This window comes from Clostridium cavendishii DSM 21758 (genome assembly GCF_900141845.1).
In the GTDB taxonomy this organism is placed as follows: Bacteria; Bacillota; Clostridia; order Clostridiales; family Clostridiaceae; genus Clostridium_AG; species Clostridium_AG cavendishii.
The window spans coordinates 115,344-173,014 of record NZ_FQZB01000013.1 but is presented as its reverse complement, the minus strand read 5'-3'; the positions used below and the strand labels follow the sequence as shown (position 1 = coordinate 173,014).

Genomic DNA, 57,671 nt, shown 5'->3' with positions numbered 1-57,671 from the left:
ATTGAAAATAAGTTGTTTTTTGGTATATCAATTATAGCGTCAAGAGAAAAAAGTGGAGTACCTGAGGAAGGTTATTTAAGTTGGGATGAATTAAATGGAATACTAGGTAGTGGTTTTTGTGAAATTATAAGTCATAGCTATAATCTTAAAAATTTTGATTTAGCAAAGCAGGGGAATAATATAATTTCCGTACCTGTTTTAGAACTTCCTGCATATTTTGATAATGGATTAAATTTATATTTGAAAGGTGACAGTGTTCCTTATTTTGACAGGACAATAGTTGAAAGTGCTAAGGCATTTCCTATAATAGGAACTGATATAAATACAAATAATTTAATAAAATCAAGTATACAATTTATAACACCTAAAAGTTTTGATGGAGTGCTTTTACGTTTATGGGCATGTCTTGCTTATCCTGTATCAACAGGATATAATGCACAAATTAGAGTAAGTATAAATCAAGAAGAAGTATATAGTGGAGACTTTAACGCTATATCTTATCCAGGCAATATTCAGTGGCCAGAAATGGAATTTGTAACAATAAACTTTAATAAAGAATTTTATTTTGAGCAGGGGAAAAAATATAATATTGAATTTGAAACTTTAAACATAGGTAATAGTTCTTTTAGAGTATATGCAATAAATAATGGTGATAATAATATAATTCTCAAAACTAGTTTTTTAAATGGAGATAATTTAGATGGTTTAGTGCCATGTATAATAATAGGTGATGGTAGTGGGAGTTCATGGACATTAGAACAATATTCTAATTATGTTAATAGGGATTGTGAACAATTTAGAGGAGCTACAAATAAGTATTTAAAATATAAAAAAGACATAACTCAATATGCTTATCCTTATGGAGCATATTTAGCAAATAAGGATGGGAATAGTATAAGTAGTGTATTAACAGATGTATTAAGTAAAAATGGATTTTTAGGTGGCTTTACTGTATATCCAAGCAGAATATATGATAATAGAGAAAGTGAATATATTATACCTAGTATAGCTGTTTATGGAAATAGAAGTAATGATATTATACTTAATAATATAAGCGCATATATTGGCCAACTTTTTGAAGAAATAGATTTAAAAAATATAATATGGCAAGGAATACTAGGATATGATGAGGAAGATTTTGTTGAAAGTAACAAGCTAAATATCATAGGTGTAACTAAAATAGAAAATTATAAAAAGAAGTATAAGAGTCAACTATTATTTAAGGATATAGATTTGGAAGAGGTTAGGAATCAAGATTTAAGTGTTATTGTAAATGGTTATGATGGGATAAATATTAATTGTAATACTAATGCTGATTTAAATTATATAGTAGACTTAAGCAATATGTTTAAAAGGTATAGAAAAAAACTAGAGTTAACAATAAATATAAAAATTTTTGATACTCAAATGACAAATTTTTCATTTATTAATTTCTTTAATATTTTAAATAACTGTTTTCTTTTTAACTTTAAAGTTATAAACAATAATAAAAATAATTTTAGTAATTCTGTGGATAGTTTAATTAAAATTGTGAATAATATTTGCACTACTAAAGAAAAACAAAAAATAATGATTAGTTATAATACAGATAGTATATTTAACCAAAGTAATAATATTAGTGAGCTTTCCTTAAATGAGGCTATAATCAAAGCAATACAATTAGGAGTTAAAATACAGTCAGATAATATAGACTATTTTTATACAGCTAATAATATTAGCTGTTTTATGAATACAAGCAATGGATTAAATAAGCTTTCTAATAAGATTAAACAAAATGGGTTAGGTGGAATAAGTTTATATTAATAAAAATAAATAAAGAATATATAAAAATATCCTTGTAGTTTATGGAGGAAGGTCATTAAGTTTTAATAACTCGGAGTGTAGAGATGAAATAAAAAACTTAATGACCTTTCTCTACCTTCTTGTCTAGAGTAGAATAATTTATTAAGGTATCTTCTAAAAAGGTATATTGATTATCTTGAAGGCTTTCTATTTTAGCTATATCTATTTCAAAATACTTAGATAATTCTTCGGCTGAAACGGGGGCTTTAAAGCTTCGCCTATTTAAGCTGCCAAAGTATTTTTTATTATATTTTATCCAAAAAGTATTTAATAGAGACCATAGCATAGCTATAACTAATGATATTTTAAGATATGTTGTAGAATAAGTAGGCCCCGATCCTTTTAACGAATTAGAAAAACTTTTAATAGCAAATATACTATTGCCGAGGATAAATATCCAGGCTACTATTGTCATTAATAATGAGGTTATAAATCTAATCTTCTTCATTAACATCATCGCCTCTGTCAGGACTAGTCCAAGTAGCATAGCTTCCTTTTTTACTCATTAAGGCTTTGGGCATAGCAAAGATTATGTAAAGAGCATTTAAAAACCAATATAAAAGAGGATACCAAGCCGCCCATATAAAATTTTTAAGTGGCATTTTATTATACTTTTTATCCATTAATACGGCTATAAAAAACTGAAAAAGACAGAGGATGGTTAAAAATGAAAAATCAAATATAAAACGTATAGAGACCGTAGGACTTATAAATAAGAAATATATTATTAAAAATGCTAATACATAAACCCATAATACGCTAATGCATTCAGAAACCATGATTAAAAAAAAACGTCTATCTGACCAATTTTTAAGCATACCTAAGTTTCTCTTTAGTGTCTCAAGACCTCCTTGAGACCAACGAACTCTTTGTTTCCATAACCCCTTAAATGTTTCAGGAACATACATATAGCAGATAGCATTAGTTTCATAGCGAACATCCCATTTACTTCTCTGTAATTTCCAGGTAACTGCTATATCTTCTGTTATTATATCCCTATCCCAAAATCCACATTCTAAAAGAGCTCTTTTTCTATAGGCAACTAGTACTCCTGATACAGTCATAATTTTGCCTAAAATACGTTGACTTCTTTTAATGAGTCCTATAATACTAGAGTATTCTACAAGTTGGACCCTAGCAAGGAGAGTATTAGAATTTAAGACTTTGGGGTTTCCTGTAACGGCGCCTACTCTTTCACCATTACGAGGTGCTAGAAAATGGTTCATTATATAAATCAAAGCATTATTTTCTAAATGAGCATCAGCATCAACACATAAGAGATATTCAGCTTTTGAAGCTAAGGCTGATAGATAGAGTGCGTTAGCTTTTCCCCTATTAGCTTTTTGGTCGATGAATCTTAAGTTAGAATACTGTAATTGAAGCCTTTTTAATATTTCAGAGGTTTTGTCAGAACTACCATCATTAATTGCTATTATTTCATAGTTTGGATAGTTTATATTTGATAGTTCGTGAATAGTTCCTTCTATAACTTGCTCTTCATTATAACAAGGTATGACTATAGAAACTAAAGGGAAGCTAGGAAGAGTTGGAAGACCCCTATCTTTAGATTTTCTTTCCCTACGAAAGTAAAAGAAGATTGATGAACTAATCCAACCTAGACTCATAGTAACTGGAAACCAAAATAAAAATTCTAATAAGAAATTTATCATAAAAATAAACCTCCCTCTTTTATAATTATAGTTTTACAAATAGAAGGAGGTTTTATTCGATACATTTATAAGATTACTAACTATTTACCATAAACTTCGAATTCATATATTCTTGCAGCAGAATCATTTGTATTAGTAGGGGTAGTTATATAAAGTCTTAAATACCTTGAATTAAAAGTAGGAACCTTTCTATCAGTAATGTCTGAATTATTACCTACTACAGTATCTACATCTGTCCAATTTATACCATCAGAGCTTTTTTGTAATTTAAAATCTTTTGTATTCCAAGCTGAAGATTCTGATCCAGCACCTGCGTGTTTTACAACCCATCTGCTTATATCATAATTTTTACCTAAATCTATTTTAAGCCATTTTGGTCCAGATACAGTAGAACACCATTTACTATTATCAGTTGTTGAACCATCTACAGCTAGAGATGGATTCTCACCATTTACATATTGATTGGCTGTTACAGATTTATTTAAAGCCAAATTATCAGATGAATAAGGCGGAGTTTGAGTAAAAACTGAATTTATTGCATTAGCATAGCTAGCTGTTGATAGCTTATTATTTAACATATCATCATAAAGCCACATAAATCCACCAGCTATACCAGAAGATTTATTCCAATCGGATAGTATATTTTTTACTGAGTTTGCAGATTCGTCTCTACACCATAGTCCAGGGATAACTTTCATTCCTAAAGCTGATTGCCAAGATGCTGGATTATTTGAAGATCCACCAGCATAGCATTGTAAATATACACGGTCTACAGTATCACCCAATTTGTTTTTTACATTAGACCAAAAGTTAACGTTAGTATATGGGCAAAGAGTTACATTTTTATATCCCATATTAGTACACATTTGTCCAAATTTAACTGCTGAGTCAACATCATAACAACTTTCATCATCGTAATCTACAGCATCTGCGCCAGTTGCTTCTAGAAGTGCTTTGAAGTTTTTGTATAGATTAGTGTTTGGGCCAGTACCTTGGGAATTAATTAAGTTTCTTATATTCTCAAAATCGGGAGTTCCCCAAGCACCTATGCTAACTTCTATACGATTTATTGATGTAGGTGCTTGCTTTAATGTTGCCCATTGAGCTTTCCAAGCATCACTTCCTACATAGGAACCATTTTTACAGATTTCATGATCATTTATATTTAAATCACCTGTAGCACTAACATGTATTGACCAAATCATAACAGTATTAAAACCAGAAGATTTTAAATCATTCATTACAGATTGGCCTTTTTCATAAAATGGACCACCGCCAAATATCGCAGAAACAGGCTGTGGTGAAGCTTGAACATTCTTAAATGGGGTAAAAATACTAATAGAAACAAAAATAATAACTATAAACATTGATATTTTCTTTTTCATATCACATAGACCCTCCAATATATTTATTTGTGTAATTTTAAGAATAAAGATTTTACTTTAGTCAATTACCTAGATGTTGCAAGGAATAATGATATTAAATTGATATAAACTTCTTAAAGCTAATAGCGTTTAATGAAGTTTAAGATAAGGTATAATAAATATTGAATAAGTTATCTCCTCCTTTCATGGTTAAAGTCTTGTTGCGATTATTGATATAATTTATTTGATGTTAATTTTTGAGTAAACTTTTAGATTATTATTAAAATATAAGGTAGGTACAAATATATAATTAAGAAATTTCTTTAGTAAAAGATATTAATATAATTATAAATTAACTAAATTTTGGATTATAGTTGAATAACTATATATTTACTGTAAAAATTATACTTTAATTTACATAGCAATCTATATAGTTATTCATACAGATTAAAATTTTAATTTTAAGGAGTTAAGAATGAAAGTTTCAAGAGAGTTTTTTAGTAGAGATACTTTAGTTGTTGCTAAGGAATTGTTAGGTAAGATATTAGTCAGAGAGTTTGATGGTAAAATAATAAAAGGAAGGATTGTGGAAACAGAGGCATACATAGGACCTATTGATAAAGCTTGCCATGCTTATGGGTTAAAAAAAACACCTAAAGTTGAGCCCTTATATGGAGAACCTGGAATAGCTTATGTCTATTCTATATATGGGATGTATTATTGTTTTAACATAATAACAAAAGAAAAAGGTAGTCCAGAAGGGGTGTTGATAAGAGCTATAGAACCTTTAGAAGGACTAAATATTATAAGTGAGAATAGATTTAAGGATAGCTATGAGAATATTACTAAGGCTCAAAAAAAGAATTTAGCTAATGGACCAGGTAAGCTTTGTATTGCATTTAATATAAATAAGCAAAATAATTGGGAGGACTTAATTATAAGTGATAGTCTGTATGTAGAAGAGTCACAAAAAAGTTATAATGAAAAATTTTGTGATTTTGATATAGTAGAAACTACCAGAATAGGTATAGACTATGCGGAAGAAGCTCGATATTTTCCTTGGAGATTTTATATTAAAGATAATAATTTTATATCAAAAAAGTAATGAAAAATATGTAATTAATACAAAGGATACACTTTGGTATTAATTACATATTTATAAAAAGTGAGTTTTCACCTAATCTTTAATTTTATTTAGTTCAAGTTCAATAAATTGTCGTATATTTTCTTTAGAAGCTAGTGTAGTTTTTAAATTATCTTCAATGTTATTTATTATATTATCCATATTCCAAATGAACGTTCCATTATGTACTTTAAATGCACAATCTCCATAGTCTATAACTTCCCTAATTTCTATACTCTTATTGGCGGTATTAAATGGAATTGATTTTAAGCGTATAACACAGAATTCTTTATTCCAAAGAAGCCACAATTCATATTTATCAATTGAATTAGGTGTTAAGACCCTATTTACATCTATTAAATTATCTAAAAGTATGGCATGTTGGCATAAATTTTGAAAAAAGAGCAGATTACCATACTCAGCGTTAAAGTGTGTTAGTTCCAAATTTTCAATTTTATCAAATGTAAGATATTTAAATGCTATGTCTAATATGTCATTAACTTCTTTTATCTTTATATTCAGTAGTTCAGAAGTTTTAATACCTATAACTTGTTCATTAACCTTTATTTTTTCAATTAATTGTTTAATATTTTTCATTAACTAAGTCTCCCTAATATTTAAATATATATTTTATTAAAGATATAATAAAGTTAAAATTCCTCACAATAATATATGAAAATTCCTTCTCATGTTCATTTGAATGAGTAAGTTTGAATACCCAAATTTAAATTTGGATTCTTACTTATTGTAAAGAAAAATTTAATAAACATAGTTTATGATTAAAAGATAAAAACTATGAAATTATATTTTTAAATTTTTAAAAGCAAACAGACATTTTTATAATAGAATAAACGTTTACTATTTTATTTAGGCATTTAAACCTTAGAGAGATTAAAAATAGAGCTTTTAAATCGTATTAAAAGTTCTATTTCATATTAATGAGACTACCAATTATTAGTTTTAGAATTGAGATTTATTTTTAATAGTTGATGCATTTAGCTCAAGTTCTATAGAGTGGCGTATATTTTCTTTATTGGCAAGGGTAGCTTTTAGGTTATCTTCAATACTATTTGTTATGTTATTCATATTCCAGATTAATTTGCCATCATTAACAGCAAATGCACATTTTCCATAATCTATAACTTGTCTAGTTATTGGTTCCTTATCAGTATTAATAGATGTTATATCTTTTAATCTTGTAACACAAAACTCTTTATTCCAAAGTAACCAAAGTTCATATTTGTTAATCGAATCAGTTGAATTATTATCAAATATTTTATTTACATCTATTAAAGTATCTAAAAGTATAGCGTGATTGCATAAATTTTGGAAGAAAATCAAATTGCCATATTTGCTATTAAAATTTGATATCTCAAAATTTGCAATATTAGAGAATGTAAGATATTTAAATGATAGATTTAGTATATTATTAACTTCTTTAATTTTTTCATTTATCAATTCAGAATTTTTAGTGTTTATAATTTGATCATTAACTTTTATTTTTTCAACCAATTGCTCAATGCTTTTCATTACATGTATCCCCCTAAGATGTTAAATAAGATATCATTATTGCTTAATATATAGGTAAAATTAAGTATTTCTACTTATATTTATCGTAAAATAATTCAATTTATATAGTAATATAAACAGTTAATATATAATAATTTGCTCCTAAGATTAGTATATATTTAAAAATAGAATAAATATTTTTCCTTTACAAATAATAAAGATATATATACGTTACAATTTTAAATCTATCTTAGGATACTTGTTAAACATAGAATAAAGGCAACACTAAATTTAATTTTCAGAAATCATATTACAATTTATAAGATTAAATTTCATATATTTTAGTGAGGAAGATATGGTTAAATATATATTTTGGAGCATAATTATAATAGTTATTATAAGTCTAATTTTAATCGATTATTTAGATTTGGTAAGAAGTAAAAAAATTGAATGGGATTATACGGATTTTTATAATGGTAAAAACTATATATGTTTTGATAAAACTAGTGGATATATATATTATGATGGGGAAGAAAAATAGAACATTTAGTTTTAACCTAAATGTTCTATTTTTTTAAGATTAATAGCAAACAAAGGAATCAATTCTATTGGTATCAACACCAAAAAATACCCACCTAAAGCCTAACCATCTCCAACCAGATACGGATCGAGGATCTATTCGTGTTAAATAAGCCCAATAACTACGACCATTATTTTGCCATATATAAGTGTAACGATAAAGGCAAGGTTTTAGAGAACCACCACTAACATATTTCATATTAGGATTGTTAGAATCCCCAGAAGGTGAAAATGATTTTACTTTGGTATCATTTTTTGCGGGAATATAAGCTGGTGGGGGGCCCATAGGTGATCCACCCTGACCACCAAATTGTCCACTTGGAATAAAGCTTGCAGCTAAATTTATTGGGAAGGTCTGCATTAGATTGTTAGGAAAATCAGAAAGAGCATTTGGTAAATATTTCTGGGTCTTTTTATTACCCTCGCCATCTCTGAAGTCACTATTTTCAGTAAGTTCCATAAAGTCTAAATCATAATTTAAGTAGCTTTCATCATAACCTCTATTTAAGGTGTACTCTTCAAGTGATTCAAATATAGGTAAAAAAGGACCATCTACTAAAACTTCATATTCACCTACCTCATCTTTGTTCCCGTCGCTATAAAATCTTACAAAATTAGTAGGATAAAAAAATTCCATATGGCTTCTCCTAAAATATTTATATATAGTTAACTTATGAAACTAATTAATAAAGGGTGCATACTATAAAAAATATACTTAGGATTTAATAGTTAAAATCGCTAAATATAAGTAACTTGGAATTGACAAATTTGCCTTAATAGATAATAATATAAAGGACTTCAATAGGACAAATTAAAGTCAAAAATAAAAGACAACACGCACAAAGGTAGTACACCTTTAAAATGTACAAGTTCTGAAAATTTCTATGGGTAAGGTAGAAATATGCTAAAGAGCCAAAGAGTATAATCTTTGGCTCTTTAGTGTGCCAAAATAAATAATTTAATTAAATTAAGTGTAAAATATTAATTAAATTATATTAATATAATTTTTAAAAAGATAACAATTACATTAAGATAAGGTGCTTGACAAATGCTGTAAAGTTAATTAGAATATATTTTAAATACAAATTAAATAAAAAAATACACTTTAAATTGGTCCTGTGAGGCCAGAAAGGGGTATGTAAAATGGCATACATTTTTTTTGATACAAAAAAATCATCAAAAAATAAAATAGCTTTAAAATCAATTATGTTTCCTAGCGTTATTAATGATATGGATAATAGGGAGATTAGACTAGAAATTTAATCTCTTTGTTATCCTTTTGTTTTATATAAAAAGGTAAATATTTCATTTTGGTATTTATAAAAACATATATTTAAATAATTTATATATAAGATATTAATACAATAGGATTAACCTTGAAAAAGTGTTTTTTTTATAAAAATTATAGGGAGGTTACGTAATGAAAGCAGAGCTTATATTAGAAAATGGAATGGTATTTGAAGGTAAGGCATTCGGTTATTTAAAGGAATGTGTAGGCGAAGTAGTTTTTAATACTGGAATGACTGGATATCAAGAGGTTTTAACGGATCCATCATATTATGGACAAATAGTAACTATGACTTATCCTTTAATAGGAAATTATGGTGTAAACCTTGAGGATGGAGAATCAAATTCACCAAAGGTAAAAGGATTTATAGTTAGGGAATGTGCTGACAAGCCAAGTAATTTTAGATGTGAAATGGAATTAGCATCATATTTAAAACAAAATAAGATATTGGGATTAGAAGGCATAGATACAAGAGCTTTAACGAAAGTTTTAAGAAATAATGGAACTATGAAAGGTTTAATACTTTTAGATGAATTTTCAAGAGACGAAGTTGAAGAAAGAATAAGTAAATTCTCAAATAAAGCTGCTGTGCAGACTGTATCTACAAAAGAAGTTTATCAAATAGCAGGTAAATGGAAACATGTGGCTATAATAGACTTTGGGATAAAGAGTAATATAGTTAGAAGTTTTAAAAATAGAGGCTGTAAGATTAGCGTATTTCCATATGATGTGAAACCAGAAACAGTTTTAAGTGTAAATCCAGATTTAATCTTTTTATCAAATGGGCCAGGAGATCCAGAAGATTTAACTGAAAGCATAGAAAATATAAAAGGATTAATAGGAAAGAAGCCTATAGTAGGAATATGCTTAGGACACCAACTTTTAGCATTAAGTTTAGGGGGAAAAACTAAAAAACTTAAATTTGGGCATAGAGGTTGTAATCATCCAGTTAAAGATTTGATAAACAATAAAGTCCATATAACTTCTCAAAATCATGGATATTATGTAGATATATTACCGGGAAATATGGAAGTAACACATGTAAGTATGAATGATGGAACTATAGAAGGAATGAAACATAAAGAATTACCTATATTTTCAGTACAATTCCATCCAGAGGCGTGTCCAGGACCAAAGGATAGCGACTACATTTTTGATGAATTCATGAAATATGCACTTTAGGAGGGAAAGTTATGCCATTAAATAAAGATATAAAAAAAGTTTTAGTTATAGGTTCAGGCCCAATTATTATAGGCCAAGCAGCTGAGTTTGATTATTCAGGAACACAAGCTTGTCAGGCACTTAAAGAAGAAGGAGTAGAAGTTATATTAGTTAATTCTAACCCTGCTACTATAATGACTGATAAAGAAATAGCAAATAAGGTTTACTTAGAACCATTAACTGTTGAGTTTGTAGAAAAAGTTATCGCAAAGGAAAGACCAGATTCTCTTTTAGCAGGTATGGGAGGACAAACAGGACTTAACCTTGCAGTAGAACTTCATGATAAAGGTATATTAGATAAATACGGTGTAAAAGTAATAGGAACCTCTATAGCTTCTATTAAAGAAGGTGAAGATAGAGAATTATTTAGAGCCATGATGCAAAGAACAGGTCAACCTGTAATAGAGAGTGAAATCATAACTGAAATGCAAGCAGGAAGAGATTTTGCTAAAAAAATAGGCTTCCCAGTTATAGTTAGACCTGCTTATACATTAGGTGGAACTGGTGGCGGTATTGCAAATAATGAAGAAGAATTAGAGGAAATATTAGCGTCAGGACTTCAATTAAGTACAATAGGGCAAGTTTTATTAGAAAAGAGCGTTAAGGGTTGGAAAGAAGTAGAATACGAAGTAATGAGAGATTCTTACGGCAATTGTATTACAGTATGTAATATGGAGAATATAGATCCAGTTGGTATTCATACAGGAGATTCTATAGTAGTTGCACCTAGCCAAACTCTTTCAGATAAAGAATACCAAATGCTTAGAAGTGCATCTATAGATATAATAAATTCAGTAGGAATTGAAGGCGGGTGTAATGTACAGTTTGCATTAAATCCAACATCTTTTGAATATGCAGTTATAGAAATAAATCCAAGAGTTTCAAGATCTTCAGCATTAGCATCTAAAGCAACGGGATACCCAATAGCAAAGGTTGCAGCTAAGATAGCTTTAGGGTATGGATTAGATGAAATAAAAAATGCAGTAACTCAAAAAACTTATGCATGTTTTGAGCCTTCCTTAGACTATGTGGTAGTTAAAATACCAAAATGGCCTTTTGATAAATTTCAAGGAGCAGATAGGGCGCTTGGAACAAAGATGATGGCTACAGGAGAAGTTATGGCTATAGGAAGTAACTTTGAAGCAGCTTTCTTAAAGGGGATAAGATCCTTAGAAATAAGTAAATATTCTTTAGAACACAAAAAGTTTAGAAATCTTTCAATGTCAGAATTAAAAGAAAGAGTAGTTACTCCAGATGATGAAAGAATATTTGCCTTGGCAGAAATGATAAGAAGAGATTATAGATTAGACAAGGTTGCCAAAATAACAGGAATAGATATGTTCTTTATAGAAAAACTTAAATGGATAGTAGATGAGGAGCAAAGGTTAAAGCTAAGTAAAATAGATGATTTAGATAAAGAGTGGCTTTTAAAGTTAAAGAAAAAAGGTTTTTCAGATAAGGCTATAGCAGATATGCTTAGGGTAAAACCAAATGATGTTTATAATCTAAGAAGTATATGGAATATAAAACCTGTATTCAAAATGGTTGACACTTGTGGAGGAGAGTTTGAAGCACTTTCACCATATTATTATTCAACTTATGATAAGTATGATGAAGTTACAGTATCCAACAATAAGAAGGTAATAGTAATAGGGTCAGGTCCAATAAGAATAGGTCAAGGAATAGAATTTGATTATGCTTCAGTACACTGTGTAATGGCACTTAGAAGATTAGGAATAGAGACTATAATAATAAACAATAATCCAGAAACAGTAAGTACAGATTTTAATATATCAGACAAATTATATTTTGAACCTCTAACAGAGGAGGATGTATTAAATATAATAGATAAGGAAAAACCAGATGGAGTTATACTTCAATTTGGTGGGCAAACATCTATAAAACTTGCAGAATTCTTAAAAGAAAAAAATGTGAAAACTTTAGGAACTACAGCTGATCAAATAGATTTAGCAGAAGATAGAGAAAAATTTGATGCTTTACTAGAGGAGCTTGGAATAGCTAGACCAAAAGGAAAAGGGATTTGGAACATTGAGGAAGGATTAAGAGAAGCTGAAATTTTAGGTTTTCCAGTACTAGTTAGACCTTCTTATGTATTAGGTGGGCAAGGTATGGAAATAACACATGATAAAGAAGAATTAGTGTTCTACCTAAAGAATGCTTTTGAAAAAGATACAAAAAATCCAATCCTTATAGATAAGTATTTAATGGGAAGAGAAATAGAGGTAGATGCAATCTCAGACGGTGAGGATATTCTAATACCAGGAATAATGGAACATCTTGAAAGAGCAGGGGTTCACTCTGGGGATAGTATAACTATGTATCCAAGTCAGCATTTAAGTGAAAAGATAAAGACAGATGTTTATGAATACACAAGAAAGCTTGCTTTAGCAATAGGAATACATGGTATGATAAACATTCAGTTCATAGAGTTTGAAGGTAAGTTATATGTTATAGAAGTAAATCCTAGAGCTTCAAGGACAGTACCATATATATCAAAGGTAAGTAAGGTTCCAATAGTAGATTTAGCAACTAGGGTAATGACTGGAGAAAAATTAAAAGATTTAGGTTATGGAACTGGAGTTTATAAAGAGCCAGAATTAGTATCAGTAAAAGTACCAGTGTTCTCAACTCAAAAGCTTCCAAGAGTAGAGATGTCTCTAGGACCTGAAATGAAATCTACAGGAGAAGTTTTAGGTGTAGGAAGAACGCTAGAAGAAGCTTTATACAAAGGCTTCGTAGGAGCAAATATGTACACTGGTAAAGCAGGTGGTACAATACTTGCAACTATAAATAAGCATGATAAGCAAGAATTCTTAAGTATAGCTAAAGGATTAGATAACTTGGGTTATAACTTCATAGCAACCTCTGGAACAGCTAAGCTATTAAATGACGCTGGTATAGAAACTAAGGAAGTAAGAAAGATTGATGAAGAGAGTCCGAATATATTAGATGCTATAAAAAATATGGAAGTAGACTTAGTTGTGAATACTCCAACTAAAGGAAATGATTCTAAAAGAGATGGATTTCATATAAGGAGAGCAGCCATAGAAAGAAATATAGGAGTTCTTACAGCACTAGATACATTTAAGGCATTAGTAGATGTAAAGTTAAGCAAGGTTGAAGATTTAGATTTAGAGGTATTCGATTTAGTTAAAGAGTAAACTTAAAAATTAAAATAGTAGTTTAAAATAGGAATTAGAAAAGATATTTTCTAATTCCTATTTTTTACTATTGTATATTTAATAGAAATATATTACAATTAAATATATCGAGATGAAATATATTTAGAGTAAATACATTGGAACGAAATATATTGGACTAAAATACATTTGCAAAAAATATGGAGGTGAAAAAGTGGATATAAGTAAATTAATTAAATCGTACTTACCAATGTCAGAAACTATGTATTATATTCTCCTATCCACTGTAGAAAAAAGACACGGCTATGGAATAATACTTTATGTTGAAGAGATAACAAACAAGAGGATAAAACTAGGGGCAGGAACCATATACAATACTTTATCAAAGCTAGAGGGTGACAGTTTAGTGAAAGTTGTTGAAGAGACGGATAGGAAAAAGATTTATAAAATAACAGACTTGGGAAAAGAGATACTTGCAAAAGAGATTGAGAGATTAAATGAGTTAACTGCAAATTCTAAATACTTCTTAGTTTAAATGAGAAGGGAGTGAGTGAAATGGGGTCAATAATAAGGTTTAAATTAGCTACATTAGATATCAAAAATTATGAAGTTTGGCTTGAGAAAAAAGCAGAAGAAGGGTTGAAGTTAAGAAGAAAATTTTTAGGATTTCATATTTTTAAAAGGGGTAAAGGTGAAAAGGTTAAATACTTTTTAGATTTGAATGATTTTCCTAATAATGTATATTCGGCAAAAAGAAGAATGATAGATGTGAAAGATGTTGAACAAGGAATTATAGATTATGAAGAGTTATATAAAAATATAGGTTGGGAATTAGTATGGAAAAGAAAATCTGAATGGGGTCACGGAATAAGCTTTCATTTGTGGAAAAAGGGTTGTAGTGAGGAAGAACCAGAAACTATTAATGATTATGATTCTTTAATAAAATACAATAAAAATATTATGTGTATATCAAATTTTTTAATAGTAACTTCTGTGTGGACATTAAATATGTTTTTAAGTGAAAAATATTATAATAATTATTTCTTTATAGCTTTAATTTTGTTTCTTATACTTTGTGGTGTTTATGGTACAACTATAAGACTTAAAAACAACAGAAAATATAAAAATTTGAAGTTAGAAAAAGAGTTTAAAGGGTAAAAGAATATACAGATGAAAGACCAGAAGCTATAACAGATACTGATTCACTTATAAAGCTATATAAAAATAACTTATCAATAACAATGACTATTTTAATTCTAGAATTATTTTGGGGAGTATATGGTGTAGTTAAGTTCGAAAATCATATTTTCTGGTACTTATTTTTATTACTTCTTTTTAGTATTATAATTTACTATTTAATAGCTTCATTAAGATCTTATAGAAAATATAAGAATTTAAAAATAGAAAAAGAATTTAGATTGTAGAATAAATGATATTATAATAAGATTAAGCGACAATTCAATGATAATTATGAATAAATTGTATAACAATTATTGAATAAAGAAGGTAAAAACGATAAACTATGGATTATAAAAATTAAAGGGTGGGGTTATAAAATGAAAAAGTTAAAATGGCTATTTAGAATTTTTATAATAGGAAGTTTATTCAATGGGGCTATCCTTATAATTTATCTTTTATATACTAAAAACTCATTAGCACAATTATCAACATTTTTAATGGTTGCTACAGCTATAGAGTTTATATTAGCGTTTCTTTGTCTTTCTAATCCATCAGATGAATTATCACGATCAAAGCGAAATATGTTTAATGATTCGTTTGGTTTTATGAATAGAAGTTTAATGGGAAAATACATATCTGATTCTGAAAATTGTAATTTTATAGTATTTCAAATATTTAGTGTTTTTGGAGTAGTTGGTATTTTGTATTTATTTATAATAACTAAGTTATCTTAGAGTATTTTTTATAAGTAAAAATAGATGATTATTTATAAAGTAAGTGTAAATTTAAAAAGACACTTACTTTTTTTATAATATGTTATTAAATGCGATTTCTTCTCATAAATACATAGTATAGCTAGTAAATTATAATTTTAAAATTGTTAATGATTAGAAATTCTGAATTATGATATAATATAAAATGGCAAGAAAAAACCTTATTAATTTGGAGGATATAATGAAGGAAAATAAAAGAAAAAGAGGAAGAAAAGTAAAAACCAGATTTAATATAAAAATTTTTTTATTAGGATTAGTATTTATGATTGCATTTGTAGGGATAACATCACCTATATTAATTTTATATGGACCATATGATACTTTAAGAAAGACTGCAATATCCACAGTACTTGCAACAAGACATAAATATTTAATAACTGATATGTTTTCCCAACAAGAAATAGATAAATTTTTGGGCGTAACCGAAAGCTCAGGTAAAGAAGAAGTACAAGATATTAAGAAGGTTAGTATAAAAAATAGAGGTAGTAATGATGTATCGTGTCAAGAGATACATACAGATAGATTTGATGGATTTTTAGTAAAGATAAGTAACCCAACAAAGGTAAAGGTAGCTATGACAAAGTATCTTTATAAAAAAGGGCAGAAAACAAGTGAAATGGCAGAGGATCATAATGCTATAGCGGCTATAAACGGTGGAGCATTTGTAGACAAATCTTCAAATGGGACAGCTTTTGCAGGAACAGGGGCTGAACCAGGGGGATTCGTAGTGTCAGGTGGGAAAGTTATTTATCCTAAACAAGAAGATTTGAAAACTGTATATAATGTAGTTGCATTCACAGAAGATGGACACCTAATAGTTGGAGATAAAAGCTTAGGTGAACTTAAAAGTATGAAAGTTAAGGAAGCTATGTGTTTTAGAAGGCCAAATTTAATCATAAATGGAAAACCTCAAATAACAAATAGAATGGAAGAAGGGTTAAATCCTAGAACAGCAGTAGCGCAAACCGGGGATGGAACGGTATTGTTCTTGGTTATAGATGGAAGAAAGGCAACTAAATTAGGTGCAAGCTTATATGATGTACAAAAGATATTTTTAGAGTATGGAGCAGTAAATGCAGGGTGTTTAGATGGTGGTTATTCAAGTACTTTGTATTATGAAGGAGAAGTAATAAATTCGCCAAATGCTTGGGATGGTGAAAGAAGTGTTGCTACAGCCTTCTATGTAGAAGAATAGATTGATGAAAAGGTGTTGAAAGAATGAATAAAAAAATAAGATTGATTGTTGGATGGACAATAATAGCTATACTGATTCAAAATGCAATATTCTTATATATAGATAAAATATATTTAACTTCTGATTTGAAGCTAAAGGTTGGAAATATAAATAAGAAGAAGGTTGAAGACGACAAAGAAATAAAGGTGGATATAGATAGTTCAGCTGAGAATATAGCAGCGAGTTATGATGGTAAATATGTGTCTTATAAATTAGATAACAAGTTAAAGATTAAGAGCTTAAATGATAATAAGGACACAACTATAGATTTAGATGAGCTTATAAAAGATGATACTAAGAGAACAGTTAAAAATAGAGAGATAGTTTATTATAATTGGTTTGAAAGTGATGATAGTATGATAATAATGCAAAAGCTAGTGCAAAATGGGAGAAGTTATTTTGAACCCATAGCTTATAATGCAAAGAAGAATGAGGTAAGAGAACTTTCGGACTTTAATATGAAGAAATTACAAATACCTGTAAATTCAAAAGAAGATACTGTAGGAGATATAGCTTTTTCTAATTTAACACATAGTATATATATAAAAATAGATAAATCTAAGTCAAGATCAGATATATATTATGCAAATGTAATGAATCAATTGAAGAAAGTTAAAAATAATAGTCAGGTATCAGACATGGCTGTAACTACTACAAATACAAATCTGATAACAGAGGAAGGAAATAAAATAAGAGTATTAAATAGAAAGAATGAAATAAAGATACAAAATGAAAAAACGCTAAAAATACTTGGAACTGATTCCAATGATAATCTATTTATTGGAGCAGGAAGTGATACTAAGATAAATAAAGTATTTTTTGGAGAGATAAATGATAATAAAAATGATTTTAAAACACTTAATCTTCCAGTAGCTGTTAATAAAAAGGATATATTTATAGATAATCAAGGTAAGGTTTTTATAAATAACAAAGATAAAAGTGAAATTATAGACATTAGTAATGGAAATAAGAGTTATAAATATTCTGGAGATGTTATAGCTGTATATAATAAGGGATTAATACTTAAATCAAATAATAGCATAGTAAGGACTAAGTTTTAAATAAAAGCACTAGTTTAGGGTTAGAGAAATTTCTAGCTTAAACTGGTGTTTTTTTTAGTAAAAATTATTGACAACAGAACAAATGTTTGCTAATATTTATTTCAGAACATAAGTTCGGAAAGTGAAATTTAAAACTTGAATTATTAATTAAGTAATATTTTTAAGGTTGACATAATATATATATGAGAGAGTTATATTTTGGGGGGAATAAAAATGAAAAAAAGTAATGGTATTTTTGTAAAGATTAATTATAAGTTGAATAAAAGAGAGAAGGCATTAGGTAAATCTATAAGTGGCGTAGTCAGGGATATAAATATGTCTAAATACTTACTTTGCGCGGGAAGGTATAATAAAAACGGTGGCACCATAATTTTTCAAGCAAATAATCTTATGGAAGCAGAAGAAATCATAAGTAATAATCCATTTTCACATGCTGAAAATTATTCGTTTGAAATTTTGAGCCAAAATAGAATAGCTTTATATAATTAGAAGAGTAGTTTTATAGAGTTTTACCTAAATATTAAGAAACCCATATTTAGCATAAGTACATGCTAAATATGAGTATTATTTCATTTAAGAAATATTAAGTTATAGTTCATATTGAATAGATGAAATAACGATTGAAAGCTCTTTTACTAAATCGACTAAAGTACCTATACTGGAATGCTTTTCACTTTTTAATATTTTAACTGTAGGGCGAAGTGGATAATTTGAAGGTGTTTTTTCAACTATACCTATGTCACCTGTACTTAGTTTAACTAGTGTTCCTTTAGGATAAGGAACTATTATATTAGCAAATGCCTTAACTATATTATAATCAAAACTAGTATCCGCATTTCCAAGGATGTATTCAAAAGCTTCATTTGGAGACAAAGCTCTTTTATAAGGCCTGTCCGATGTTAGGGCGTCGTATACATCGGCAACAGACACAATTTTAGCAAGTCTATTTATCCTATTATCTGCTCGACCATCAGGATAACCAGTACCATCAATTCGTTCATGATGTTGCAAGACTATAATTCTAGAATTTGTGCTTAAATTAGAAATTTTTTTTAAGTGATTATATCCAAGTTCAGGATGCTTTTTCATAGTTTCGTATTCTTCATCAGTAAAAGGTCCGGACTTAGATAATAGAGACTTATCTATGAAAACTTTACCTATATCATGTAATAAAGCGCCAATGCATAAGTCTAATAAATCTTGTTTTGGAAGATTTAAACCGATGCCAAGTACTAAAGAAAGTATAGCTACATTTGTACAGTGTTGATATGTATAGTTATCCATACTTTTTATGTCTACAAGATTTACCATTATGTTTTTATTAGACATAATATTATTAAGTAATTCTTCTGCTAAATCATAAATAGACGTTAAGTATTCTTCTTTTTCACGGATTAAAGCGGAATAACTTTTTTTAGGTGATGAATTATCCTGCTTAAAATATAATTTTTCTGCATTGCAAAAGGTTGATTTAACTAAATTAATAGATTTTTGGCGAAGCTCTGGTTTTATTACATCCTCTATTTCATGCTCGCTATATTCATCCACTATATATAATGAATATATATGAATATCTTTTATTCGTTTAAGGAGACTAGCTGTGAGTTTAACTCCTTCACGCAGTAAAGTTCTTCCATCTTCATCGAATATAGTCTTAGCTAGGTAACACCCTTCTCTTGCACATTCAATTGGTACAAGCCTCATTATAAAACACCTCGAATTTATATATAGTTTAATTATACTATAAGGAATAGGTGTATTCTATAAAAAATGTAAAAAATAAAAGAATTTTCACCAATAAATAAAAAATAGAAGACATTTCAATGACTTCTATTTTTTAATATTATAGTACAGTATAAAATTATATATATTTTTTATTAAATGTCTAATAGGTTTTTCTTATAGTTTGAGTAAAGATGTCTAAGCATATGCATACTTTCATCAAGCTCAAGTTGTAATTTTGAAGCCTTATCATATTTTTCAGCATTAATTGCTTCTTTTATTTGTGTAAATAAACCTCTTGTTGAATAGGTATCTTTCATAATAATATGCCTTAAATCATTTATAGCAATCCAATTAGTCAAATCTAAGTCTAAAGCTTTTTCAGAATTGTGAAGACATTTATAACTTCTAATTTCATCCATATAATTAGAAATTATTCTGCTTATTATTTCAGTAGCCCATCTCTTAGTAACTGCAGTTTTAAAACTATTTATAAGTTTATCAGTAAATACATTATTTCTCTTTAATGTTTTAAGTTTTTCAGGATATCTATCAAATGCTTGAAGATTTTCATAGACAGTAGCTGGAGCTACTCCAAAGAATTTCTTTCGTTCTTCTTCAGTATAGTGTTCAAATACATCTTCTTCACTTCTATAAGCTCTATCTTTTTCAAGGTATTTAGCATCCTCCCCAGCTTTTTTAGATAATTCAGCAAGTAATTCATCCTCTGATTTATTGTTTTCTAATGCATACAAAATACCATCAAGCATAGCTAAATATGACACAGCTAAGCAAAGATAAGTGTTTGTGAATGGATTAGGTGCTCTAAGTTCAAATCTTGTAGCTAAAGGATTATTAATGTCTCTTATAAGACCGGCTAATATAGTTCTATTTCTTGAAGGAACTTCTGGACTTGCTCCAAGAGAAGTAACTATACATACAGGAGCTTCAAAACCTGGTTTTAATCTCTTAAGAGAATCTGTAGTTGATGATACAAATGGATTTATAACTTCATAATTTTTTAAAAGTCCCATTATAGCACCATAACCAATACAGCTTAAGAAGTGCTTTTTAGTAGCTGTAAATAAATTGATTCTTTTACCATTTTTAAGTTTTAAGCTTACTCCAAGATGTGTGTGTTCACCAGTTCCAGCAACCCCCTCTATAGGTTTTGCTAAAAATGTTGCTTCTAACCCATGTTTTCTAAAAGTTTCTTTGACTAAGCTTCTTATAAATAATTCATTATCAGCTGCTTGTGAAGCACCATCAAATTTCCAATCTATTTCAAGCTGTTCCATTATATGATTGAAATTACCTGAAGAATCAAATTTACCTTTAACTCCTCCAACTTCTTTATGTCCCATTTCAGGTTCAAAGCCATAAGCATCCATAAGAAGAAGGCTTTCTTCTAGGGCAGTTCTAACTATACCTTTGGTTCTAGTCCAATATTGTTCTTGTAACACTTGAGAAGTTGAAAGTTCTTCGATATGAGCAACATCATTAGGTGTTTGAACCCAAAACTCTAATTCGGTAGCAGAAGTTATAGTGATTTCATCTATATCATCATAGCTAATGCCAAAAGGAACTAAGGTGTTAGGGTTATTTTTAAATATATTTAATAATGATTCTTTAAAAGTTGATACTGCAGATTTTAAGATATATCTTGAATCAACTGCTACATTTTCGTGTATTAAGAAACAAGGAATTCTTAAAGTTCCTACAGGTTTTTCAGTAGATGGATCTATAAAGTCATAATTATAGTCTACAAACCAATTACATTCTATATCTGCTATCATATCTATTTTGGCATTATTTAAGGTAGCTATTCCAGGTAAAACAACGGAAGAACCATCAGTTTGTACTGCTGTTCCGTGAAGAAATGCTTCAATATCTTCAATGAAAATTTTAACTGGAATTTTCTCGTCAGTATCATTACCAGATAGGTCAACACCAACTAAAGATACGAATTTTATTTCAGGATGTTCCTTTAGTATATTTAGCAAGTCCTCTTTGTTATGATTCGTCTTTTTAATCGTGTAGATTAGATTTTTATTCATAAAATTCATTTATCTATAAATCATGGTCAGTAATTTAAGATAAATTTTTCACTTCCTTTCAAAATAAAATAGTATAGTGAAAAGTTAATCGAACGTTTTTAAAAAATTTCGATGAATCATTCGGTCAAGTTATATATAAAATTTTATTATAATTATATATCTCTGTCAATAAAAGTAAAGCCTATTTTTAAAATATTAAAAAGTTTGAATTAATGAAAATTTAAAACGATATCATTTGGTAAAATAGAAATTTTAACAACTTTAAATAATCTTAAAACATTAACTTTATTAAGATATATATGTATTTTGAGAAAAACAATAGATTTATATGTATGAAAAGTATAAAATAGTATATGTAAATTATGAGGATTTAATGGAGTGATATAGATGAAAAGCATTTTAAGTAGAAATAATCCAATTGGTTTTTTTGACTCAGGGGTAGGTGGATTAAGTGTGATGAAAAAAACAATAGAGCTTTTACCACACGAAAATTACATATATTATGGTGATTCTAAAAATGCACCTTATGGAGTTAAAACAGTGGATGAGGTTAAAAAGCTTAGCTTTAAGGCCGTAGAATTCTTATTAGAGAAGGGCGCAAAGGCAATAGTGATTGCTTGTAATACAGCAACAGCTGCAGCAGTTGAAGATATAAGAAAAGGATATGCGGATATACCTATAATAGGAATAGAGCCCGCATTAAAACCAGCTATAGAGCTTAATAAAAATGGTGATATTTTAATAATGGCTACGCCTATGACATTAAATGAGAAGAAGTTTGCAAAGCTTATGAGTAGATATAAAGAGAAGAAAAGCATAATACCATTACCTTGTGCAGGACTTGTTGAGTTTATTGAAAGTGGTGTTTTGGAGGGGGAAGAGCTTAGGAAGTTCTTAAGTGAAAAATTACAAGGGCATAATTATAAAAATACTTCAAGTATAGTTTTAGGATGTACACATTATCCTTTTGTAAGGAATGAAATTCAAAGCATAGTAGGCCATGAAGTTAATATAATAGATGGAAGCCTTGGTACAGCAAAAGAGTTAAAAAGAAGACTTAAAGAGAATAATATACTTAATGAAAAAAAGGAAAAAGGCAATATAGAAATTTATAATTCTAAATCTGAAGTTGTAGAATTAAGTTATAAATTAATAAATTTATAAGTGAGAGTCTAAATTTTATATTTGGTAGTGTAATTTACTTATTCGAAAAGAATCTTAACAGTAAAAAGTTAAGATTTTTTTTATAAAACTTTGTTAAAATGTTGACAAAAAATGATCAAATTGCTATTATAATAATATAAAAAGAATTTTCAGAAAATTTAAACAATAAAATCAAAGAGGTGGATACAATGGAAATTAATGTTAGGGGATTTTTAGGCGATGATTTTGTGGTAGAAGATGCTATAGTTCTTAGAGAATATATAGAAGAGAATACAGATGAAATGATATGGTTAGATTTTGACGGAATTGAAAAAGTTTCAACCACTTTTTTAAATTGCTTGTTCACAGATTTAATAAATAAGGAAGGTAGAGATACTATTATTAGGAGAATATGCGTTAAAAATTTAGCAAATCAAAGGGATTTTTGCAGAGTCGTTAGGGGAACTGCTTTTTGTTAGAAATTGTTGCATTAGTATAGCATATAGATATATTTAAAGTATAATGATTAAGTAGGCATATAGAATTTGGTAAGGTGTTTTTATTATCAAGTCCTATATGTTTTTTTGTATTCCATAAAGGCTAGAAATAATATATAATCTATATTAAAGAATATTCCAGAAGATATACTTTACATTTTTTATCTATGATTTTACTACATATGACCAAAAATAATAGATAGGTATGGTTATTGGTGTATTATATGGAACATAATATATAGTAATACCGTTAGGTATTTTATAATTTTGAAGGGAGATTTAAAATATGAATCCAATAGTTACTATAAAATTAAATACAGGTGAAATTATAAAGGCTGAGTTATATCCTGAAATAGCTCCAAATACAGTTAAAAACTTTGTTAGCTTAATTAAAAAAGGTTTTTATGATGGATTGATATTCCATAGGGTTATAAAAAACTTTATGATACAAGGAGGATGTCCAGAAGGATCAGGTATGGGAGGTCCAGGATATAGTATAAAGGGAGAATTTAATTCAAATGGGTTTAAAAATGATTTAAAGCATACTTTAGGTATATTATCAATGGCTAGAGCTATGAATCCAAACTCAGCAGGAAGTCAATTCTTTATAATGGCCGGAACTACTCCACACTTAGATGGGCAATATGCAGGTTTTGGTAAGGTTACAGAAGGTATTGAAGTTGTATTAAGAATAGCTGATATAAAAACAGATAGAATGGATAGACCTTATGAAGATCAAATAATGGAATCAGTAACAGTAGAAAATGCTGATGATATGGAAGAACCAGAAATCTTTTAATTATTAATTAATGGGGTGAGGATATGCTTGAGAATAAAAAATGTCTTTTAACTTATGGGTTAACTGAGGAGCAAAACAAAGAACTCCAATCAACTGGTATAAAAATTGAAGTGATAAATCCTTTGATGGTAGAAATGAAGATAAGTGATATAATAAATGGATTTAAATTTGAAACTGCAGGTAGGATGTTATCACTAGAAAAAGTAGTTTTATTTAATAGTTTTTCAGATGAAGACCTTCATAAAATGATTAAAATAGTAAAGGCTATAGCTGGTGCACCAATACTTGCTGTAGTAACTCCTACATCAGAACAGTGGACTTTTGCTAATTTATTAGAACATCTTATGGAAGAGAGAGAATGGTATAGTAAACAAGGGAAAGGAAGATAAGAACATTGAGTAGAGTTGGGGAAAAGATTAAAGAGGCTAGATTAAAAAATGGAATGTCTCAGAAAGTATTAGCTAAAAAATTGGGAGTAGCTGAAAAGTTTATAAATGAAGTTGAACTTGGAAGAAGAATATTAAATGAATCTTTAATAGAACGTATAGGTAAAACCTTAAATACAGATTTAAATGATGTTAGTATGGTAGTTACTGATGAGGATTTAAATAGAGAGAAAGCATTATTTAACGAAACTAGAGCTAATCAAAGTAAGGCTAGTAAAAAAGCTGATACTGAGGTTAATGAAGTGTGGAATCAAGCTTTCGGATCAGTACTTAAAAATGTACCTATATATGATTATACTTTAACTAAAGTGCAGGGATCTAGACAACTTCCGGTTCATTCAAATAAAATAGAAGGTCATGCATCAGATAAGGTTTTTTATTTAGTTGTAGAAAATGATGATATGAGTGGCTATAGAGTAGCTGCTGGAGATATTGCTTTTTGCCATGCTATAAAAGAAGTTGAAAATAATGCAATATGCCTTTTGGACTATAATGGGAAAAGAGCTATAAGACAAGTAAAAAAACTTGATAATACAAAAGTGTTACTTATAAGTAATAGAGGTAGCGTAATGACTGAGACCGTAGAAATAAAAAAAATACAACCTGTAGCTAAATTAGATAAGGTTGAAATTCAATTATAATTTAATAAATGATTTAAAAACTCATGTTTATAATGCATAAATGCTAAGTAAATATGAGTTTTTTTGTAATTAAATTAGGTACATTTGAATAAATTATTTATAATAATATTTTTGATAGAGGGTGTTATTATATCACAAGATGAGCTAAAGTATCTTAATATGAAATTTATAACAAAAAGTTTAGTAAAAAAACCTGAGTTATTGGCACAAATTAAGGATATAAATTATAGGGAGGCATATTCTGAAAATGAATTTACAGAAGAAGAACTTAACAAAGCGGTACAAAATTATATAAATCCTAATTATATAAATTTAATAGTTGAGTATCAAGGAGAACTAGTAGAGGCTTTGAGAAAAAGTGAAGATATAACAGGGTTTATCTTTGATGATGTATTTGCAATAATTTCAGTGAAAAAAGAGAAATTTCCTGATGCGATTGTAAATATAGACGAGGTTATATTTACAACTCCAGCAGGACTTTATACACTAGGAACAGTATCACCAGTAGAGACTTCATATGCTACAAAATTTCATAATAATATATACTTAACTCTAGATGGACAAGAAGTGCTTGTTGGAATATTAGATACTGGTATAGATTATTTAAATGAAGAATTTTTAAATGAAGAAGGAAATACGAGAATAGAGAGTATTTGGGATCAAACTATAGAGGAAGATAAAAAGACTAATAATTATTTATTTGGAACAGAATATACTAGGAATAATATAAATGAGGCATTGAAGGCTAAAAAGGATGGGAAAAATCCATACGAAGTAGTCCCATCTAAGGATATTATAGGGCATGGAACTCATATGGCTAGTTTAGTAGGAGCTGGTGGAAAAAATCCTGATTTAACGGGAGCTGCCCCAAGATGTGATTTTGTTATTGTAAAATTAGCAGAGGCTAGTCTATTTAATAGGGAGTATTTTGGAGTTTATGAAAAGGGAAATCCATGTTTTAGTAGTACTGATGTAATTTTAGGGGTAAAGTATTTATTTGAAAAGGCAAAAGAAGTCGGAAAACCTATGGTTATATTAATACCAATAGGAAGTAATATAGGTGCTCATGATGGAACGGCGCCCATAGAAAGATATATTGATAGCATAAGCAAAAGCAGGGGAATTACTGTTGTTACTATGACTGGAAATCAAGGAGATGCAGAAAATCATACTACTGGAATAATACCTAAAGCTGGTGATTTTAAAATTATAGAGCTTAAAATTGGGAAGGGACAAAAAAATATATATTTTGATATTTGGTGTAAAAAGCCAGATAAAGTAGGCTTGGAGATAACGTCTCCTTCAGGAGAAATAGTAGATAAAATATCAGCAAGGTTAAACCAAACGGTTGATGTTAAATTTGTATATGAAGGTACGAAGATGTCAATAACTTTCTATTTGCCAGAAGAAGTTACTGGTGACGAAAGAATAACAATTAGGGCAACAGATATTAAGGAGGGAATATGGAAGTTTAAGCTTATAGGGGAGCTTATTGTAAGCGGAAGATATGATGCATGGCTTAATCAAATAAAACTTTTAGATTCAGATACCAAATTTTTAAATTCAAGTGCATATACAACCATCGTAATACCAGGAACATCTTCAAAAGCTATTACTGTAGCATTTTATAATCAAAATAATAATTCTAATGTTATCGAATCTGGAAAAGGATATACGAGGGATGGACGTATAAAACCAGATATAGCAGCTGGAGGGGTTGAGGCTTTAGTAGCTGATCCGACTGGGAGAACTAGTGTGGTATCTGGTTCGAGCGTAGCAAGTGCTGTAGTAGCTGGGTGTTGTGCATTATTATATCAATGGGGTATTATTTATGGAAATGACCCTAATATGTATTCTACAAAAATGAAAACTTATTTGATAAGAGGGACGTTTAAACGTGAAGGAGATGTATATCCTAATCAACAATGGGGATATGGGATAATAAATATGGATGGTGTATTTTCAAATATAAGAAATTTAGGTAGCACTAATATATATAAAGATAGAGGTAGAGTTAATAAATATAAAGAGGATATTGAATTTGAACCTATAAAATATGAATTAAGAAAATACATTTATGATGATGAGTTGTATGAAGAATATTACAAAAACAATATATTTATAAGAAAACCAGTTTATTTTTTATAATACTATTTTCTTGAATGGAGGATTATGCGGGGCAAAAATAATTTGAATCAATTAACAGAGGAAGAATTTAGGCTGGCTAGTGAGAATTATATAAATCCAGAATTTATAAATATAGTTGTTGAATATGAAGGAGAGATAATAAAAAAGATTAGAAATATTAGTGATATTACTGGATTTATATTCGATGAAAATTATGTTATTATATCGGTGCCAAAAGCAAAGTTTCCAGAAATAATAAATTCTTTAAGTCAAATTGTATATACAGATCCAGGTGGACTCTATACATTAGCTAATTTAGCACCTGTTGAAGCTGTACAAGCAAAAGATTTCCATAAAAACGAATATTTACCTCTTACAGGAAAGGGTGTTTTGATAGGGATATTAGATACAGGAATAGACTATTTGAATAAGGAATTTATAGATGATGATGGAAGTACTAGAATCAAATATATATGGGATCAAAATATACAAGGAAGTAAAAAACCTAAAGGTTTTGTATACGGAACTGAATATAGTAAAGAAGATATAAATAGGGCTATTTTAGAAAAAGATAATGGAGGAGATCCTTATAAAATAGTTCCATCAATAGATGAAATAGGTCATGGTACTAGTATGGCAAGTTTAGCTGGGGCTAATGGAAGAAATCCAAGTTTAGTAGGAGCAGCTCCAGATTCTGAGTTTGTAATAGTGAAGTTATGGCCAGCTAGTGAGTTTGTTTTAGATTATTTCGGGGCTTATAATAAAGGAAATGTAGCTTATGATACGATTGATGTATTACTTGCTATAAAATATCTATTTGAAAAGGGACAACAGCTTAAAAAGCCAATTGTTATATTAATTCCTATAGGCACTAATGTGGGTTCGCATACAGGTGCAACAATAATAGAAAAGTATATAGATAAGATAAGTAGAATAAGGGGTACAGTAGTTGTAACTACAGCAGGAAATCAAGCAGATTCTGATAATCATACAACAGGTATTATAGAAAATACAGGAGATTATGCAATATTAGAATTAAAAGCAGGTGTAGGGCAAAAGGTATTATACTTTGATATTTGGGCGAATAGGCCAGACAAAATAGCATTATCTATAATATCCCCATCAGGTGAAATAATAGATAAAATTCCTGCAAAATTAAATCAATCTACAGATATAAAATTTCTATATGAGGGAACAAAAATGTCTGTGAAATTTTTTTTGCCAGAAGAGGTTACTGGTGATGAGAAAATAACTATAAGAGCAACTGATGTGCGTGATGGAATATGGCAATTTAAGCTCATTGGTGAATTAATTGTTAATGGTAGGTATGATGCATGGTTAAATCAAGAAAAAATATTAGCATCTGATACTAAATTTTTGAATGCTAACTCTTATACTACAGTGGTTATTCCGGGAACATCTGACAAAGTTATTACAGTTGGTTATTATAACCAAAATAATAATTCTATTGTAGGTGAATCGGGAAGAGGTTATACAAGAGATGGAAGAGTAAAACCAGATATAGTAGCTGGAGGGATACAAGCATTGGTAGCTAAATCAGGGGGAGGGATAGGCGTTTTATCAGGAGCAAGTGTTGCAGGAGCTATAACTGCTGGTTGCTGTGCATTATTGTTTCAATGGGGAATAATCGATAGGAATGATCCTAATCTTTATGCTACAAAGATTAAAACATATTTAATAAGGGGAACAAAAAAGAGATCAGGGGATATTTATCCAAATCCACGATGGGGATATGGTGCTTTGGATATGGAGGTAGTTTTTGAAAATATAAGAAGTATATTAAATTTAACCTCACCATTACAAGAAGAACCAGCTGCAAGGAGTTTAGAATTAGGATGTATAGAATATTATAAAAATGGTTTGTTTATAAGAATACCAAATCAAAAATATATTGATTTTTAAGAACAGTATATTAGTTAAAATCATACTATTATATTGGAGTATTTTATTAAGGAGTTAAAACATGGCTTCAAAAGGATTTTTAAAGGTGCAATGTTTTAAGGGAAATGATTATTATCCTGTAAGTAAGACAAAAGTAACAGTAACGCCATCAGGGGATAGTACTAATGCTAAAACAATGGATATTTTTACAGATGCTTCAGGACTTACTGAGGTTATAGATTTGGAAGCGCCTCCAATAGCAAACTCTCAGAGTCCTGGTAATGTGCCATACAGTTTGGTAGATTTACAGATAGATAGACCTGGATATCTTCCTTTGTTAATAAAAGGAGTTCAAATATATCCAGATAGGACAGCTCTTCAACAATGTAATTTGAAATATCAAGGGGAGACTAGAGATACTGATTCGGGAATAATAGATATTGCGCCTAATGTACAGGTAGGAAATTATCCATCTAAGATTCCAGAAGATCCAGATAAGGCACTACCACCACCACCATTAGGGACTGTAGTGCTACCTAAACCTGTGGTTCCAGAACTTGTAGTAGTTCATGCAGCTGGACCAAATGCACCAGGTCCAAATTATACTGTACCATTTAAAGATTATATAAAGAATGTAGCTAGTTGTGAAATTTATTCTACCTGGTCAGAAAATACAATAAGAGCTAATGTAAATTGTATAATTTCATTCACTTTAAATAGAATATATACAGAATGGTATAGAGGTAAAGGGAAGAGTTTTGATATAACAAATTCAACAGCATATGATCATGCATTTAACTATGGAAGAAACATATACGATAATATAAGTGTGGTTGTAGATGATATATTTTCAACCTATGTGAGAAGAATTGGCAAGAAACAGCCGTTATTAACTCAATACTGCGATGGGAATAATGTAAAATGTCCTGGATGGCTTACTCAATGGGGAAGTAAATACTTAGGAGATGAAGGAAAGCAACCATTTGAAATATTAAAGAATTTTTATGGTTCTGATATAGAATATACTCAAGCGGAGAAGGTTGAAGGAATACCTAAATCTTATCCAGGATATACGTTAACAATTGGTTCTAAGGGTATACCAGTAAAGACTATACAAACTTATTTAAATGAAATTTCAAAAGCATACCCTTTGATACCTAAAAATATTGTAGATGGTAACTATACTGATAAGACTGCTGAATCAGTTAGAGTATTTCAAGGGGTATTTAATTTACCTAAGACAGGTCAGGTTGATTATGCAACTTGGTATAAAATATCTGATATATATGTAGGAGTTAGTAAGATAGCAGAACTAAGAGAGAGCATAGAAGGAAAAGAAAGAATATTTTATCCTCCTACTATAGGAGATAGGGCGATAAATATACCGTATGTTCCATATTATGATGATCAAATTTAACTTTATTATGACAAGAGCCCCTTTATGGGGCCTTTGTTTATAAGATATTAATATTTTATATATCTGAATAAATAATTTAAATTATGTCAGGAATAAATAGGAGTTTTAGCCAAAATTAAAATTATATAAAAATTGATTTTCTAAAAATTAAATTATGTATTTTCATCACAATATATAGTATACTAAAAAAGTAGATTATACTGTATGTTGAAAATTAAATATATAAGTATATATGTTATAATTTAGAATCCATATTTATATTAATATACTTATTAACCATAAAATAAAGATAAAATTACATTTATTTTGTAGAAAACATATTATAATATATATATATTGAACTTAAAGAAAAATTATATAAAGAAATCATAGATAAGGAGTGTTTAGAATGAAAGGAACTGTTGTTTCAACATGGATAAAAACTTGTAGGAAACTTTATGGTGATGATATTGTTAATAACTCTATGGAAATAGTTCGTTGGGATAAGAATAGAGTTTTTACACCTCTTGAAAATGTAGAGGATAAAGAAATAAAAGAGGTTTTAGAAAATATAGCAAAAGGTGCAAAAATAACACCTGATAACCTTTGGCTAATACTTGGAGAAAATAATATAGTTACATTTTTTAATGATTATCCAGCATTTTTTAAGAGAAGTAATTTATACAGTTTTTTAAAGGCAATGAATGATGTACATGCAGTTGTGATGAAAAAAATTAGTGGTGCAAAACCACCTAAATTTACTTTAGAATTAGTGTCTAAAAATGAATGTATATTTACATACAATTCAAGTAGAGGAATGTTTCAGTATTTTATAGGCTTACTAAGGGGAAGCGCTAAGCATTTTAAAGAGAATATAGATATACAGGAGATTAGCAGAACTTCAGATTCTTTGGCAGTTAAGCTTAAATTTGATTATGAGATAATAAATAAGAAAAAATTTGTACTAAATAATATATTATCTTTTGGAGTTATAAAAAATATAGGAATAAAAGCATTTATACCATCATTAGCTGTGGGGGCTATAATTTCTGTTTTTACAGGTAATTTTGTTACTTCAATGATTTCATCAGGAGTAACAGCGCTTACAAGCTGTATTATGATTAATCTACTTCTAAATCCTAAAAAGGAAATTATAGAAGAAATAAAGGTTATGCAGAATAGAAAACATAGTAATACTCAAATTTATACAAACGACTTTTTAGAGGATATTTTTAATGAAGTAATAGGACTTGAAGAAAGTTGGGCAAAAGATTTAACATCCTTTAGTAGTATTACTGATGAATTAAGAGTATTTTCAAATAATATGTTTAAATTAACAGAAGAGATGAAGGAAACAACAGAAGAAATAAGTGGTTTTTCAGAGGCTGTTTCTCAAATGGCAGTAAGACAAGAGGAGAACACCGAAACATTAATAGATCAGATTAATAGAAATATAGATGGTATAAATAATGTAGTTAATCTGGAAGATGAGAATAAGAAAGAATTAGAGGGAGCAATTGAGAAAATAAATACTAGTTATATAAAGGTTGATAATGCAAGTGAAAATATAAAAGAAACCTTAGCTTCATTTATGACAGTTAAGGAAGATGGTAGGAAGTTACAAGTTAAAGCTCAAGATATAACAAAGATTGTGTCTATAGTTTCAGGAATATCAGAGCAAACAAATCTTCTAGCTTTAAATGCATCAATAGAGGCAGCAAGAGCTGGAGAACAGGGAAGAGGTTTTGCAGTAGTAGCTGAATCTATAAGAAAATTAGCTGAACAATCAAAAGATGCTGTTAGTAATATAAATAGTAATTTAATAGAATTCGTTACTGAAATAAATGGTTTGGTATCAAATATAGATGAACAATATGGGATATTGGAAAATGAAACTAAAGGGTTAAAAGATGTAAGAGATACAAGTTATGATGCTACTAAATCAATAAAATCGGTAGCTAGTGATATAAATGAAGCTATTATGTACTTAAACAAAGAAGTACAAGCTATACAGGATTTATTTAAAAACATAGATTCATTAGCAGCAATAGCAGCAGAAAATTCTTCAGCAGCTCAAACTGTAAGTGCGTCTATTGATGATTATAGTAACGAGATAGTAAATATACTTGATAATATTCAAAAGGTTAGAATAGTTATAGCTAACTTTAAAGATGAAATAGAACAATATTCTATTTAAAGGCAAATTAAAATCTCCTAGAACTTAATTAAGTTCTAGGAGATTTTAATTTAGAAATTTTATAATTTTAGAGATTTTGCTAATTTTTAATGACTTTAAAACTGTCTATTGAAATAATAAAATTAATAAAACTCCATATTTGTATTTGGGTAGAAAAAATATTTTTAAAAGTCTAAAAGATTTCTATATTTAGTTTTTTTATTTTCATCTTAATTTCATTAGATAAATTAGAATCTGTTATTATGGTAGATATATCTTCTAAATTCGCATATTTATATGTTCCATCAACTGTGAATTTTTCTTTTTCAGTAAGTAAGAAAATTTCTTTGCTATTAGATATTATAGCTTCTTTAATTAAGCCATCTTCTAATGTGGCTGTACTTACTGTTTTTGTTATAATATTAATTCCTGAGCTACCAATAAAGCCTTTATTAAAATTATAGTGTTCAATATCTCTAATAACATCAGCACCAAGCACGGCACCTGATTTTTTATCATAAATACCGCCTATACATATAAGAGTAACAGTTTCGTTATTATCAAAAAAGGGAGTAATTATAGGCATATTTGTAACTAATGTTAAAGATTTTGAACCGTTAGCTATCAAGGTAGCTAGTAAAAAATTTATACTAGATGAATCTAAAAAAATTATATCACCTTCATCTATAGCTTCGAAGGCTTTTTGAGCTATAAGTTCTTTACTATCCAAATGAATACTCATTCTAGTTGACAGAGCACTACAAGATACTATTTTTCGATTTAATATTGCACCACCATAAGTTCTTTGGATGTTATGTGATTTTTCAAGCTTTTGCAAATCTTTTCGTATCATACCTTCGGAAACTTTAAATTTTTCACTTAAATCTTTTACCTTAATTCTACCATTTTCATTAAGCATATTGAGAATTTCATTTAATCTTTCCTCTGCAAACATATATAAACCTCTCTTATTATCGTTTATTACTACTTTAATAATGAATATTATAACATTAATAAAATAATTATCAAAATATATTGAAAAAAATATTGAAATGGAGTACAATGATAACAAATGATAAAAAACAATAATGAATGTGATCTTATAATTTAGCGTGATAGGGTAAAGCTTAGCGAAATGTTTTATAAGATTATATTAATAAAAAGGGGATATATCCCCTTTTTAAATATATAAAGAGTCTATAATTTGAAAACTATTTGTAGTACTACTTTAAAGCGTTGTAAGCAGAAGAAGAAGAAATTCTATAAGATTACCTCATTAAATAGAATTTTGACAAAGGAGGATTCTAACATGTATAAGTTATTAGCAATTGATATGGATGGTACCCTTTTAAATTCAAAGGGGAATATATCAGAGGGAAATAAAGAGGCAATAAAGAGAGCGATAGAAAATGGTGTGAAAGTAGTTATAACATCAGGTAGATCTATTGGAGGTCTTAATAGATTTTTAGAACATGTAGGATTAGTAGGGGAAAACGAGTATATTATAACTAATAACGGAGGCAGTATTTATAGAACTAATGATTTTAAATGTATTAGTTATAAAGGACTTAAGGGCTCTGATTTGATGAAAGCATATAAATTAAGTAAAGAATTAGGAGTAAAAATATCAGCTTATGTAGAAGAAGGCTGTATATTTCCAGAAGATAATGAATTTGTGAAGTTTGAAAGAGAACATATAGGGACACCAGTTAAGATAATAGACTTTGATAAGGATGTAAATGATAATGATGAGATAGCCAAAATTTTATTTTTGGGAAAAGATAATGATTTTGAAAATTATGAAGAAAAAATACCAAGGGAATTTTTTGATAACTATCATATGGTAAAAAGTTTATCCTTTGTGTTAGAGATGATGAATAAGGAATGCAACAAGGGATATGGAGTTAGAACCTTAGCTGAATATTTAAATATTAAAATAGACGAAATAATATGTATAGGGGATCAGGCTAATGATTTGGAAATGATAGAATATGCAGGCTTAGGTATAGCTATGGGAAATGCAATAGACGATATAAAAAATATAGCAAGTTATGTAACAGATACAAATGATAATGATGGGGTAGCAAAAGCTATATACAAATTTGTATTAGGAAGTGGATGTAAATAAATATTTATGAGCACTTAACAATAATTAATAAAATATTGTTAAGTGCTCATTTTAACTTTAAACACCTTGATTATTAAAATCAGGTACATAAGCTTTGGTATCTGTTCCCTCTTCTTGAATAAAACCATTTTTAACTCCTAAATTCAAAGCATAATCGATTAAACTATCATAATGCTTAGGATTTAAAGGCTTATTTATTTCTTTATATTCTGAAGCTTTATTTAAAGGAGTATATTGATTCATTATAGATATATATAACTTGTCTCCAAAATTATTGTATATTGAATCAATAACTTTTTTAGAATCAAAAAGCAGGCCAGGAAGCATAAGGTGACGAACTATAACACCTTTTTGAATAATTCCGTTTTCATTAAATTTAGCATTACCAACTTGAGTTATCATTTCATCTATTATTTTAAGTATATTTTCTTTATAAGAATATGCTTTTGAATATTTTATAGCATACTTATCATCAAAATATTTAAAGTCAGGCAAATAAATATCTATATAACCTTTTAATGCTTTTATAGTATCCAAGCTATCATAACCGTTTGTATTGTAAACAATAGGAAGCTTTAAGCCCTTAGTTTTTGAAATTTTTAAAGCTTCTATAATTTGTGGAACATAATGAGTCGGAGTAACTAGGTTTATATTGTTAGCTCCCTTTGCTTGAAGTTCTAAAAATATATCACTAAGTCTTTCTATTGAAATATGTTTACCACTACCTTCTTGAGAAATATTATAATTTTGGCAAAAAACACAACGCAAGTTACAATTTGAAAAGAAAACTGTTCCAGAGCCATGGTCTCCAGATATGCATGGTTCTTCCCAAAAATGAAGTTCTGCTCTAGCTACTTTTATATCTTTAGAAGACATACAAAAACCTAATTTATTTTCTAGTCTGTTTACTTTACAATTCCTTATGCAAAGTGAACAGTTCTTTAGCATATCAATCGAATTCATAATAACACCACCTAGTGCTATTATAACATCAATTTTTCATTTTTTTAAAATAAAAATATATGCATTGAATAACAAATAATAAGCTTAACACTCCAAATATAGGATATAGTGTGGATATTAAAGTTGAAAAGCCTACTTGGGATATAGGTAATGCTATACATAAAACTAAGAATATAGCATGCTTAAATTTAATATTGAAGGTTACATTAAGTGTTTTTGAAATAGAGTATACATCGGAAACTTCTGTAGAAAACATTTCAAGCCAAATTATAGCAAGTAGCATAGCTTGTATTCCTCTTCCAAACCTATCAGCTACATAAAGGAGAGGAATTTCATATTTATAAATATAAGGCTGATTTACAGTAAGCATTAAATTTATACAAATACAAAGAATAGTTAAAACTGTAGCTCCTAAAATTATTCCAATTATCATAGTTCTAGGTTTTTTAGTTTCATTACTTAATGGAACTAAGACTCCACAACAACAAAGAATGTTATAGCCAGCATAAAGAAGTGCTGATATATGCCAGTTATTACTTTTTGCACCGAATGATTTAAGTGAGTTTAAACTCATAGAATCTTTAGAGAATACAACATAAAGTATCGTTAACGTAGAGATTACTATAAGTAGTGATGGGACTATTATTGAGTTAATTTCTATAAGTCCATTTGTTTCTCTAAGTAATATCATTACTGCAAGAGTTAACATTATAAGGGTACCAATTATCTTGGGTAAACCAAAGAATTGATTAAGTAAAGCACCACTACCTGCTAATATTATTGAAGCACTGGAGATCAGATAGACAGTCGTAATAACTCCTATAGCTTTACCTAATAAATTAGGACTTACTATATTAAATACCTCGCCATAAGAATTAAGGTTGTATTTGATGCTTATTTTTGAGATTATAGTACACATAGCTATGTAAAAAATCCCTGTGAAAATTATTCCTATAAAACTCTTATAGCCATATTGAGTAAAAAATTGGCATATTTCTCTACCGGAGGCTAGTCCAGCACCTACTATGGTACCTATAAACACAGCTGCTATTTGAAATATACGTGTAATTTCTTTTTTCAAAATATTCACTCCTTATTAAATTAAAACTATACATAATTATGTATATAATGCTTGTCTTAGTATTATTCTAAATTTTGAAATTTCATTATCTGTGAAAATACCAAATAGTATTATATAATTTTTAAAAACTCAGATTTAATTTGCTATATCAAGAAAATTATGTAATGCAGCTTTTTAATAATAGTTTTTACTATTTAGGAAAAGCTAAATATATAAAGTTTTAGGGAGTGAAATGCTATGAAAAAGTTTATCGTTATAGGAATTCTTTTAATGACATTAAGTTTTACTGCTTGCGGTAAAGTGGATAATAAGGCACAGGCACAAGATATTAGTAATTTTATTTTTGATGAAACTAAATCAAAAGAGATAGCCAATCAATACATAGAGAGTCTTAGCAAAAAAGATTATAGTAAGGCTTCAAATGTTTGTGCAGAAGATTTACAAAAGCAAACGTTGAAAATTAAGGATAAAGGTATAGATATAAAGAGTTTTAAGCTTGAAGATATTGTTCAAAAGGGAACTTCATGTATTTACAAATATATGGTTAATAGTGGAAATGAAGAAAAAAGAATAAATGATTTAGAGAATTATTATGTTACAGTAGAAAAGTTATATGGAAAATATAAAGTAGTAAGTCTTAAAGCTAGTACAGAAATAGAGGTCTTTATGGAAGATGATGGTTTGGTATTAAGAAATAAGGATGAAGTAGATGTTAAACCTGTTATAGAATTAGGTAAGTTACCTACACAGGCTTATAGTAAGGCTACAGCTTCCAATCTAGAAAAGATGGATATACCTAAAAAGAATTTTGGAGTAATGAATTTTTCATTTAAAGGTAATAAGTTAGCTATAAGTTCTATGGGAGATGATAAAACTTATATCGCTATTTTGGATATAAGTGGAAGTGAAGGTAGTGAAGCAAAGCAAGATAAAGATAAAGCTAAAGGTGAAGATGAAGGGAAAGAAGGCGGAAAGAAAGAAAAATCTGTTGCTAAAAAGATTAGTACAGTGGATATTTACGATAATATAAAACTCAAAGATATAAAATTTACAGGAGAGAAAGATAATTTGATTGTAAGTTATGAGGAGCAAGGGAAAGATAGATTTAAAATCTATGATAGTAAGGGAAATATTATAGAAACACGTATAGATACATTATTCCCTAAGCAAGAGTATGACATTATTTATGAAGAATTCAAAGAGGATGCTGTCATATTTAAAGTAATAAATAAGAGTGAAGGAAAAAATAATGTTGAGAGATATAAATTATCAATAAAAGATTTTAAACCTATAAAATTATAGTATAATAATTTAAGACATACTTAAAAATATTTAGCCAATATGAATTCATATTTTGGCTATTATTTTTTTATTAAGTCTAAAATAGTTAATATATATTGTAATATGCTTTCTATAATTTAATTTTAAAATTATTTTCAAGGTATCTTTTTATGGATATTTAATTAAATGTAGAATTTTAATTCCAATATATATAATGTTTTAAATTAGTTTGGAAAAGAGGTTTATATATATGGATGAAATCACAAAATGGGGAGATAAAAGATATAATAGTTTAAATTATTTCTTAAGACAAAAGTTTGGAGAAAAGGTATTTAAAATAAGTTTAGATGGAGGATTTACTTGTCCTAATAGAGATGGAAAAGTAGCTAAGGGAGGCTGTGTATTTTGTAGTGCCAGGGGATCAGGAGATTATGCAGGAGAAAGACTCGTATCTATAAGTGAGCAATTTGATAATATAAAAATTATGATGAATAAAAAGTGGAAGGGTGAAAAATATATAGCATATTTTCAAGCTTATACTAATACCTATGCGCCTGTAGAAGAGCTTAGGGCAAAGTATGAGGAGGCTATAAATAAAGATGGCATAGTAGCCTTAGCAATAGCTACAAGACCAGATTGTTTAGGCGATGATGTATTAGAACTTTTAGAAGAGATGAATAAAAAAGTTTATACATGGGTAGATTTAGGCTTACAGACTATACATGATGAGACAGCTAGATTAATAAATAGAGGACATGATTTAAAAGTTTTTGATGAAGCTATGAAAAAACTTAAAGCAAGGGGAATAGATGTTGTAGTTCATACTATTTTTGGACTTCCAGGAGAAAGTAAAGAACAAATGCTTCAAACTATAAAGCATGTAGCTAATAGTGGTGCTAAGGGAATAAAGTTTCATTTGTTGCATCTTATGAAAAATACTGCATTAGTTAAATTATATGAAGAAGGTAAATTAGCATTTTTATCACAAGAAGATTATGTGAATTTGATATGTAAGTCTATATGTATGTTGCCTAAAGAAATGGTAGTACATAGAATGACAGGAGATGCACCTAGGGTTAGCTTAATAGGTCCTATGTGGAGCCTTAAAAAATGGGAAGTATTAAATGATATAGATAAAACTATGGAAGATAATGGATATTATCAAGGATTATATTATAAGAAAGATTAGAATAATCAGGACTTTGTATAATTCTACAAATAAGTAGAATTATATTTGGAGAATATTTGTATGGAAATAACCCTCTTAAAACGGTTACAATATTAATATAGAATGATTGGAAGATTTACAAAGTTTAAAAGGGGGATTTAAAATGGCAAATTTATCATTAAAAAACATATACAAAATATATCCTGGAGATGTTACAGCAGTAAAAGATTTTAATCTAGATATAGAGGATAAAGAATTTATAGTGTTTGTAGGACCATCAGGATGTGGTAAATCAACTACACTTAGAATGATAGCAGGTCTTGAGGAAATATCAAAAGGAGAGCTTTATATAGGTGATACATTAGTTAATGATGTTGCACCTAAAGATAGAGATATAGCAATGGTTTTCCAAAGTTATGCTCTATATCCTCATATGTCAGTTTATGATAATATGGCATTTGGATTAAAGCTTAGAAAAATAGACAAGGCAGAAATAGACAAAAAAGTTAAAGAAGCAGCTAAAATTCTTGATATAGAACATTTATTAGATAGAAAACCAAAGGCATTATCAGGAGGTCAGAGACAAAGAGTTGCATTAGGAAGAGCTATAGTTAGAGAACCTAAGGTATTCTTAATGGACGAACCTTTATCAAATCTTGATGCGAAGTTAAGAGTTCAAATGAGAACTGAAATAGCAAAACTTCATAAAAGATTACAAACTACATTTATATATGTAACACATGACCAAACAGAAGCTATGACTATGGGAACTAGAATAGTTGTAATGAAAGATGGTATAGTTCAACAAGTGGCAAGTCCTCAAGAAGTATATGATCATCCATCAAATATGTTCGTTGCAAGCTTTATAGGAAGTCCTCAAATGAATTTTATAAACACAAAACTAGAAGAAGCAGAGGGAAAAGCATTTGTTAAATTTGGTGAAGATAAAATAGAATTACCAGAGGATAAAGCTGCTTTATTAAGATCTAAAGGATATATGAATAAAGAAATAGTTGTTGGTATTAGACCAGAAGATTTAGATCATGATGAAGAATTCCTACAAAAGTATGCAAAGTCTTCATTTACTGCAAAAGTAGAAGTTACAGAACTTATGGGGGCTGAAAGTTATATATATGTAAGTAAAGTTGGTACTAGCTTAACTATAAGAGTTAATGGAAGTACTGATATTAAATCAGGTGATAATGCAAAATTCGCATTAGATCCTAGCAAACTACATGTATTTGATAAAGAAACAGAAGTTACTATAATATAGGAGGACTTTAAAAGATGTGCAGTTTTAAGGATTATTTACAAAAGTTAAGTATAGAATCAGGCGTGGACTTTAAACTTATGAATGAAGATAATAGTGTTTTTTTTAATACTTTAGATGATTCAATACAAGAAGATTTAAAAGAAGTTTGCGTTACACTAGGAAATAAAAAAGGTAATCTTAAAATTAAAAAAGAATTTGAGTTATGCGCATCTTTATTAAAATATTCTATAGAAAGTAAATATAATGAATCTTTTTTGAAAAGAGAACAATTTATAATAGATATATTAGATGGTAATGGTACTAATGCTCAGGTAGCTTTGGGTGCCATACCATTTTTAAATAAAGAATGCTCATTGTTTTTAATTTCTTTAGATAAAAGTAGAAATGAGGCATTAGGTCTTATAAAGCAATATTATGATGATGATAAGATTTTAAGCTTTATTTATAAAGATTATATATTGGTTATAGGAAATGTAGAAGATCCAGCAGAGCATGCACTTAGTATAAAGGAAGTTTTAGAATCAAATCTTTATTGTAAATGTGTGCTAAGTTATAATACTTTTTTTGCTGATGAAGCCGAAATTAAAAGAAATTTTAATGATATAGCAACCTGTATACAGGTTAGTAAAAAGTATGGATTGAAAGAATCAGTTTATAAGTCTGAAAGTTTGCTGTTTGAGAAAATAGTGTATAATATAAATGAGAATGTAAAGGCAGAACTTTATTTGAAGTTCAAAAAAAAGTTTCAGAAATTTGATTCTGAAGCAGTTTTAACAGTAGAAGAGTTTGTAGCATGTGGACTAAATATAAGTGAAGCTGCAAAAAAACTTTATATTCACAGAAATACCTTAATATATAGGCTAGATAAGATAGAAAAAGATACTGGCTATGATATTAGGAACTTCAAACAAGCAACCATATTTATCATGGCCTTCTTAGTATGGAAGGAGAAAAGGGTAGATGAAAATTGATGTTATTATCTCGGCTGATGACATTAAAGAAAATAAAATTAAGGATAAGATAGTTGTAGTTATAGACATGTTAAGAGCTACATCTGTTATAACTACTGCACTTAATAATGGTGCGAGTAGAGTTATTCCATTTTTGACAGTAGAAGAAGCTTTTTCAAAAGCAAAAGAGTTAAAGGATAATTATTTGCTTGGAGGAGAAAGAAAAGCTGTTTTAATAGATGGATTTAATCTTTCTAATTCACCACTTGAATATAGTAAAGATGTGGTAAATGGGAAAGATATAATTCTTTCAACTACAAATGGTACAAGGGCTATAAATAATTGCTTAAAAGCAAAAAGAATATTTATAGGAGCTATGATTAATGCTAAGGCTTTAACAGATAAGTTAGCAGAAATAAATGAAGATGTAGTGTTTGTAAATGCAGGAACTGTAGGACAATTTTCTATGGATGATTTTATTTGTGCAGGTTTTATGATTAGTAAATTAAATGAATTAAATAATCATGAACTTTCTGATATAGCTACAACAGCTAGATATATTTATGAAAACAACCCAAATGTAATAGAATATATAAAACTAGCAAGACATTATAGTGTACTAAAGAATTTAGGTTTAGAAGCTGATTTAGAGTATTGCTGTAAAAAGGATATAATAGATTTAGTACCTGAATTTGTAAATGGAGAAATAAAATTAATTTAGCAAGCAACAAAAATTCATATAAAACTAACTTAGTCCTTTCAAAAAATTCAGACCCAGGATGTATATTTACAGTTTAACTGTAAGGTATACATTCTGGGTTTGAGTTATATTAGTGAAACTCCTATTTGTTATTCTCATAGGAGTAAGTTCGCATTAACCAAATCTAAGATTTGGATGGTTTTTTAAGGAAACTCCTTCTCACATTCGTTCGAATGAGTAAGTTCCTATTACCAAATCTAAGATTTGGATAGTCACTTAAGGAAACTCCTACTCACTATCGTTCGTAGGAGTAAGTTCGAATAACCAAATTGAAAATTTGGATTCTCACTTAAACCACTTGGAATACGAAGAATTTTAAGTAGTATGATTCATCAGAGCTCCAAAGTATTGGGTGATCAGCTGATTGAGTTCTGAATTCCACTTGCCTTAGAGTTCTTCTAGCATCGCTAGCAGATTCAGCTATAGTTTTTTTCATTAATTCTTCACTAAAGTAGTGAGAACAAGAACAAGTTACAAAGTAACCTCCTGATTTAACCATTTTAAGTCCTCTAAGATTAATTTCTTTATAACCTCTTAAAGCTCCTTTTATTGTATTTTTGGATTTGGTGAAAGCTGGTGGGTCTAATATAACAACATCGAATTGTTTTCCTTCCTTTGACCAATCAGAAAGTACATTAAAGGCATTATGGCATTCGAATTTAACAACATCAGAAAGGCCATTAAGCTCAGAATTTCTAGTAGCACAATCTACAGCATGTTGAGACACATCGATGCCTAGAACTGACTTAGCACCAGCTATACCAGCGTTTAGTGCAAAAGAGCCAGTGTGTGTAAAGCAATCTAAGACGTCAGCATCTTTACATATTCTATGTATAGCAGCTCTGTTTTCTTTTTGATCTAGAAAAAACCCTGTTTTTTGACCATTTTCTAAATCAACTAAATATTTAACACCATTTTCAATTATTTGAACATTTGTATCAAATGCTTCTGTTAAAAAACCTTTTCTTTGTTCTAACCCTTCTATTTCTCTTGTAGCTAAGTCACTTCTCTCATAAACTCCCTTAGCACCATATTCTTCTACTAGGATTTTAACTATTAAATCTCTGTATTTATCCATACCTAATGTAGAGATTTGAATTACAAAATAATCTTCAAATTTATCTATTGTAAGACCAGGTAAAAAATCTGCTTCACCAAAAACAAATCTGCAAGAAGAAGTATCTATAACTTTTTTTCTATAATCATAAGCAGCTTTGAATCTTTTTTTGAAGAAGTTTTCATCTATTTCCTCATTGATATCTCTAGTCATTATTCTTATAGTTATTTTACTTCTATCATTTATGTAACCTTTACCTATGAATTGATTCATAAAGTTATAAACTTCTACTATATCACCATTTTCATAGTCTCCATCATACTCATTAATTTCATCAATATATATCCAAGGACGTCCATTTTCAGCTTTTCTTCCTAAACCTTTATATAAATAAAATTTACTTGTCATAGTGTATCTCTCCTCTTTATTAAAACTCTTAATAGATTATAACATAATAAATGTTTTTTTATAGGGAGATATAAAAATATATTAAAGACAATAATAAGGAATATATGGTAAAATGTAAAAAGTAGGGGGTGCTTAGGTGAAGTCTATAAAAAAGGGCTATGACATATCTAAAATTATTTTTTTATCAATAATACTTAATTTAATACAAGTAATTTTTATAATACTTTTTATTTACTATAAAAACAGTAATCCATACAAAATACAGGACAATTTTATAATCTATGTTATAGCAATAAGTATAGGAATTAATAGTATTATTACAGGAATAATTTTTTATAATCTTTTGTTTAAAAAAGGAAGTAACAACTTAATAGATACAATAAAGGGTTTGGAAAGGTTTAATAAGACATTAAGAGCTCAAAGGCATGACTATTTAAATCATATTCAAGTAATATATTCGCTTATGGAATTAGAGGAATATGAAGAAGCTAGGAACTACATAGAACCGGTATACAAAGATATAGTAAGAGTAAGTAAGGCCTTAAAAACATCAAAGCCAGCAGTTAATGCGCTGCTTCAGGCAAAGCTACAAGTAGCAGAACAAAATGAGATAGAAATGGAGCTCGAAATCAAAAGTGATTTGAAAAATCTTCCTATGGAAGCTTGGGAATTTTGTAGGGTTATAGGAAATATAATAGACAATGGTATATTTGCTTTAAAACTAAAAAAGGAAAGTAGATATATGTTCATTGAATTTGCAGAGAATTTAGACGATATAATAATAAATATATCTAATAATGGACCTTGCATACCAAAAGAAATCTTAGGGAATATTTTTAAAGAAGGCTTCACAACTAAAGCTGAAAAAGGTGAAGGAATGGGGCTCGCTATAGTCCAAGAGCTTATAGAAGGTTTTGGTGGAAATATAGATGTTACGTCTAATTCTGAAAGAACATCTTTTAAAATAGTGTTACCAAAATAAGCATAAATGACATTTTAAATTAAAAAGTGTATGTTTTAAAGATTATGTATTAATAAATTTTAATTAAAGCATTATTATTTATTTATAAGGTAAATAATAAGGAGGTAATCGAAATGGTCCCAGATATAACTGTATTAACTATAACATTGTTAATAATTGGATTCATATTGGTGTTTGTAGAGATGCATGTCCCCGGTTTTGGTGTACCAGGGATTGCTGGAGCCATATGTCTTATTTTAGCCGTAGTATTTACAGCTCAGAGCTTTGCACAGGCATTAATGATGGCATTAGGAATACTAGCAGTTTTAGGAACCATGCTTGGTATAGTACTAACATGTTTTACAAAGGGAAAGCTCTTTAAACCATTAATATTAGCTGAAGAACAAAGAAAAGAACATGGATATATTAGCTCATCAGATTTAGATTACTTGTTAGACAAAAAAGGAATAGCTATTACAGATTTAAGACCTGCTGGTTCAGTAGAGATAGAAGGGGTTAAATTTGATGTAGTATCTGATGGTGAATATATATCAAGGGATTCTAAAATCCAAATAGTTAAAGTTAATGGTGTTAAATTAGTAGTCAAAAAAATATAAAATAAAATGATAAGGAGAGATTGAACATGGGAGATGTATTAATAATAAAAATATTTATAATAGTTGCAGTTGTAGTGGTTTTACTTGCTTTATTCTTTACTTTCGTTCCATTAGGGTTATGGGTATCTTCATTAGCTGCAAATGTTAAGGTGAGTGTGTTTAATTTAGTTGGTATGAGGCTTAGAAGGGTTGTTCCATCTAAGATAGTTTTACCTCTTATTAAGTCAACTAAAGCTGGTATGGGACTTACGGTTAACCAACTAGAAGCCCATTATCTAGCAGGTGGTAATGTGGATAATGTAGTTAATGCATTAATTGCAGCACATAGAGCTGATATAGATTTACAATTTGAAAAGGCAGCTGCAATAGATTTAGCAGGTAGAGATGTTTTAGAAGCAGTTAAAATGAGTGTTAATCCTAGAGTTATAGAAACTCCAAATGTTTCAGCTGTTGCAAAAGATGGTATAGAACTTTTAGTTAAAGCTAGAGTTACAGTAAGAGCTAATCTTGAAAGATTAGTTGGTGGAGCTGGTGAAGCTACTATATTAGCAAGAGTTGGTGAAGGTATAGTAACTACAGTTGGTTCTTCACATAGTCATAAAATAGTTCTTGAAAATCCAGACGCTATTTCAAAGACTGTTTTAAATAAAGGGTTAGATGCTGGAACAGCTTTCGAAATTCTTTCAATAGATATAGCTGACGTAGATGTAGGAAGAAATATAGGAGCTCAACTTCAAACACTGCAAGCAGAAGCAGATAAGAATATTGCTCAAGCTAAGGCTGAAGAAAGAAGAGCTATGGCTGTTGCTAAAGAACAAGAAATGAGAGCTGCAGTTGTAGAAGCAGAAGCAGAAGTTCCAAGAGCTATGGCTTACGCATTAAAAGAAGGTAAGCTTGGTATAATGGATTATTATGATATGCAAAATGTTATTGCAGATACAAGTATGAGGGCTTCTATTTCAGGTGTTAGTGCTACTAATAAGACTGTTATGGCACAGGACACAGATAAGAAGGATAAAAAATAATCCCTTAGGAGAGTGAGACTGATGAAATATAATGATGTCTTTAATACGTTAAAAGCTGCTACAAAGCTTGTAGAAGACCGTTATAGTATAGCAGATAGTTTTAAAGAAAAAGGTGGAGTTAGCAATTTGTTTAAAGACTTGTACAATGCAACTCATGAAGATAATAATAAGAGGACACCTTATGAACAGGATTTAGGTAATTTTGACGACTATGGTGTAGAAGATATTTATGAGAATCATGAGGTAGCTTACAATGAAAAGTCAGAAGTTTACAAAGAAAATAATGATAATTATGAAAATCAATTAAATGATGTTAGAAAAATTGATGAAGAAATATTAGAAGAAAAGAAACCAACTTATACTAATAATGCATTATTAGATGCTATTACTCATGAAATAACACCTTTTGGTCTTCAGCAAGCAATAGTGCTTTCCGAAATAATTAGTAAGCCTAAGTGTAAGACTAGAAGGCGTAGAAGATTTTAAAATTTTAGGAGAAGATTATATGGATATAAAAGTACTTATAGTAGATGATGAACCAGGAATGAGAACTGTAATTAAGAAAATATTACAAAAAACTAGTGGCTTTGAAGTTATAGGGGATACTGATAATGGTGATGAGGCTATAAGTATATTTAAGGAGCACCATCCTGAAGTGGTGTTCCTTGATGTTGAAATGCCAATACGTAGTGGTATAGAATGTGCAAAAGTATTTACGGATATAGATCCTAAAACAATAATTATATTCGCCACTGCTCATGAACAATATATGTCAGAGGCGTTTCAAGTATATGCATTTGATTATTTAGTCAAACCATTTAAAATAGATAGGGTTATGCAAACACTAGACAGAATTAAAAAGCTTAATAAACCTAATTATGCAGAGGGAATAGATAAAATAATAAAGCATGAAAAAGGCTTAGATAAGCTTATGATAAAGAATAAGGATGGGATAAGCTTTGTAGATACTAAGGAAATAGTTTTAGTTCAGAGAGAAGAGAGTTCTACTGTTATATATACTAAGACAGATAGCTTTACAACTTCTATATCATTAACTGAAATAGAAGAAAAGTTAGATCCTAACCAATTTTTTAGAAGTCATAAGTCATATATAATAAATCTTTCTTTGATAACTAAAATTTATCCTTATGGAAGATGGACATATATAGTTAAGCTTAAAAATACCGAAAAAGATGCTCTTTTAACTCATGAAAAGTATGAAGAGATAAAAAGGTTATTCAGTTTATAAGGAGTTTATAATATGTTTAAGCTTAAAGAAATAAAACCAAGAATGATTAGAATAATATTTTTATTTTTTTTTATTATAGGTTATTTAGGATTAAGATCTGATTTGACTTTAGGGTACTCATTTTTAGTATTAAGTACAGTATTTTTAGTTATTTATGAAACTTATAGAAAATTAGTAATAAATAAAGACAAAAGCTTTAAAGATGTTTTAATGGTTTGTTTAAACATAATATTATTAACTGGATTTTTACTTTCTGCTTATAGTTTAATATTTACACCATCAATAAAATTAGTTGTCGCGCCATACTTATTAGCTATGGCTATTATATATTTTTTAGTTTATGATGCTATAGACGATTTTAAATGGAAGATTAACAATGAAAAAGGTGATGGTAAAAAATTAAGAAAACAATTCACCAGTGCGTTTTTTTGGGTGGGATTAATTCTACTTTCTTTTAAAAGTTATGTTTTTGATGAAATTAGTTTTATAGAACTTAGAAATTATAAAGTTGATGATTTTAGTTTAAATAAAGAATTAACAACTAATTTAGAAAAAGAGTTTAATAATATTAATAAGTTAGAAAATAGACGTAATTTTGATAGATATAGTTATGAAAAAATAGTTGATTTTAGAGAAAAAGTTAAAGTTAGGCTTAATGATAAACATGATGAATTAAGAGGAGGAGTATATCTTTCAGTAACTGATTCAGGGCTTAGTTATCTAGAGATTGATAATAAAACTATATATGATGTACCTATATCAGAAAATCTACAGAAACAGATATATAATTATGAAAAAGCTAGAACAAAGTAAAATGAAAACTTACTTTGTTCTAGCTTTTTATAAATTATAGGGTTTTAGCTCCTAAATTACCAATAAAATCATAGAATTTATTTATAAAAAAATATTTAAAAATGATAATTTGTTTACGATATTAATAATAACTTTTATCAAAATTTTATAGGAAAAATAATCTTCAATTGGATTTGTAAAGATATAGAATATTACTAAAGCTGAAAAGGGGGGAGTCCTTTGAACCTTAGGAAAAAAGTTAACTTATTTATATTAATTTTAATTATTACTTTTTTTATTAAAGGCATTGAAGTATTCGCGCTTAGTGTTAATATTAATAGTCTGAATGTTAGCAAGCAATCTGCAAAGGTTGGAGAAACAGTGAATATTAGTGCTATTGGAAGTGGAAGTAAAAATTTGCTTTATAAGTTCTCCATATATGATGGAGCAACGTGGTATGTGCTCCAAGATTATTCAAGTAGAAGTACTACTACTTGGAAGCCTTATAGGGCATCTACTTCAAAAATAAAGGTTGAAATAAAGGATAGATATTCACCGGGAAATTATAGCTATAAGCAGCTAGACTATGAAGTTTATAGTAATGTAAAAGCATCTAGTATAACCACTAGCCTGAATACACCTCAATTAGTTAATAAAGATATAAAATTCACTACAAATACTAATTTAACTAAAGGTGTGCTTTATAAGTATTCAGTTTTTGATGGACAAGCATGGATGGTTGTTAGAGACTATACTTATGATAAATCTTATACATGGAAGCCTACTAAAGCTGGAGATTATAAGATTAAGGTAGATATTAAAGAAGCAAATTCAAAAAGGTATCCAGATACATCAATACAAACAAGCTTTCAAATAGCTAATCCACCGCAAATACAGCAGCTTTCAAGCAATGTTGTATCACCAAGAAAGATTGGAAATACTATAGTCTTTAATACTAAAGCTATATATGGCACGTCAACTTTATATAGATATTGGATAAATGATGGTACTCAGTGGAGTATGTCTAGAGATTATTCAATTGATGCTAATTATACTTGGATTCCATCTAAAGAGGGAAATTATAAAATTAAAGTAGATGTGAAGGATAAAAATTCTTTAAATCAGGTAGATAGTTCTAAAGAAATGTCATTTCAAGTATTAAAGTATGGAGTAATAACTTATATTAATACTAATTTGACTCTTGATGTTTTTTTAAATAGTCAAATGAATTTAAATTCACCAGCTCAAGCCTGGAGTAGTGGAGATTGGATTAATGCTAGTAAAGATCAAGTTCAATACTATTTAAATCCTAATAACTTTATAACTGATTATGGAATAAATCAATTCTTAAAATTAAATTATATGGATGGTATAACAGTACAAGATTTAAATACAGTATTAATAGGGAAAGGTGTTCTACAGGGAAAAGGACAAGCTTTTTTAGATGCAGGAAAATTATATAATATAAATCCTGTGTATTTATTAGCACATTCACTTTTAGAAACTGGAAATGGAACGTCCACACTAGCTACAGGAATTACTTTAAGTTCAATACATGAAACTTTTGGAGATATAAACTCTAAAATAGTTCCCTTAAGTAATCCGACTAAAGTATATAATGTTTATGGTTATGGAGCTTATGACTCTAATCCAAATTTATGGGGCTCAGAAAAGGCGTATAGAGAGGGATGGTTTAGTGTAGAACAAGCTATTATAGGTGGAGCTAAATATATATCTAAAAACTATATAAATAATTCAACCTATAATCAAAATACACTATACAAAATGAGATGGGATTTAACTACATTATCTAAAAATCCAACTACGCCATATGCTCATCAATATGCAACAGATATAGGTTGGGCTTATAAACAGTCTCAAACAATTAAAAATATCATAAGTAAAATGAATAATTCTATGTTTTACTATGAGGTGCCTAAATTCATTCAATAATTTGTTTTAAATATCGATAAAGGATGTCCTTATAATTAGGGCATCTTTTTCATATTAAGTAAGAAAATCAATAGAATTCTTCTTTGTGTAGTTAGGCAAAAAGATGAAGTAATAAAATCAAAATTTTTAGTAATACTAATTATGAATATAATCTGTTAGGAGGATTTGTTATGGTATGGGATAAAATAAAGGAAATGAATCTTTATGATAAAATAAGTGATGACTTAAAACAAATAAGTTCTCACGATTCAGAAGTTGTAGAAAGATATATAACAGATACTGATGGCTTAAAGGAAATAAAGAGTTTTATGCGTCAAGGGTGGGATTCAAGTCGTATAGGGCAACAACTTGGATTAACTATAAATCAAGTTGATATAATAAAAGAACTTTTGGGGAAATTAAATTAAATAAAAATTAGAAAAGTACTGTAAGTTAAAATATACAGTACTTTCTTTATTTTTTATGTGAAATGCATAATATAAAAAGCATAGATGATTTTTAATAGGTTATAAATTAGTTGATTATTTTATTAAAGTTTAAGAAGTTGTTGTACAATACATGGCTGTGATGGTATATTTAGTATGTAATGTATTTTTATAGTTTAGTGTGAATATTAATTAGACTCTATATGGTTTGCGAATCTTAAAAAGTAATAAATCATAGAAGGTTTAATAATATATTATGATTAAAAGGGGGAAATAGAAATGAAGAAAAAAATTATTGGTCTTATTTCAATAGTATTTTTTGTTGTTAGTATATTAGTGAACGAAAATATTTTAATAGCTAGCTCAACGACGAGGAATCAAGAGATTAGTGCGAAAGAAGAAACTTTACAAAAGACTACAGTCATTAATAGAGAAAACGTATTAAAAGAAAATAAAGGAACTTCAGATAAAGCAGAGACAAGCTCCTTTACTATAAGCTTAGATACTAAGACTAGTTATGAAGTTACTAATACTATTTCACAAACGCTTACTATTAAGAGAAAGAGTGACTATTTAAATGATTATAGGTATGAGTATATTGAATATGATGAAGAGGGTAATATTGTTAATAGCGGTAACAATAGATATGAGGATTTAGAAATTAGCCCTAATAAAAAAGTTAGAATATCAGCAACAAACGAAAAATGTGAATTATATATTCCTAATGAACTTATGAAATCAACAAAAAAAGTTGATTCACCAACTTTTCAACAGTTATACATAGAAAAAGGTGAGACTTATGAATTTGTAAATAAAAACAATAATGGTAAGGAATTGAGATTTAAAAATGACTGGGGTTGGAGAACTGGTCTAATATATTCGATAATTTATTATAATAAGTATAATGATGTGGAAAAAATGGAATATTCTTCAGTGGGTGATATAGTTATTGGAGAAGGAAAGAAAGTAAAGTTAACCGTTGAGTCAGGCGCAGAGCCAATGTTAGTGCATATTCCATATGAATTTAAAGATTGCTATAAAAAAGTTTCTATACCTAACTTCACCTCATTTATAGCAGAAAAAGGGGAAACTTATGAATTTACAAATGAGTTTTGTGATAATATTGAAATAATTCCGACTTCAAGTGGTGAAAAATGTAGTTATGATTATATTAGTTATGATGAATATGGAGATATAAGACATATGGGTTATAATGAAGACAGGAGTATTTATGTTAGTAAGTATGATAAGACAAAAGTGACGTTTGAATCAAAAGCGATAATTCATGTTCCATATGAATTTAAGGATTCTTATAAAAAAGTATCTACACCTACTTTTGAAAAAATTAATTTAACTTCAGATAGTTCATATTTAATTACTAATTATGATAAAGAAAAAATAGAAATACTATCATCTACTAAACTTGGTGGAGATGAAACGTTAGATTATATATATTATAACGAATCTGGAGGAGAGTATTATTTTAGACAGCAATATGATAATTATAAAATATATAAAAATCAGAAAATGAAAGTTTCACTTGGTAGTGGAAAATCAGCTACATTATATTTACCATACGAATTTAGAGATAAGTATAAAAAAATTCAAACACCAATATTCTTTAAAGAAACAGTTACCTCAGAGAAGGCATATGAAATTAAAAATTCTACAAATTCTAAAATAAGCATATTTAATGATGCATTTCAATCAGGAGCTAAGTTTAATATTGTTACATACAAAGATGAAGTGAAAGTTTGGGATTATGAAAAGTGTGAATTTAATTCAATAAGCCTTAATCCAGGAGAAAGGGCTGTAATAAATGTTTTAGGTAGAAAGTCAATTAACTTTTATGTACCATATGAGCTTAAGATGCCACAAAGTGCTGATAAGATAGAAGATATAAATGGAGATGGAAAAGTAGATATACTTGACCTTGAGGCTGTTGCTGATTGTTATGGATTTAATGATATAAGTAATGAGTTTAAAGAAAGATGTGATCTTACAGGTGATAAAATTATAGATATTTATGATATAGTAAGTGTTGCAAGAAAAATTAAATAAATTTCTTATAAATAATTAAAAAGTTTGAGTTTTTTTATAGGAAGCAATAATTCCTAATTGCAAAGGTAATATATATTTTTGTTGCAATTAGGAATTCTTTTATATATGTAAGCATAATTTTTTATGTTATTATTGATAGTATAAAAGTCTATAAGAAAAGGATGAGTAATATGAATTTAGTAACTTTAGAAAATATAAGTAAAAGCTATTCAGAAAAGAAGCTTGTTAATAATATATCTCTTGGAATAAACGATGGTGAAAAAATTGGGATAATAGGAGTAAATGGTACTGGTAAATCTACATTTTTAAAGATAATCGCAGGATTAGAAGAGCCAGATGAAGGAAATATAACAAAGGGAAATAGAGTTAGAATAGAGTATCTTCATCAAAATCCAAGTTTTGATGATAATAAAACTGTTTTAGAGCAGATTTTTAATGGTTCGTCAGTTGAGATTACCTTACTTAGAGAATATGAAGAAGTGCTTGAAAGTATAGCTCATAATCATGAAGATGAAAACTTACAAAAACGTCTTTTGGTTTTACAAGGGAAAATAGATGCATTAAATCTTTGGGACCTAGAAAGCGAAGCTAAAATAATACTAACAAAGTTAGGTGTAAATGATTTTGGGGCTAAGGTAGGTAAGCTTTCAGGTGGGCAGAGAAAGAGAATAGCCCTTGCGACAGCTCTTATAACTCCTTGTGAACTTTTAATCCTAGATGAGCCTACAAACCATCTAGATAACGAAACTATAAATTGGCTTGAGGAATATCTAAATAAGAGAAAAGGTTCCTTACTTATGATAACTCATGATAGATATTTTTTAGATAGAGTAACTAATAGAATACTAGAATTAGATAGAGGAAATCTTTATAGCTATGATGGAAACTATTCAATGTTTTTAGAAAAGAAAATGGAAAGAATGCAAATAGCTGAAGCAAGTGAAGTTAAAAGACAAAACTTAATAAGAAAAGAGCTTGCTTGGGTAAGAAGAGGGGCTAAAGCTAGAACTACTAAACAAAAGGCAAGGCTTGATAGATTTGATGAATTAGTGAATCAAGAAGGTTTAGCTTCAAATGATAATGTAGAAATATCAGTTATGAGCACTAGATTAGGTAAGAAGGTAATAGAGCTTAATAGTATAAGTAAGAGCTTTGGAGAAAAGAGATTAATTGATCATTTTAGTTATATAGTTCTTCGTAATGATAGAGTTGGAATAGTAGGAGAAAATGGAGTAGGTAAATCGACACTTATTAAGATTTTAGAAGGTAAGTTAGAGCCAGATTCAGGTTATATTGAAAAAGGCGAAACTGTTAAGATAGGATGTTTTTCGCAAGAAAGTAGTCATATGGATGAGGACATGAGAGCTATAGAATATATAAGAGAGGCAGCTGAATATATCCCAACTGCGACAGGAGAGAAAATAACAGCATCTCAAATGTGTGAGAAATTCTTGTTTGATGGAACTATGCAATGGACACCTATAGGTAAATTATCAGGCGGAGAAAAAAGAAGACTACATCTTTTAAGGATTTTAATGGAGGCTCCAAATGTACTACTATTAGATGAACCTACTAATGATTTAGATATAGAGACTTTGAAAATTTTAGAGGATTATTTAGATGATTTTAATGGTGCAGTTATAACAGTATCACATGATAGATATTTCTTAGATAGAGTATGTAATAAAATATTCCACTATAAAGGTAATGGTGATATTAAAGAATATACAGGAAATTATAGTGATTTTTTAGAACATTCTAAAGAGGAAATTGTTAATAACCCTAATATTACAGTGGATAAAAATAAAGTTTCTGTGGATAAAAATGAAAAAATAAGAGAGAAGAAATTAAAATTTTCTTATAAAGAAGAAAAAGAGTATGAAACAATAGAAGCTGATATAGAAGCGTTAGAAAATAAAATAGCAGATATAGAAAAAGCTATAGAAAAATCATCAACTGATTTCACTAAACTTCAACAGTTAGTAGCTGAAAAAGAAGAAGTAGAAGCGGAATTAGAGCATAAATTTGAAAGATGGGACTACTTAAATGACCTTGCTGAAAAAATAGAAGCTGCAAAAAATAAATAAAAAAAGAATATAATCCTCTTTTACTAAATATCTATTATTAAAGATATAAGGATTTTAGGAAAAGGGGATATTTTAATGCAAAAAACAAGTTATCCTAATTTTGTAAGAAGAAAGCATATAGATAAAGTTATAAATTTTAAAGAGGAAAGGGTGTTTAAGCTATCTATACCTATAAGCAAGAAGGGGAAGGAATCTATACTTATAATAAGCAGAGCACCAAAGCCATGTAGTGATCAAGGTGGTAGTAAAATGATTAGTAGAGCACTTAAGTATATAAATGATAATAAAGAGAGCTTTAAAAATATATATAAGGTTTGCTTTGTATACATTTTTCCTATTCTAGAATACGACAGTCACACACTAGAAAACGTTTTAAAAGAGAAAGGTGAGAAATTTTTAACGGGAGAAGATGGGATCAATATAGATGGGGGGAAGGTTGAGAATAGTCAAATTATTAGTGAAGAAATAAAAGCATCTGATTATATAATATTTGCTTGGGGAGAACCTCCTAAAGCTTTGAGTGAGCTATATAATGTTAAAATAGAAGAAATATTAAAGAATTTTAAACTAGCAAAAATGAATACGAATAATGTAAAGAAGGCATATATAGTAGGCGATCTTACTAAAAAAGGCTACGCTAAGCATTGTCTAAGTTGGAGTTCAAAATATGAGTTAGTAGAATATGAACTATAAAGTTTCATATAATTACTTAAAAAAAACACCTGCTTAGCAGGTGTTTAAGATAGGGAGATACAATGTGGACTATATAGCAATAAGGGGAATTATTGCCATTCGTCATTTTGATATGCATCTATCAATTCTTGAATCTTAGGAGTACATCTTCTACCTTTACAGCCACCTGTGCAAGAGCCTGTTGCTTTACTAACGTCAGCTACAGTCAAAGCGCCTTTTCGTATAGAATCTTTAATTCTAGAACGAGGAATTGCTTTGCAAAGGCAAACCTTGGTAAGTTTATCTAGTACTTCTTGATTTAAATTATTATTTTCCATACTGATTTCCTCCATTTTAGAAATAGTATGATTTACTAAAGGGGATCGGAATAATTAATTCCTTGATTTAATTAAAACACAAATGATAAAAGAAGTCAATACTAAATAATAAAAATTATTATTTAGTTTCTTTAGGATATAGATCTGTAATTAATGGTTGAACTATTTTCAAGTCTCTTTTTGAAAGTATTGAGCTTATTTTTTCCTTTTTACTATTTTTTATGTAATAAATGACTAAGGATCTATTAAAAGTTGAAGTATTAAATTCATAAGAGTATGTTGTGTTCCAGGGTATAAAATCTTGCTTTAAGAATCCTTTAAAAATAGAAACAGGTAAGATTCCTTTTTCAGTAATACAAAACTTCCTTTGAGAAAAAATTACAATAGATAAACATAATAAACTGAAAAAAGAAGTTATACTAGAGTGAGTTAAAGAGTGTAAGATACTATCCATAATTATAAATATAGAATTTACAGATAAAAGAATACAAAAAACAATACACCAAATAAATTGTGATTTATTATAATTGCAATAAAAGGTTTTTCCATAGTTTTCTTCACATTTAGATTTAAGAGCATTTATTTGACTTTTAACATTTATTAAATTAAAGATTAGAAATATAGTTATCCCTATAGAAAGTAAGTTGATTAACAAAGTTATAAAATAATTAAACATAATAATCCTCCTAAGTTTAATATGAGTTTATAGTATTTTTTGTAATCAAAGAAAATTTATTTGTAAAATTAAAGCTTATAAAAATTATAAGCTTAGAAGCCTTAATAAACAAGTAATGTATAATATTTCAATTGTTATTGACATTTAAAAATCATTAATATATAATTTTGTTAAATAAAGACTATGATTAGGAAAAGTACTTGTTTTGATATCTAAAGAGAGTAGTTGTTTGGTGCAAAGCTATGATTAGAAGTAAGGAAAATCACCTATGAGTTGGAGGCTGAAGTTCTAGTAAGCTTATCCCGTTAGCCTGCGTTAAAGGATAGAGTATGTTTGTACTCGAAATTACGACTACCCATGTTTTAATAGGGGTAGGGTATAACCTTAGGTGGTATAGCGAATGTAACTTCGTCCTTTAGGATGGAGTTTTTTTTATATTCTAATATATATTATCTAAGCAAGGTATTTTATATATTTTAAAGGCAATAATTAAACTATTGAAATACAAAAAGTGAAAGGGGAAAAAACCATGTATAAGAAGTATGACTCAACGAAGAAATTTGTTGATTTAGAAAAAGACGTAAGAGAACTTTGGAAACAAAAAGATGTAATCAAAAAGAATTTTAATGCAAACCCAGATGGAGAGTATTTTACCTTCTTCGATGGACCTCCAACAGCTAATGGTAAGCCACACGTAGGTCATGTTTTAACAAGAGTTATGAAGGATATAATTCCAAGATATAAAGTAATGCAAGGATATAAGGTTATAAGAAAAGCAGGTTGGGATACTCATGGACTTCCAGTTGAACTTGAAATAGAAAAGAAATTGGGCATTT

General features: G+C 28.6%; 52 protein-coding genes and 1 other annotated feature (2 of these 53 cut by a window edge). Of the genes, 38 read left to right on the top strand and 14 right to left on the bottom strand.

The window, feature by feature from the left end; translation table 11 throughout:
- Nucleotides 1–1,803: the 3' portion of a polysaccharide deacetylase family protein gene (locus BUB01_RS15685; protein WP_072990040.1), read on the top strand. Its footprint begins 252 nt before the window's first position; 1,803 of the gene's 2,055 nt are visible here — the last part of the coding sequence; its start codon lies beyond the left edge, outside the window; the stop codon is at nt 1,801–1,803.
- Nucleotides 1,804–1,900: 97 nt separating this feature from the next.
- Here BUB01_RS15685 and pgaD read toward each other — a convergent pair whose 3' ends face one another.
- From pgaD to BUB01_RS15670, 3 genes are all read right to left on the bottom strand, one after another.
- The gene (gene pgaD, locus BUB01_RS15680) at nt 1,901–2,290 is read right to left on the bottom strand and encodes a poly-beta-1,6-N-acetyl-D-glucosamine biosynthesis protein PgaD (protein WP_159433268.1); all 390 of its coding nucleotides are present in this window, start codon (nt 2,288–2,290) and stop codon (nt 1,901–1,903) included.
- Nucleotides 2,277–3,512: a poly-beta-1,6-N-acetyl-D-glucosamine synthase gene (gene pgaC, locus BUB01_RS15675; RefSeq protein ID WP_072990034.1), complete on the bottom strand. Its 1,236-nt coding sequence runs from the start codon at nt 3,510–3,512 to the stop codon at nt 2,277–2,279. Before pgaC ends, pgaD begins: the two co-directional genes overlap by 14 nt.
- A gap of 80 nt (nt 3,513–3,592) precedes the next feature.
- On the bottom strand, nt 3,593–4,897 hold the full coding sequence (locus tag BUB01_RS15670) for a discoidin domain-containing protein (RefSeq protein ID WP_072990030.1): 1,305 nt from the start codon (nt 4,895–4,897) through the stop codon (nt 3,593–3,595).
- Nucleotides 4,898–5,351: 454 nt separating this feature from the next.
- Between BUB01_RS15670 and BUB01_RS15665 the strand changes: the two genes are divergently transcribed.
- Entirely contained in the window at nt 5,352–5,981 is a 630-nt protein-coding gene (locus tag BUB01_RS15665) for a DNA-3-methyladenine glycosylase (protein ID WP_072990027.1), read from the top strand.
- A gap of 72 nt (nt 5,982–6,053) precedes the next feature.
- Here the strand turns inward: BUB01_RS15665 and BUB01_RS15660 are convergent, their stop codons facing one another.
- Both BUB01_RS15660 and BUB01_RS15655 read right to left on the bottom strand, forming a co-directional pair.
- Nucleotides 6,054–6,596, bottom strand: a complete 543-nt coding sequence (locus BUB01_RS15660) for a hypothetical protein (protein ID WP_072990024.1) — start codon at nt 6,594–6,596, stop codon at nt 6,054–6,056.
- 363 nt (nt 6,597–6,959) lie between these two features.
- Nucleotides 6,960–7,529: a hypothetical protein gene (locus tag BUB01_RS15655; protein ID WP_072990021.1), complete on the bottom strand. Its 570-nt coding sequence runs from the start codon at nt 7,527–7,529 to the stop codon at nt 6,960–6,962.
- Between the two features lie 334 nt (nt 7,530–7,863).
- Here BUB01_RS15655 and BUB01_RS15650 point away from each other — a divergent pair, with 334 nt between their 5' ends.
- Nucleotides 7,864–8,049: a hypothetical protein gene (locus tag BUB01_RS15650; RefSeq protein ID WP_072990018.1), complete on the top strand. Its 186-nt coding sequence runs from the start codon at nt 7,864–7,866 to the stop codon at nt 8,047–8,049.
- A 39-nt stretch (nt 8,050–8,088) separates the two neighbouring features.
- Here the strand turns inward: BUB01_RS15650 and BUB01_RS15645 are convergent, their stop codons facing one another.
- Complete coding sequence (locus BUB01_RS15645) at nt 8,089–8,724, bottom strand: hypothetical protein (protein WP_072990015.1); 636 nt, start codon at nt 8,722–8,724, stop codon at nt 8,089–8,091.
- 783 nt (nt 8,725–9,507) lie between these two features.
- Here BUB01_RS15645 and carA point away from each other — a divergent pair.
- From carA to BUB01_RS15605, 8 genes are all read left to right on the top strand, one after another.
- Complete coding sequence (carA, locus tag BUB01_RS15640; RefSeq protein ID WP_072990012.1) at nt 9,508–10,557, top strand: glutamine-hydrolyzing carbamoyl-phosphate synthase small subunit; 1,050 nt, start codon at nt 9,508–9,510, stop codon at nt 10,555–10,557.
- An 11-nt stretch (nt 10,558–10,568) separates the two neighbouring features.
- Complete coding sequence (carB, locus tag BUB01_RS15635; RefSeq protein ID WP_072990009.1) at nt 10,569–13,778, top strand: carbamoyl-phosphate synthase large subunit; 3,210 nt, start codon at nt 10,569–10,571, stop codon at nt 13,776–13,778.
- A 193-nt stretch (nt 13,779–13,971) separates the two neighbouring features.
- Nucleotides 13,972–14,292, top strand: coding sequence for a PadR family transcriptional regulator (locus BUB01_RS15630; protein WP_072990005.1), 321 nt, complete (start codon nt 13,972–13,974; stop codon nt 14,290–14,292).
- A gap of 20 nt (nt 14,293–14,312) precedes the next feature.
- A complete protein-coding gene (locus BUB01_RS15625; protein WP_072990002.1) occupies nt 14,313–14,915 on the top strand; it encodes a DUF2812 domain-containing protein in 603 nt (200 codons plus the stop codon).
- A 398-nt stretch (nt 14,916–15,313) separates the two neighbouring features.
- Entirely contained in the window at nt 15,314–15,670 is a 357-nt protein-coding gene (locus BUB01_RS15620) for a hypothetical protein (RefSeq protein ID WP_072989999.1), read from the top strand.
- A 220-nt stretch (nt 15,671–15,890) separates the two neighbouring features.
- Complete coding sequence (locus BUB01_RS15615) at nt 15,891–16,904, top strand: phosphodiester glycosidase family protein (protein WP_242958420.1); 1,014 nt, start codon at nt 15,891–15,893, stop codon at nt 16,902–16,904.
- A 23-nt stretch (nt 16,905–16,927) separates the two neighbouring features.
- Nucleotides 16,928–18,004 (top strand): hypothetical protein, encoded by a 1,077-nt coding sequence (locus tag BUB01_RS15610; protein WP_072989992.1) that lies wholly within the window; start codon nt 16,928–16,930, stop codon nt 18,002–18,004.
- A 213-nt stretch (nt 18,005–18,217) separates the two neighbouring features.
- Complete coding sequence (locus tag BUB01_RS15605) at nt 18,218–18,493, top strand: YciI family protein (RefSeq protein WP_072989988.1); 276 nt, start codon at nt 18,218–18,220, stop codon at nt 18,491–18,493.
- Nucleotides 18,494–18,592: 99 nt separating this feature from the next.
- On the opposite strand, the gene BUB01_RS15600 is transcribed toward BUB01_RS15605, so the two are convergent.
- A complete protein-coding gene (locus BUB01_RS15600; protein ID WP_072989985.1) occupies nt 18,593–19,708 on the bottom strand; it encodes an HD-GYP domain-containing protein in 1,116 nt (371 codons plus the stop codon).
- Between the two features lie 173 nt (nt 19,709–19,881).
- Nucleotides 19,882–21,783 (bottom strand): type I glutamate--ammonia ligase, encoded by a 1,902-nt coding sequence (locus BUB01_RS15595; protein ID WP_072990202.1) that lies wholly within the window; start codon nt 21,781–21,783, stop codon nt 19,882–19,884.
- Nucleotides 21,784–22,170: 387 nt separating this feature from the next.
- On the opposite strand from BUB01_RS15595, the gene murI reads away from it, so the two are divergent.
- The 9 genes from murI (at nt 22,171) to BUB01_RS15550 (ending at nt 32,931) form a co-directional block, all read left to right on the top strand.
- Nucleotides 22,171–22,947: a glutamate racemase gene (murI, locus tag BUB01_RS15590; protein WP_072989981.1), complete on the top strand. Its 777-nt coding sequence runs from the start codon at nt 22,171–22,173 to the stop codon at nt 22,945–22,947.
- 188 nt (nt 22,948–23,135) lie between these two features.
- Nucleotides 23,136–23,405 carry an STAS-like domain-containing protein gene (locus BUB01_RS15585; protein WP_072989977.1) on the top strand — a complete coding sequence of 90 codons (270 nt, stop codon included), beginning with the start codon at nt 23,136–23,138 and terminating at the stop codon, nt 23,403–23,405.
- 304 nt (nt 23,406–23,709) lie between these two features.
- The gene (locus tag BUB01_RS15580; RefSeq protein WP_072989974.1) at nt 23,710–24,222 is read left to right on the top strand and encodes a peptidylprolyl isomerase; all 513 of its coding nucleotides are present in this window, start codon (nt 23,710–23,712) and stop codon (nt 24,220–24,222) included.
- Between the two features lie 23 nt (nt 24,223–24,245).
- Nucleotides 24,246–24,611: a DUF3783 domain-containing protein gene (locus BUB01_RS15575; RefSeq protein WP_072989971.1), complete on the top strand. Its 366-nt coding sequence runs from the start codon at nt 24,246–24,248 to the stop codon at nt 24,609–24,611.
- 5 nt (nt 24,612–24,616) lie between these two features.
- Nucleotides 24,617–25,309 carry a S24 family peptidase gene (locus BUB01_RS15570; protein WP_072989969.1) on the top strand — a complete coding sequence of 231 codons (693 nt, stop codon included), beginning with the start codon at nt 24,617–24,619 and terminating at the stop codon, nt 25,307–25,309.
- Nucleotides 25,310–25,468: 159 nt separating this feature from the next.
- The gene (locus BUB01_RS15565; RefSeq protein WP_143152512.1) at nt 25,469–27,457 is read left to right on the top strand and encodes a S8 family peptidase; all 1,989 of its coding nucleotides are present in this window, start codon (nt 25,469–25,471) and stop codon (nt 27,455–27,457) included.
- 42 nt (nt 27,458–27,499) lie between these two features.
- Nucleotides 27,500–29,359 (top strand): S8 family peptidase, encoded by a 1,860-nt coding sequence (locus BUB01_RS15560; protein WP_159433267.1) that lies wholly within the window; start codon nt 27,500–27,502, stop codon nt 29,357–29,359.
- Between the two features lie 61 nt (nt 29,360–29,420).
- Nucleotides 29,421–30,755 carry a peptidoglycan-binding domain-containing protein gene (locus BUB01_RS15555; RefSeq protein ID WP_072989960.1) on the top strand — a complete coding sequence of 445 codons (1,335 nt, stop codon included), beginning with the start codon at nt 29,421–29,423 and terminating at the stop codon, nt 30,753–30,755.
- A gap of 388 nt (nt 30,756–31,143) precedes the next feature.
- Complete coding sequence (locus BUB01_RS15550; protein ID WP_072989956.1) at nt 31,144–32,931, top strand: heme NO-binding domain-containing protein; 1,788 nt, start codon at nt 31,144–31,146, stop codon at nt 32,929–32,931.
- Between the two features lie 172 nt (nt 32,932–33,103).
- On the opposite strand, the gene BUB01_RS15545 is transcribed toward BUB01_RS15550, so the two are convergent.
- Nucleotides 33,104–33,865, bottom strand: a complete 762-nt coding sequence (locus BUB01_RS15545) for a DeoR/GlpR family DNA-binding transcription regulator (RefSeq protein ID WP_072989953.1) — start codon at nt 33,863–33,865, stop codon at nt 33,104–33,106.
- Between the two features lie 354 nt (nt 33,866–34,219).
- Between BUB01_RS15545 and BUB01_RS15540 the strand changes: the two genes are divergently transcribed.
- Nucleotides 34,220–35,038, top strand: coding sequence for a Cof-type HAD-IIB family hydrolase (locus tag BUB01_RS15540; protein ID WP_072989950.1), 819 nt, complete (start codon nt 34,220–34,222; stop codon nt 35,036–35,038).
- Nucleotides 35,039–35,095: 57 nt separating this feature from the next.
- Here BUB01_RS15540 and BUB01_RS15535 read toward each other — a convergent pair whose 3' ends face one another.
- Nucleotides 35,096–36,001, bottom strand: coding sequence for a radical SAM protein (locus BUB01_RS15535; protein ID WP_072989946.1), 906 nt, complete (start codon nt 35,999–36,001; stop codon nt 35,096–35,098).
- Between the two features lie 28 nt (nt 36,002–36,029).
- Nucleotides 36,030–37,082, bottom strand: coding sequence for a YkvI family membrane protein (locus tag BUB01_RS15530; RefSeq protein ID WP_072989943.1), 1,053 nt, complete (start codon nt 37,080–37,082; stop codon nt 36,030–36,032).
- A gap of 237 nt (nt 37,083–37,319) precedes the next feature.
- Between BUB01_RS15530 and BUB01_RS15525 the strand changes: the two genes are divergently transcribed.
- The 5 genes from BUB01_RS15525 to BUB01_RS15505 all read left to right on the top strand — a co-directional run bounded on the left by BUB01_RS15525 (nt 37,320) and on the right by BUB01_RS15505 (nt 42,475).
- Nucleotides 37,320–38,384 carry a hypothetical protein gene (locus BUB01_RS15525; protein WP_072989940.1) on the top strand — a complete coding sequence of 355 codons (1,065 nt, stop codon included), beginning with the start codon at nt 37,320–37,322 and terminating at the stop codon, nt 38,382–38,384.
- A gap of 229 nt (nt 38,385–38,613) precedes the next feature.
- The gene (mnmL, locus tag BUB01_RS15520; protein ID WP_072989937.1) at nt 38,614–39,552 is read left to right on the top strand and encodes a tRNA modification radical SAM protein MnmL/YtqA; all 939 of its coding nucleotides are present in this window, start codon (nt 38,614–38,616) and stop codon (nt 39,550–39,552) included.
- 142 nt (nt 39,553–39,694) lie between these two features.
- A complete protein-coding gene (locus BUB01_RS15515) occupies nt 39,695–40,804 on the top strand; it encodes an ABC transporter ATP-binding protein (RefSeq protein WP_072989934.1) in 1,110 nt (369 codons plus the stop codon).
- 14 nt (nt 40,805–40,818) lie between these two features.
- Complete coding sequence (locus BUB01_RS15510) at nt 40,819–41,775, top strand: PucR family transcriptional regulator (RefSeq protein ID WP_072989932.1); 957 nt, start codon at nt 40,819–40,821, stop codon at nt 41,773–41,775.
- Entirely contained in the window at nt 41,765–42,475 is a 711-nt protein-coding gene (locus BUB01_RS15505; RefSeq protein WP_072989929.1) for a 2-phosphosulfolactate phosphatase family protein, read from the top strand. Before BUB01_RS15510 ends, BUB01_RS15505 begins: the two co-directional genes overlap by 11 nt.
- Before the next feature lie 328 nt (nt 42,476–42,803).
- Here the strand turns inward: BUB01_RS15505 and BUB01_RS15500 are convergent, their stop codons facing one another.
- A complete protein-coding gene (locus BUB01_RS15500) occupies nt 42,804–43,979 on the bottom strand; it encodes a class I SAM-dependent rRNA methyltransferase (RefSeq protein ID WP_072989926.1) in 1,176 nt (391 codons plus the stop codon).
- Nucleotides 43,980–44,115: 136 nt separating this feature from the next.
- Here BUB01_RS15500 and BUB01_RS15495 point away from each other — a divergent pair, with 136 nt between their 5' ends.
- From BUB01_RS15495 to BUB01_RS15445, 11 genes are all read left to right on the top strand, one after another.
- A complete protein-coding gene (locus BUB01_RS15495) occupies nt 44,116–44,961 on the top strand; it encodes a sensor histidine kinase (protein WP_242958419.1) in 846 nt (281 codons plus the stop codon).
- Between the two features lie 113 nt (nt 44,962–45,074).
- Nucleotides 45,075–45,557, top strand: coding sequence for an NfeD family protein (locus BUB01_RS15490; RefSeq protein ID WP_072989923.1), 483 nt, complete (start codon nt 45,075–45,077; stop codon nt 45,555–45,557).
- Nucleotides 45,558–45,583: 26 nt separating this feature from the next.
- Nucleotides 45,584–46,582 (top strand): flotillin-like protein FloA, encoded by a 999-nt coding sequence (floA, locus tag BUB01_RS15485; protein WP_072989921.1) that lies wholly within the window; start codon nt 45,584–45,586, stop codon nt 46,580–46,582.
- Between the two features lie 21 nt (nt 46,583–46,603).
- A complete protein-coding gene (locus BUB01_RS15480) occupies nt 46,604–47,068 on the top strand; it encodes a hypothetical protein (protein WP_072989917.1) in 465 nt (154 codons plus the stop codon).
- 19 nt (nt 47,069–47,087) lie between these two features.
- A complete protein-coding gene (locus tag BUB01_RS15475; RefSeq protein ID WP_072989914.1) occupies nt 47,088–47,831 on the top strand; it encodes a LytR/AlgR family response regulator transcription factor in 744 nt (247 codons plus the stop codon).
- A 12-nt stretch (nt 47,832–47,843) separates the two neighbouring features.
- Nucleotides 47,844–48,644, top strand: a complete 801-nt coding sequence (locus tag BUB01_RS15470; protein WP_072989901.1) for a hypothetical protein — start codon at nt 47,844–47,846, stop codon at nt 48,642–48,644.
- Nucleotides 48,645–48,863: 219 nt separating this feature from the next.
- The gene (locus tag BUB01_RS15465; RefSeq protein WP_072989898.1) at nt 48,864–50,576 is read left to right on the top strand and encodes a triple tyrosine motif-containing protein; all 1,713 of its coding nucleotides are present in this window, start codon (nt 48,864–48,866) and stop codon (nt 50,574–50,576) included.
- Between the two features lie 170 nt (nt 50,577–50,746).
- Entirely contained in the window at nt 50,747–50,983 is a 237-nt protein-coding gene (locus BUB01_RS15460; RefSeq protein WP_072989896.1) for a hypothetical protein, read from the top strand.
- 297 nt (nt 50,984–51,280) lie between these two features.
- Nucleotides 51,281–53,062, top strand: coding sequence for a dockerin type I domain-containing protein (locus tag BUB01_RS15455; RefSeq protein WP_072989894.1), 1,782 nt, complete (start codon nt 51,281–51,283; stop codon nt 53,060–53,062).
- Between the two features lie 170 nt (nt 53,063–53,232).
- Entirely contained in the window at nt 53,233–55,149 is a 1,917-nt protein-coding gene (locus tag BUB01_RS15450) for an ABC-F family ATP-binding cassette domain-containing protein (RefSeq protein ID WP_072989891.1), read from the top strand.
- A 75-nt stretch (nt 55,150–55,224) separates the two neighbouring features.
- Nucleotides 55,225–55,842: a DUF1643 domain-containing protein gene (locus BUB01_RS15445; RefSeq protein WP_072989889.1), complete on the top strand. Its 618-nt coding sequence runs from the start codon at nt 55,225–55,227 to the stop codon at nt 55,840–55,842.
- 89 nt (nt 55,843–55,931) lie between these two features.
- Here BUB01_RS15445 and BUB01_RS15440 read toward each other — a convergent pair whose 3' ends face one another.
- Both BUB01_RS15440 and BUB01_RS15435 read right to left on the bottom strand, forming a co-directional pair.
- Nucleotides 55,932–56,159 carry a (2Fe-2S)-binding protein gene (locus tag BUB01_RS15440; RefSeq protein ID WP_072989886.1) on the bottom strand — a complete coding sequence of 76 codons (228 nt, stop codon included), beginning with the start codon at nt 56,157–56,159 and terminating at the stop codon, nt 55,932–55,934.
- Between the two features lie 118 nt (nt 56,160–56,277).
- On the bottom strand, nt 56,278–56,835 hold the full coding sequence (locus tag BUB01_RS15435; protein ID WP_072989882.1) for a hypothetical protein: 558 nt from the start codon (nt 56,833–56,835) through the stop codon (nt 56,278–56,280).
- A gap of 174 nt (nt 56,836–57,009) precedes the next feature.
- Nucleotides 57,010–57,254: a binding site (T-box leader), on the top strand.
- A 110-nt stretch (nt 57,255–57,364) separates the two neighbouring features.
- Here BUB01_RS15435 and ileS point away from each other — a divergent pair.
- Nucleotides 57,365–57,671, top strand: the beginning of a protein-coding gene (gene ileS, locus BUB01_RS15430; protein ID WP_072989879.1) for an isoleucine--tRNA ligase. It continues 2,801 nt past the right edge of the window; only the first 307 of its 3,108 coding nucleotides appear in the window; its start codon is at nt 57,365–57,367; the stop codon falls past the right edge of the window.

Excerpts from the sequence above, each read along its gene's own strand:
- pgaD (WP_159433268.1), bottom strand. The coding sequence starts at position 2,290 with ATGAAGAAGATTAGATTTATAACCTCATTATTAATGACAATAGTAGCC.
- pgaC (WP_072990034.1), bottom strand. The coding sequence starts at position 3,512 with ATGATAAATTTCTTATTAGAATTTTTATTTTGGTTTCCAGTTACTATG.
- BUB01_RS15670 (WP_072990030.1), bottom strand. The coding sequence starts at position 4,897 with ATGAAAAAGAAAATATCAATGTTTATAGTTATTATTTTTGTTTCTATT.
- BUB01_RS15665 (WP_072990027.1), top strand. The coding sequence starts at position 5,352 with ATGAAAGTTTCAAGAGAGTTTTTTAGTAGAGATACTTTAGTTGTTGCT.
- BUB01_RS15660 (WP_072990024.1), bottom strand. The coding sequence starts at position 6,596 with ATGAAAAATATTAAACAATTAATTGAAAAAATAAAGGTTAATGAACAA.
- BUB01_RS15655 (WP_072990021.1), bottom strand. The coding sequence starts at position 7,529 with ATGAAAAGCATTGAGCAATTGGTTGAAAAAATAAAAGTTAATGATCAA.
- BUB01_RS15650 (WP_072990018.1), top strand. The coding sequence starts at position 7,864 with ATGGTTAAATATATATTTTGGAGCATAATTATAATAGTTATTATAAGT.
- BUB01_RS15645 (WP_072990015.1), bottom strand. The coding sequence starts at position 8,724 with ATGGAATTTTTTTATCCTACTAATTTTGTAAGATTTTATAGCGACGGG.
- carA (WP_072990012.1), top strand. The coding sequence starts at position 9,508 with ATGAAAGCAGAGCTTATATTAGAAAATGGAATGGTATTTGAAGGTAAG.
- carB (WP_072990009.1), top strand. The coding sequence starts at position 10,569 with ATGCCATTAAATAAAGATATAAAAAAAGTTTTAGTTATAGGTTCAGGC.
- BUB01_RS15625 (WP_072990002.1), top strand. The coding sequence starts at position 14,313 with ATGGGGTCAATAATAAGGTTTAAATTAGCTACATTAGATATCAAAAAT.
- BUB01_RS15620 (WP_072989999.1), top strand. The coding sequence starts at position 15,314 with ATGAAAAAGTTAAAATGGCTATTTAGAATTTTTATAATAGGAAGTTTA.
- BUB01_RS15615 (WP_242958420.1), top strand. The coding sequence starts at position 15,891 with ATGAAGGAAAATAAAAGAAAAAGAGGAAGAAAAGTAAAAACCAGATTT.
- BUB01_RS15610 (WP_072989992.1), top strand. The coding sequence starts at position 16,928 with ATGAATAAAAAAATAAGATTGATTGTTGGATGGACAATAATAGCTATA.
- BUB01_RS15605 (WP_072989988.1), top strand. The coding sequence starts at position 18,218 with ATGAAAAAAAGTAATGGTATTTTTGTAAAGATTAATTATAAGTTGAAT.
- BUB01_RS15600 (WP_072989985.1), bottom strand. The coding sequence starts at position 19,708 with ATGAGGCTTGTACCAATTGAATGTGCAAGAGAAGGGTGTTACCTAGCT.
- BUB01_RS15595 (WP_072990202.1), bottom strand. The coding sequence starts at position 21,783 with ATGAATAAAAATCTAATCTACACGATTAAAAAGACGAATCATAACAAA.
- murI (WP_072989981.1), top strand. The coding sequence starts at position 22,171 with ATGAAAAGCATTTTAAGTAGAAATAATCCAATTGGTTTTTTTGACTCA.
- BUB01_RS15585 (WP_072989977.1), top strand. The coding sequence starts at position 23,136 with ATGGAAATTAATGTTAGGGGATTTTTAGGCGATGATTTTGTGGTAGAA.
- BUB01_RS15580 (WP_072989974.1), top strand. The coding sequence starts at position 23,710 with ATGAATCCAATAGTTACTATAAAATTAAATACAGGTGAAATTATAAAG.
- BUB01_RS15575 (WP_072989971.1), top strand. The coding sequence starts at position 24,246 with ATGCTTGAGAATAAAAAATGTCTTTTAACTTATGGGTTAACTGAGGAG.
- BUB01_RS15565 (WP_143152512.1), top strand. The coding sequence starts at position 25,469 with ATGAAATTTATAACAAAAAGTTTAGTAAAAAAACCTGAGTTATTGGCA.
- BUB01_RS15555 (WP_072989960.1), top strand. The coding sequence starts at position 29,421 with ATGGCTTCAAAAGGATTTTTAAAGGTGCAATGTTTTAAGGGAAATGAT.
- BUB01_RS15550 (WP_072989956.1), top strand. The coding sequence starts at position 31,144 with ATGAAAGGAACTGTTGTTTCAACATGGATAAAAACTTGTAGGAAACTT.
- BUB01_RS15545 (WP_072989953.1), bottom strand. The coding sequence starts at position 33,865 with ATGTTTGCAGAGGAAAGATTAAATGAAATTCTCAATATGCTTAATGAA.
- BUB01_RS15540 (WP_072989950.1), top strand. The coding sequence starts at position 34,220 with ATGTATAAGTTATTAGCAATTGATATGGATGGTACCCTTTTAAATTCA.
- BUB01_RS15535 (WP_072989946.1), bottom strand. The coding sequence starts at position 36,001 with ATGAATTCGATTGATATGCTAAAGAACTGTTCACTTTGCATAAGGAAT.
- BUB01_RS15525 (WP_072989940.1), top strand. The coding sequence starts at position 37,320 with ATGAAAAAGTTTATCGTTATAGGAATTCTTTTAATGACATTAAGTTTT.
- mnmL (WP_072989937.1), top strand. The coding sequence starts at position 38,614 with ATGGATGAAATCACAAAATGGGGAGATAAAAGATATAATAGTTTAAAT.
- BUB01_RS15515 (WP_072989934.1), top strand. The coding sequence starts at position 39,695 with ATGGCAAATTTATCATTAAAAAACATATACAAAATATATCCTGGAGAT.
- BUB01_RS15510 (WP_072989932.1), top strand. The coding sequence starts at position 40,819 with ATGTGCAGTTTTAAGGATTATTTACAAAAGTTAAGTATAGAATCAGGC.
- BUB01_RS15505 (WP_072989929.1), top strand. The coding sequence starts at position 41,765 with ATGAAAATTGATGTTATTATCTCGGCTGATGACATTAAAGAAAATAAA.
- BUB01_RS15500 (WP_072989926.1), bottom strand. The coding sequence starts at position 43,979 with ATGACAAGTAAATTTTATTTATATAAAGGTTTAGGAAGAAAAGCTGAA.
- BUB01_RS15490 (WP_072989923.1), top strand. The coding sequence starts at position 45,075 with ATGGTCCCAGATATAACTGTATTAACTATAACATTGTTAATAATTGGA.
- floA (WP_072989921.1), top strand. The coding sequence starts at position 45,584 with ATGGGAGATGTATTAATAATAAAAATATTTATAATAGTTGCAGTTGTA.
- BUB01_RS15480 (WP_072989917.1), top strand. The coding sequence starts at position 46,604 with ATGAAATATAATGATGTCTTTAATACGTTAAAAGCTGCTACAAAGCTT.
- BUB01_RS15475 (WP_072989914.1), top strand. The coding sequence starts at position 47,088 with ATGGATATAAAAGTACTTATAGTAGATGATGAACCAGGAATGAGAACT.
- BUB01_RS15470 (WP_072989901.1), top strand. The coding sequence starts at position 47,844 with ATGTTTAAGCTTAAAGAAATAAAACCAAGAATGATTAGAATAATATTT.
- BUB01_RS15460 (WP_072989896.1), top strand. The coding sequence starts at position 50,747 with ATGGTATGGGATAAAATAAAGGAAATGAATCTTTATGATAAAATAAGT.
- BUB01_RS15455 (WP_072989894.1), top strand. The coding sequence starts at position 51,281 with ATGAAGAAAAAAATTATTGGTCTTATTTCAATAGTATTTTTTGTTGTT.
- BUB01_RS15450 (WP_072989891.1), top strand. The coding sequence starts at position 53,233 with ATGAATTTAGTAACTTTAGAAAATATAAGTAAAAGCTATTCAGAAAAG.
- BUB01_RS15445 (WP_072989889.1), top strand. The coding sequence starts at position 55,225 with ATGCAAAAAACAAGTTATCCTAATTTTGTAAGAAGAAAGCATATAGAT.
- BUB01_RS15440 (WP_072989886.1), bottom strand. The coding sequence starts at position 56,159 with ATGGAAAATAATAATTTAAATCAAGAAGTACTAGATAAACTTACCAAG.
- BUB01_RS15435 (WP_072989882.1), bottom strand. The coding sequence starts at position 56,835 with ATGTTTAATTATTTTATAACTTTGTTAATCAACTTACTTTCTATAGGG.